At 44.9% G+C, this 57,671-nt stretch carries 51 protein-coding genes and 1 pseudogene (2 of these 52 running past the window's edge); 26 read left to right on the forward strand and 26 right to left on the reverse strand.

Features of this window, described 5'->3' with window-relative positions; all coding sequences use genetic code 11:
* A protein-coding gene (locus VEA_RS17425) for a TDT family transporter (protein WP_081442399.1) crosses the window boundary here: on the forward strand, positions 1-225 show its end. Its footprint begins 741 nt before the window's first position; 225 of the gene's 966 nt are visible here — the last part of the coding sequence; its start codon lies off the left edge, out of view; it ends in the stop codon at positions 223-225.
* 46 nt (positions 226-271) lie between these two features.
* Here VEA_RS17425 and VEA_RS17430 read toward each other — a convergent pair whose 3' ends face one another.
* Together VEA_RS17430 and folE are read right to left on the reverse strand one after the other, a co-directional pair.
* Complete coding sequence (locus VEA_RS17430; RefSeq protein ID WP_006741126.1) at positions 272-1,510, reverse strand: NRAMP family divalent metal transporter; 1,239 nt, start codon at positions 1,508-1,510, stop codon at positions 272-274.
* Between the two features lie 275 nt (positions 1,511-1,785).
* The gene (folE, locus tag VEA_RS17435) at positions 1,786-2,439 is read right to left on the reverse strand and encodes a GTP cyclohydrolase I FolE (RefSeq protein ID WP_006741127.1); all 654 of its coding nucleotides are present in this window, start codon (positions 2,437-2,439) and stop codon (positions 1,786-1,788) included.
* A 287-nt stretch (positions 2,440-2,726) separates the two neighbouring features.
* Between folE and moeA the strand changes: the two genes are divergently transcribed.
* The 7 genes from moeA (at position 2,727) to VEA_RS17470 (ending at position 11,104) form a co-directional block, all read left to right on the forward strand.
* Positions 2,727-3,962 (forward strand): molybdopterin molybdotransferase MoeA, encoded by a 1,236-nt coding sequence (moeA, locus tag VEA_RS17440; RefSeq protein WP_006741128.1) that lies wholly within the window; start codon positions 2,727-2,729, stop codon positions 3,960-3,962.
* Positions 3,963-3,971: 9 nt separating this feature from the next.
* Complete coding sequence (moeB, locus tag VEA_RS17445) at positions 3,972-4,721, forward strand: molybdopterin-synthase adenylyltransferase MoeB (RefSeq protein WP_006741129.1); 750 nt, start codon at positions 3,972-3,974, stop codon at positions 4,719-4,721.
* A gap of 185 nt (positions 4,722-4,906) precedes the next feature.
* Positions 4,907-7,018 (forward strand): LruC domain-containing protein, encoded by a 2,112-nt coding sequence (locus tag VEA_RS17450; RefSeq protein WP_006741130.1) that lies wholly within the window; start codon positions 4,907-4,909, stop codon positions 7,016-7,018.
* 10 nt (positions 7,019-7,028) lie between these two features.
* Positions 7,029-7,484 carry a hypothetical protein gene (locus tag VEA_RS17455; RefSeq protein WP_006741131.1) on the forward strand — a complete coding sequence of 152 codons (456 nt, stop codon included), beginning with the start codon at positions 7,029-7,031 and terminating at the stop codon, positions 7,482-7,484.
* Positions 7,485-7,624: 140 nt separating this feature from the next.
* Positions 7,625-7,921, forward strand: coding sequence for a hypothetical protein (locus VEA_RS17460; protein WP_006741132.1), 297 nt, complete (start codon positions 7,625-7,627; stop codon positions 7,919-7,921).
* A 39-nt stretch (positions 7,922-7,960) separates the two neighbouring features.
* Positions 7,961-8,791: a sulfurtransferase gene (locus VEA_RS17465; RefSeq protein WP_006741133.1), complete on the forward strand. Its 831-nt coding sequence runs from the start codon at positions 7,961-7,963 to the stop codon at positions 8,789-8,791.
* A gap of 21 nt (positions 8,792-8,812) precedes the next feature.
* On the forward strand, positions 8,813-11,104 hold the full coding sequence (locus VEA_RS17470) for a bifunctional diguanylate cyclase/phosphodiesterase (RefSeq protein WP_012842356.1): 2,292 nt from the start codon (positions 8,813-8,815) through the stop codon (positions 11,102-11,104).
* Between the two features lie 25 nt (positions 11,105-11,129).
* Here the strand turns inward: VEA_RS17470 and VEA_RS17475 are convergent.
* A pseudogene (locus VEA_RS17475) lies at positions 11,130-12,421 on the reverse strand (glycoside hydrolase family 18 protein).
* 131 nt (positions 12,422-12,552) lie between these two features.
* Entirely contained in the window at positions 12,553-13,554 is a 1,002-nt protein-coding gene (locus VEA_RS17480; RefSeq protein ID WP_005396112.1) for a sugar-binding transcriptional regulator, read from the reverse strand.
* 466 nt (positions 13,555-14,020) lie between these two features.
* Here VEA_RS17480 and tal point away from each other — a divergent pair, with 466 nt between their 5' ends.
* Together tal and tkt are read left to right on the forward strand one after the other, a co-directional pair.
* The gene (gene tal, locus VEA_RS17490) at positions 14,021-14,971 is read left to right on the forward strand and encodes a transaldolase (RefSeq protein ID WP_005396118.1); all 951 of its coding nucleotides are present in this window, start codon (positions 14,021-14,023) and stop codon (positions 14,969-14,971) included.
* A 123-nt stretch (positions 14,972-15,094) separates the two neighbouring features.
* Positions 15,095-17,086, forward strand: a complete 1,992-nt coding sequence (tkt, locus tag VEA_RS17495; RefSeq protein WP_006741137.1) for a transketolase — start codon at positions 15,095-15,097, stop codon at positions 17,084-17,086.
* A gap of 141 nt (positions 17,087-17,227) precedes the next feature.
* Here tkt and VEA_RS17500 read toward each other — a convergent pair whose 3' ends face one another.
* From VEA_RS17500 to aroG, 3 genes are all read right to left on the reverse strand, one after another.
* Positions 17,228-18,790, reverse strand: a complete 1,563-nt coding sequence (locus VEA_RS17500; protein ID WP_006741138.1) for a methyl-accepting chemotaxis protein — start codon at positions 18,788-18,790, stop codon at positions 17,228-17,230.
* A gap of 211 nt (positions 18,791-19,001) precedes the next feature.
* Positions 19,002-20,174, reverse strand: a complete 1,173-nt coding sequence (locus tag VEA_RS17505; RefSeq protein ID WP_006741139.1) for an MFS transporter — start codon at positions 20,172-20,174, stop codon at positions 19,002-19,004.
* A gap of 142 nt (positions 20,175-20,316) precedes the next feature.
* Positions 20,317-21,369, reverse strand: a complete 1,053-nt coding sequence (aroG, locus tag VEA_RS17510; RefSeq protein ID WP_012842357.1) for a 3-deoxy-7-phosphoheptulonate synthase AroG — start codon at positions 21,367-21,369, stop codon at positions 20,317-20,319.
* A 461-nt stretch (positions 21,370-21,830) separates the two neighbouring features.
* Between aroG and VEA_RS17515 the strand changes: the two genes are divergently transcribed.
* Positions 21,831-22,823: an OmpA family protein gene (locus tag VEA_RS17515; RefSeq protein ID WP_006741142.1), complete on the forward strand. Its 993-nt coding sequence runs from the start codon at positions 21,831-21,833 to the stop codon at positions 22,821-22,823.
* An 87-nt stretch (positions 22,824-22,910) separates the two neighbouring features.
* Here VEA_RS17515 and VEA_RS17520 read toward each other — a convergent pair whose 3' ends face one another.
* Complete coding sequence (locus VEA_RS17520) at positions 22,911-23,513, reverse strand: beta-phosphoglucomutase family hydrolase (protein WP_031780520.1); 603 nt, start codon at positions 23,511-23,513, stop codon at positions 22,911-22,913.
* A 76-nt stretch (positions 23,514-23,589) separates the two neighbouring features.
* Here VEA_RS17520 and arfB point away from each other — a divergent pair, with 76 nt between their 5' ends.
* A complete protein-coding gene (gene arfB / locus VEA_RS17525; RefSeq protein ID WP_005396137.1) occupies positions 23,590-24,003 on the forward strand; it encodes an alternative ribosome rescue aminoacyl-tRNA hydrolase ArfB in 414 nt (137 codons plus the stop codon).
* A 101-nt stretch (positions 24,004-24,104) separates the two neighbouring features.
* Positions 24,105-25,874 (forward strand): methyl-accepting chemotaxis protein, encoded by a 1,770-nt coding sequence (locus VEA_RS17530; RefSeq protein WP_006741143.1) that lies wholly within the window; start codon positions 24,105-24,107, stop codon positions 25,872-25,874.
* Between the two features lie 91 nt (positions 25,875-25,965).
* Here the strand turns inward: VEA_RS17530 and vmeZ are convergent, their stop codons facing one another.
* Both vmeZ and vmeY read right to left on the reverse strand, forming a co-directional pair.
* The gene (gene vmeZ, locus VEA_RS17535; RefSeq protein WP_006741144.1) at positions 25,966-29,118 is read right to left on the reverse strand and encodes a multidrug efflux RND transporter permease subunit VmeZ; all 3,153 of its coding nucleotides are present in this window, start codon (positions 29,116-29,118) and stop codon (positions 25,966-25,968) included.
* Between the two features lie 9 nt (positions 29,119-29,127).
* Entirely contained in the window at positions 29,128-30,255 is a 1,128-nt protein-coding gene (gene vmeY / locus VEA_RS17540; protein ID WP_006741145.1) for a multidrug efflux RND transporter periplasmic adaptor subunit VmeY, read from the reverse strand.
* Between the two features lie 417 nt (positions 30,256-30,672).
* Here vmeY and VEA_RS17545 point away from each other — a divergent pair, with 417 nt between their 5' ends.
* Positions 30,673-31,137, forward strand: coding sequence for a dCMP deaminase family protein (locus tag VEA_RS17545; RefSeq protein WP_005373515.1), 465 nt, complete (start codon positions 30,673-30,675; stop codon positions 31,135-31,137).
* Between the two features lie 79 nt (positions 31,138-31,216).
* Here the strand turns inward: VEA_RS17545 and pepT are convergent, their stop codons facing one another.
* Both pepT and VEA_RS17555 read right to left on the reverse strand, forming a co-directional pair.
* Positions 31,217-32,455, reverse strand: a complete 1,239-nt coding sequence (gene pepT / locus VEA_RS17550) for a peptidase T (protein ID WP_006741146.1) — start codon at positions 32,453-32,455, stop codon at positions 31,217-31,219.
* Positions 32,456-32,625: 170 nt separating this feature from the next.
* Complete coding sequence (locus VEA_RS17555) at positions 32,626-33,489, reverse strand: DUF6279 family lipoprotein (RefSeq protein ID WP_041853083.1); 864 nt, start codon at positions 33,487-33,489, stop codon at positions 32,626-32,628.
* Positions 33,490-33,750: 261 nt separating this feature from the next.
* Here VEA_RS17555 and VEA_RS17560 point away from each other — a divergent pair, with 261 nt between their 5' ends.
* Entirely contained in the window at positions 33,751-33,924 is a 174-nt protein-coding gene (locus VEA_RS17560) for a hypothetical protein (RefSeq protein ID WP_005373524.1), read from the forward strand.
* A gap of 89 nt (positions 33,925-34,013) precedes the next feature.
* Here the strand turns inward: VEA_RS17560 and VEA_RS17565 are convergent, their stop codons facing one another.
* Together VEA_RS17565 and narQ are read right to left on the reverse strand one after the other, a co-directional pair.
* Positions 34,014-34,646: a response regulator gene (locus VEA_RS17565; RefSeq protein ID WP_005398453.1), complete on the reverse strand. Its 633-nt coding sequence runs from the start codon at positions 34,644-34,646 to the stop codon at positions 34,014-34,016.
* On the reverse strand, positions 34,633-36,369 hold the full coding sequence (gene narQ, locus VEA_RS17570; protein ID WP_012842359.1) for a nitrate/nitrite two-component system sensor histidine kinase NarQ: 1,737 nt from the start codon (positions 36,367-36,369) through the stop codon (positions 34,633-34,635). Before narQ ends, VEA_RS17565 begins: the two co-directional genes overlap by 14 nt.
* 247 nt (positions 36,370-36,616) lie before the next feature.
* On the opposite strand from narQ, the gene napF reads away from it, so the two are divergent.
* The 6 genes from napF to VEA_RS23570 all read left to right on the forward strand — a co-directional run bounded on the left by napF (position 36,617) and on the right by VEA_RS23570 (position 41,225).
* Positions 36,617-37,102: a ferredoxin-type protein NapF gene (gene napF / locus VEA_RS23565; protein WP_005398455.1), complete on the forward strand. Its 486-nt coding sequence runs from the start codon at positions 36,617-36,619 to the stop codon at positions 37,100-37,102.
* 41 nt (positions 37,103-37,143) lie between these two features.
* The gene (locus VEA_RS17575; protein ID WP_005398456.1) at positions 37,144-37,452 is read left to right on the forward strand and encodes a chaperone NapD; all 309 of its coding nucleotides are present in this window, start codon (positions 37,144-37,146) and stop codon (positions 37,450-37,452) included.
* Positions 37,449-39,938 (forward strand): periplasmic nitrate reductase subunit alpha, encoded by a 2,490-nt coding sequence (napA, locus tag VEA_RS17580; protein ID WP_006741149.1) that lies wholly within the window; start codon positions 37,449-37,451, stop codon positions 39,936-39,938. The genes VEA_RS17575 and napA overlap by 4 nt, the downstream gene beginning before the upstream one ends.
* Positions 39,939-40,016: 78 nt before the next feature.
* The gene (locus VEA_RS17585) at positions 40,017-40,472 is read left to right on the forward strand and encodes a nitrate reductase cytochrome c-type subunit (RefSeq protein ID WP_031780699.1); all 456 of its coding nucleotides are present in this window, start codon (positions 40,017-40,019) and stop codon (positions 40,470-40,472) included.
* A 28-nt stretch (positions 40,473-40,500) separates the two neighbouring features.
* Positions 40,501-41,079 (forward strand): NapC/NirT family cytochrome c, encoded by a 579-nt coding sequence (locus VEA_RS17590; protein WP_005398274.1) that lies wholly within the window; start codon positions 40,501-40,503, stop codon positions 41,077-41,079.
* 11 nt (positions 41,080-41,090) lie between these two features.
* A complete protein-coding gene (locus VEA_RS23570; RefSeq protein WP_005373546.1) occupies positions 41,091-41,225 on the forward strand; it encodes a TIGR02808 family protein in 135 nt (44 codons plus the stop codon).
* Positions 41,226-41,428: 203 nt separating this feature from the next.
* Here the strand turns inward: VEA_RS23570 and phaC are convergent, their stop codons facing one another.
* The 4 genes from phaC to VEA_RS17610 all read right to left on the reverse strand — a co-directional run bounded on the left by phaC (position 41,429) and on the right by VEA_RS17610 (position 45,638).
* Positions 41,429-43,204, reverse strand: a complete 1,776-nt coding sequence (gene phaC, locus VEA_RS17595) for a class I poly(R)-hydroxyalkanoic acid synthase (protein ID WP_006741150.1) — start codon at positions 43,202-43,204, stop codon at positions 41,429-41,431.
* Between the two features lie 80 nt (positions 43,205-43,284).
* Positions 43,285-43,632: a phasin family protein gene (locus VEA_RS17600; protein WP_005398278.1), complete on the reverse strand. Its 348-nt coding sequence runs from the start codon at positions 43,630-43,632 to the stop codon at positions 43,285-43,287.
* Positions 43,633-43,676: 44 nt separating this feature from the next.
* Positions 43,677-44,885, reverse strand: a complete 1,209-nt coding sequence (locus VEA_RS17605) for an acetyl-CoA C-acetyltransferase (RefSeq protein ID WP_041853144.1) — start codon at positions 44,883-44,885, stop codon at positions 43,677-43,679.
* Between the two features lie 12 nt (positions 44,886-44,897).
* Positions 44,898-45,638: an SDR family oxidoreductase gene (locus VEA_RS17610; RefSeq protein ID WP_005398281.1), complete on the reverse strand. Its 741-nt coding sequence runs from the start codon at positions 45,636-45,638 to the stop codon at positions 44,898-44,900.
* Between the two features lie 1,005 nt (positions 45,639-46,643).
* On the opposite strand from VEA_RS17610, the gene VEA_RS17615 reads away from it, so the two are divergent.
* Complete coding sequence (locus VEA_RS17615) at positions 46,644-47,264, forward strand: LysE family translocator (protein WP_041853084.1); 621 nt, start codon at positions 46,644-46,646, stop codon at positions 47,262-47,264.
* A gap of 16 nt (positions 47,265-47,280) precedes the next feature.
* Positions 47,281-47,547, forward strand: coding sequence for a hypothetical protein (locus VEA_RS17620; protein ID WP_012842361.1), 267 nt, complete (start codon positions 47,281-47,283; stop codon positions 47,545-47,547).
* Between the two features lie 62 nt (positions 47,548-47,609).
* On the opposite strand, the gene secF is transcribed toward VEA_RS17620, so the two are convergent.
* The 4 genes from secF to VEA_RS17640 form a co-directional block, all read right to left on the reverse strand.
* Complete coding sequence (gene secF, locus VEA_RS17625) at positions 47,610-48,512, reverse strand: protein translocase subunit SecF (protein WP_005397711.1); 903 nt, start codon at positions 48,510-48,512, stop codon at positions 47,610-47,612.
* 2 nt (positions 48,513-48,514) lie between these two features.
* On the reverse strand, positions 48,515-50,353 hold the full coding sequence (gene secD, locus VEA_RS17630) for a protein translocase subunit SecD (protein ID WP_006741154.1): 1,839 nt from the start codon (positions 50,351-50,353) through the stop codon (positions 48,515-48,517).
* Positions 50,354-50,518: 165 nt separating this feature from the next.
* On the reverse strand, positions 50,519-50,998 hold the full coding sequence (locus VEA_RS17635) for a hypothetical protein (protein ID WP_006741155.1): 480 nt from the start codon (positions 50,996-50,998) through the stop codon (positions 50,519-50,521).
* Positions 50,999-51,123: 125 nt separating this feature from the next.
* Positions 51,124-51,792 (reverse strand): SH3 domain-containing protein, encoded by a 669-nt coding sequence (locus VEA_RS17640; RefSeq protein WP_006741156.1) that lies wholly within the window; start codon positions 51,790-51,792, stop codon positions 51,124-51,126.
* Positions 51,793-51,895: 103 nt separating this feature from the next.
* Between VEA_RS17640 and VEA_RS17645 the strand changes: the two genes are divergently transcribed.
* Positions 51,896-52,444 carry a hypothetical protein gene (locus VEA_RS17645; protein WP_041853145.1) on the forward strand — a complete coding sequence of 183 codons (549 nt, stop codon included), beginning with the start codon at positions 51,896-51,898 and terminating at the stop codon, positions 52,442-52,444.
* Between the two features lie 526 nt (positions 52,445-52,970).
* Here VEA_RS17645 and VEA_RS17655 read toward each other — a convergent pair.
* Complete coding sequence (locus tag VEA_RS17655; protein WP_005397716.1) at positions 52,971-53,594, reverse strand: class I SAM-dependent methyltransferase; 624 nt, start codon at positions 53,592-53,594, stop codon at positions 52,971-52,973.
* Positions 53,595-53,599: 5 nt separating this feature from the next.
* Entirely contained in the window at positions 53,600-54,055 is a 456-nt protein-coding gene (locus VEA_RS17660) for an Lrp/AsnC family transcriptional regulator (RefSeq protein WP_006741158.1), read from the reverse strand.
* 148 nt (positions 54,056-54,203) lie between these two features.
* Between VEA_RS17660 and VEA_RS17665 the strand changes: the two genes are divergently transcribed.
* Positions 54,204-55,130 (forward strand): DMT family transporter, encoded by a 927-nt coding sequence (locus VEA_RS17665; RefSeq protein ID WP_006741159.1) that lies wholly within the window; start codon positions 54,204-54,206, stop codon positions 55,128-55,130.
* A gap of 94 nt (positions 55,131-55,224) precedes the next feature.
* Positions 55,225-55,887, forward strand: a complete 663-nt coding sequence (locus tag VEA_RS17670) for a PilZ domain-containing protein (protein ID WP_031780653.1) — start codon at positions 55,225-55,227, stop codon at positions 55,885-55,887.
* Between the two features lie 2 nt (positions 55,888-55,889).
* Here VEA_RS17670 and VEA_RS17675 read toward each other — a convergent pair whose 3' ends face one another.
* Both VEA_RS17675 and VEA_RS17680 read right to left on the reverse strand, forming a co-directional pair.
* Entirely contained in the window at positions 55,890-56,927 is a 1,038-nt protein-coding gene (locus VEA_RS17675; RefSeq protein ID WP_006741160.1) for a DUF2955 domain-containing protein, read from the reverse strand.
* A 12-nt stretch (positions 56,928-56,939) separates the two neighbouring features.
* On the reverse strand, positions 56,940-57,671 hold the 3' portion of the coding sequence (locus VEA_RS17680; protein ID WP_006741161.1) for an HlyD family secretion protein. Its footprint extends 327 nt past the window's final position; only the last 732 of its 1,059 coding nucleotides appear in the window; the start codon falls outside the window, past its right edge; the stop codon is at positions 56,940-56,942.

Consider the following 57,671-nt stretch of genomic DNA (forward strand, 5'->3'; position numbering starts at 1 on the left):
TTTCAACCTTCTATCGCGGCGGTAACCTTTCCTTCCGTGATCAGTGCCATTGCGATGCACCGCTTAACCTCCTTTTTTGCCGAAGCGCACCCACGTTGGCATTGGCTACACGATTTTGGCTTTTTAGAGCTCAGCATTGCGACTGTGTTGGTGGTTTGGGTATCGGCAGGTTACATCAAAATGTATTGGCCAGAAATCGTTAAGTCGCCCTCTAAACAAGCTTAAAAAACGGCCTCATCTGAGGCCGCTGTTTATCTCTATCAATAAGACATCAACCCGCAAACTTCGCCATGAAGTTCCCAATGTTAGTCAAACTCGATGCCGCCATTACGATAACAATCGCTGCTCCAGTTAGCGTTAAGTACATTGGGTGTTGGTAGTCACCGACGATATCTTTGCGTTTTGTCGCAACCAATACAGTGCCCAAAACGATAGGAAGAATAATGCTGTTCACTAGGCCCGCTAGCATCAAAAGAAGAATTGGCATGTCCATGGTTACCGTGCCTAGCGAGGTTAGGATAATGAAACCAACACACCACGCTTTCTCGTTTCGCGCCACAACTGGGAAAAGCGTCTTAATTAATGAGATAGCCATGTAAGAGTTGCCAACCACAGACGTGATGGAAGCTACAAACAGTACTAAGCCAAAGATGAAGTAACCAAGCTGGCCAGCACCTTGACGGAAAGCATCCGCCGCAGGGTTAGCCGTATCCAGCGTTGCGCCTGTCGCGATAACGCCAAACACTGCCAAAAACAGTAGGATTCGAATAACCACCGCAATAGAAATACCAGCCCACGCTGTTGAGGTGATGGAAGGCACGTTCTCTTTGCCTTTCAAGCCGATGTCTACTAGGCGTTGTGCACCCGTGTAGTAACCGCCAACTGCGCCGCCAACGATAGTCAACGTAGGCAGAAGCAAACTACCAACATCCATAGGCATCACCGCTGCACTTAGTGTCTCTCCCATCGGAGGTAAGCTCGTCATAGCCACGTATGCGATCAGAACGATCATGAACAAGCCAAGGTAGCGGGCCATTTGGTCCATTCGTTTGGAGGCGTTATGAACCACAAACAACAAACAGCCAACGACACCGGTAAACAGTGCGCCCCATGTTGTGTCCACGCCCGTTAGCACATTGATGCCTAACGCTGCGCCACTCACGTTGCCAAAGTTAAACGCCACTGCACCAAGCGCAAGGAGAATACCAACACCATAACCCATGCCGGGTGCCACTTTGTTCGCAATGTCTTGGATTCGCATGCCAGAAACGCCGACAATACGCCACAAGTTCATCACAATACCAAACGTGATAAAAATGGAAGCCAAAACTGGAAATGCCATGTCGACTTTGTAGATATTTGTGAAGACTGCGGTTTGAGTTAAAAAGCCGGGACCCACAGAGGTTGTCGCCATCAAAAAAGCGACACTGAGCATGGCTTTCTTTTGCCAACTGCTTTCTGTAACTGGAGCTGAAATAGAGGAGGTGCTGATAGTGCTTTGTGTAGTCATGCCGAGTCCCAAATTTGTTGTCTTTCTATTATTAGAAAAAAGAAAGACAACTGACCGAGATCAGCTGAACTTAGAGAAATATCTCTTTTTAAAACAAACGATTACAAGTTGTAGTCGTTCATTGGGCGCATATATTAAGAGCAACGAATGTGACTGTCAATACACAATTGCATAATTACTATTTATTGCGACTCACTTGACTATGATTTGGATATAAAAGATATAAAAAAGGATGGCAACTCGCCATCCTCTCTCAATTTTATTTGTCGATTTGATTAACGCAGGCCATGCAGAAATTCAGCACGGGTCGCTGGGTTGCTCTTAAAAATACCACCTAACGCTGTAGTCGTGGTTTCACTGGTGGCATCCATCACACCGCGTGATTTCACACAGTAATGCGTCGCGTCGATAGTCACCGCTACATCGTCAGACTCAAGCAATGTTTGCAAAGCAACAAGGATTTGCTGGGTCATACGCTCTTGAACTTGAGGGCGTTGCGCAAAGAAACGAACAATACGGTTGATCTTAGACAAGCCAATGATCTTACCGCGAGGAATATAAGCAACAGCGGCTTTTCCGTCGATTGTCACAAGATGGTGTTCGCACGTACTGGTTACAGTAATGTCTTTCACGCGAACCATTTCGCTCACGTTCATCTTGTTTTCGATAACGGTGATCTTGGGGAAGTTGGAGTAATCCAAACCAGAGAAAATCTCGTCCACGTACATTTTTGCAATGCGGTGTGGCGTTTCCTCTAAGCTATCATCCGTAAGGTCGAGCTGAAGCAGACCAAGAATCTCACGCATGTGGTATTCAATCTTTTCCTTCTTCTCTTCACGGCTAACGGCATTAGGGCGCATTGGTGTTTCTAACCCGCGTTGCTCTAGCGCTTCTTTCACTAACTTTGCTGACTCGCTAAGACCTGACATTCCACTTCCTCTTTTGTAACTACCACTCTCGGTGTGAAATACAATTGCCGTGTTTTCATCCCGTAGCGTTAAAGTCGCTCAGTCCGATGTTTATAACGCCAAGGCACATAACAAGAATACACTGAGCTATTTTCTCATGCTCCGTAGGAACTTTACCCCTTTCGGATGGGTGACAAGGATACTCGGATTTTTGAATAATTACACCCATATTTTATAGGTGGACATTCTTACTCGGTCCCCTTTTATGGTAGAGTTGCCACAAAACAAAAGAACATAGGATTATCTCAATGGGCTGCTGCGATGCACCTGGCTTGATGCCAATTGAAGAAGCGATGGATAAGATGCTATCGCGAATCAAACCTATCCAAACGACACTTTCTCTTCCTCTTGCTGACGCTCTGGGCTTTGTGCTGGCTGAAGACATTTTATCGCCAATTCACGTGCCCCCTTTCGACAATTCAGCAATGGACGGTTATGCCATTCGTATTCAAGACCTAGAAGTGTCTACTGTGTTGCCTCTGGCAGGTAAATCCTTCGCTGGTCAGCCTTTTGAAGGTGAATGGCCGGCAGGCACTTGTGTTCGAATCATGACTGGCGCGAAAATTCCGGAAGGCTGTGATGCCGTTATCATGCAAGAAAATACGGAAGTGACCGACGCTGGTATTCAGTTCAACCAAACGGATGTGAAGCCGCAAAATAACATCCGCCCTACGGGTGACGACATCAAGCAAGGCGATATCGTATTGGCAAAAGGCGCGCGCCTAACACCACGCGATATTCCAATGATTGCCTCTCTTGGTGTCAGCCATGTCACCGTCGTGCGTAAGCCAAAGGTGGCATTTTTCTCCACAGGTGATGAACTTAAACCATTGGGTGAGCCACTCAAGGCGGGTCAAATCTACGACAGTAATCGTTACGGTATTAAGCCGCTGATCGAAAACTTTGGCTGTGAAGCGATTGATCTTGGCATTATCCCTGACTGCCCAGAGACACTAAAAGCAACATTCGAAAAAGCACAAACTCTCGCGGATGTAGTTGTAACGTCTGGCGGCGTCAGCGTTGGTGAAGCAGATTACACCAAAGACATTCTTGAAGAACTTGGAGAAATCGGTTTCTGGAAACTGGCAATCAAGCCGGGTAAACCTTTCGCATTTGGCAAGTTAAGTACTGCTTGGTTCTGTGGGCTACCAGGTAACCCTGTATCTGCGGTGCTAACCATGTACGTACTTGTTCAACCAATGTTGGCTAAATTGGCTGGCCACACTGAATGGAAAGCACCTGAGTCTATCCCTGCTACGACTAAAACCGCATTTAAGAAAGCGCCGGGACGTACAGACTACCAACGCGGTATCTATACTCTAGAAAACGGTAAATTTGTCGTTGAAACCACTGGCAACCAAAGTTCAGGAGCCTTTCGCTCAATGAGTTTGGCAAACTGCTTTGTTGTGTTGGAACGTGAGCGTGGCCGTGTGGAAGTTGGCGAAACGGTTCAAATCCAACTGTTTAACTCAACGTTATACTAGGAACGTACCGTGGATATTCTTTCCGATCAGGAGATGCTGCGCTATAACCGCCAGATCATTCTTCGTCAGTTCGATTTCGAAGGGCAAGAAGCACTCAAACAAAGCTCGGTGCTTATTTTGGGTGCTGGCGGTTTGGGTTGCGCTTCTAGCCAATACCTTGCCACGGCTGGTGTTGGCAATATTACGTTTATCGATGACGATATTGTTGAACTCTCCAATTTACAACGCCAAGTATTGCACCACGACGCCGATATTGGCCGTAAAAAGGTTGACTCCGCGGCGGATGCGTTGCGGGAACTTAATCCTCATATCGAAGTAAATACCGTTGCTAAACGCCTTGACGACATTCAGCTTCAGGCTTTGATTGAACAACACACTGTGGTGGTCGATGCTTCAGATAACGTCGACACTCGCAATCAACTCAACCGACTCTGCTTTGCAACAAAAACACCGCTTATTTCTGGTGCAGCCATTCGTATGGAAGGCCAAGTGAGTGTGTTTACGTACGACGACCCAACTCAACCGTGCTATCAGTGTTTGAGCGCGCTATTCGGCAGCAGTGCATTAAGTTGCGTTGAAGCTGGCGTCATGGCGCCTGTTGTGGGTATTGTTGGCGCTGTACAAGCGATGGAAACCATCAAGGTGATTGCAAATTACGGCCAACCCAAAAAAGGGAAGATCCTCATTCTCGATGCGTTTAGCATGTCCTGGCGGGAAATGAATTTGATGAAAATGCCGACCTGCCCTGTTTGTGGCTAAGTAACGCTGTCAGCTTATCAATGAAGATTCTCAAAAAGCTCAACGTAACGTTGAGCTTTTTCTTATTCTGAGATTCATATTTCGAACCAAATAACGTACCGATATAAAATTCATTATAAACAGTAAGTTAAAAACTGGCACATTCCTTTCATTGCATATCATACAAACCAATGAGAGGGCGAATCATGAAAAGGACATCACTATTACTTGGATCTCTGTTCGCAAGCGCATACGTAAGCGCAGCGCCATTCGACACTTGTCCGAGCAAAGCATATTTATTCCAATCGACCCCAGTGCAAGTTTACGGCGTTAATCTGGTTACCGGATCAACCAAGTTACTGACCGACGATGTGGGCTTAGCATCAGGTATTAACGGCGTCGGTTTCAACTTCACTGATCGATACATCTATGGTTACGATACAACCAACTTGAAAATCGTACGTTTAGGCCAGGACTTTCAAGCAGAAACTCTCAACGTACAAGGGCTTCCTAGCCATACGTTTTTTGTCGGTGACGTGTACAACCACGTATACTACTTGTATCGCAAAGGTAAAGGGCTGTTTTCCATTGATCTGTCGCCGTTAGATACGGACCCAAATGCTACCTTAACCCTGAATAAAATCACATCAAATGCAAGCGTGAGTTTAACCGACTTTGCGTTCCACCCTGGCGACGGTGCGCTCTATGGTATCGATAATGGGTCTGGCGTATTGTATAAATTCGATACAAAAACAGGCCAAGCAACCGCGATCGGCAATACAGGGGAAACGGGTACCTTTGGTGCAGGCTACTTTGATGTAAACGGAAACTACTACGTATCGCGTAACCAGGACGGCAAAATTTATCGCGTCGACTTATCAGAAAATAATGCCGCCAATATCGCTGCGGGCATTGTTCCTGCTGTAGAGTTTGTGTCTAACGGTCCAAGTTCCAGCCAAAATGACGGTGCCCGATGCGCGAACGCTCCTGTTATTGACGAAGACGAGCCAATTGACTTTGGTGACGCACCTGACACTTACGCTACCTTGCTCTCTTCTAACGGACCACGCCACGCTGTTGATGGTGTAACTTGGCTTGGCACAATTGCGCCAGATGGTGATGCCGATGGACAAGTGGCTCCGTCTGGAGATAACAAAGTTGGTACAGCAGATGAAGATGGCGTCGGCTTTGTTGCCGCACTCGACCCAGGGTTAAGTTCACTAGTGAGCGTAACTGCATCAACATCCGGCTACTTGTCAGCTTGGTTTGACTGGAACCGAGATGGTGACTTTGCTGACGAAGGTGAGCAAGTATTCACCGATGAGTTACTCTCTGCAGGCAGCAATACGCTTCCATTTGTCGTCTCTGAACTGGCAACCGCAGGTCCTAGCTGGAGCCGATTCCGCTTTAGCCAACAAACTGGTCTGAACTTTGATGGCGGATCAACATCAGGTGAAGTAGAAGATTACCCAATCACAATCACTGAAAACGGCGTATCCGTACAGCACTTCCCAAGTGCCGATTCCTACGCAACGGTCGCGTATGAAGACAACTGGCCTTACACCGCTGACTACGACATGAATGACGTAGTCATTAAGTTCCGTATGACTGAAACACGTATGGACGGCACGGTGGAAAATATCCAAATTAGCGGAGATCTGGCCGCCTATGGGGCTGGCTATAAAAATGGCTTTGCTATTCGTCTACCTGGCGTTTCGAAAGCAAGCATTGAAAACGGCTTAACAAAGCTAACGTTTAATGGCAAAGAACAACCGACCAACGGTCTAGAAGCGATATCAGAAGAAGCCATCTTCATTATCAGTGACGACCTCAGTCAGTATGCGCAAAGTCAATGTGCGTATTTTCGAACCCAAACGGGTTGTAATGATAACGTCGCGTTGTCTTTCACACTGACCATCTACTTTAAGGAAGGAGCCGACCGCTCAGCGCTACAGGCCATGCCTTATGACCCATTTATCTTTGCCACCCCCAATACATATCACGGCGATGGCATCACCTTTCAACCAGGTAGAAAATGGGAAGTACATTTGCCAGACCAAGCACCAACTGAGCAGTTTGATGACGCAAACCTATATGGCGTGGGCGTAGACGCAAGTGACCCGGCTCGAGGCGTGTACTTCAAAACAGCGAACAACCTCCCTTGGGCATTGCTTATTGTCGAAGAGTGGAATTGGCCGCTAGAGAAAGTTGACTTAGTTGACGCTTACCCAGAGTTTGCCACCTACGCCGAGTCTGGTGGGCGAGAAGGAGCAAACTGGCATACCCAACCTAAAGCAAACAAACGTTACATTCCATAGGAGAAGCATCATGAAAAACTTAATCACAATCATCATGGGATTAGCGTTAACAGCCTGCGGCGGTGGCGGTGGCGGCGGTGGAGACAAAAGCAACGATAGCGCTACTCCACCTCCAGCTCAAACTACCGTTATTGTTGAAGAGCCAAGCATGCAAAATTTAGACGTACCAGATGGGTTCGATTATGACCCAAGGTTAGAAAGCTCACTTGCGGTAGATATTAGTGGTTACTCTTTACAGCGCGCACATCTGAGCATTTATAAGGAGTACCGTGAAGATGCGTCTGGAACCTACCAAGCGAAATATTCGAGCAATGTTGCTTCTGCTGCGCTGACGAGTGGGAAAGCTAACTTAGACTTCTCCACCTCGGATAGCCAAGGTAACCTGTTAATCGAAATTTGGTTCTACGATGGCTCAGAACCTCTGCAAAAAGTCGTCTCAACCGGAAATACGACATGGCGCATGTAAGATGCTCTATTGGTGAGCATTGATACTCGGGACTGGCGCAAGCCACAGGTTTTAAGACAAAATCGCATCGTTCTTTGAACATGCGATTTTTTTGTTGTAAAACAAAATGATTACTTGAAACAATAGCAATGGAGCGCAAATTGGATAATCCCAAAACCTATATGTTGGTCTTCAGCGGTTTCATTGCCCTACTTGTGCTCTTGTTGCTCATTAAGCAGACGGATGAGAACACGGTTTCAGCCACCGTCATTAGCAACACTTTAACTCAGTCCCTTGATGGTCAACGTCGGTACCTCACTATTAATTCACCTGAGATAGAGCAACAACGAGTGACGGTTCCAGTGTCCGCATCTTGTCCAGTGGGCTCTATTGCGTTGTTCCACCAAGCATCCCGCTCAAGTCTTGACTCATCCCTTTCATTCATTCGCTGTGAGTAAAGCTACTGTGCGGACTTCCCAAATCAGAAGGATTTAACCATGCAAGCATTGATCGATGCCAAAGAACTTCATGCTTTATTAGACCAACCAAATGTAAAACTTCTAGACGCGAGTATTCGTTTTCAAATTCCTTCCGAAGGGAAAAAGATCACCAATAAGTGGATTCCAGGCTCATTGCGTTTCGACTACGACAATGACTTTTGTCTCCCAGGTACCAATCTCCCTCATATGATGCCAACAGAAGAAGGATTTAATCACAGCGCTCAGAAACTTGGCCTGAACAACGAAGACCTTATTGTTGTTTATGACAACTCAGGAACACTCGCCTCTCCGCGCGCATGGTGGATGTTTAAGGCAATAGGACACGATAATGTCAAAGTGCTTAATGGTGGCCTCCCGGCTTGGATTGAGGCTGGACTGCCTGTCACGGATGTCTTGTCAGAAGCTAAGCAGCTTGGAAACTTTACCGGGAAATTAAATAAACATGCTTTTTTGGACGCAAATGCAATATTAGAGTACTCAAACAATTGCAGTGCAAACATTGTTGACGCTCGCTCACGTGCACGTTTTTTAGGCGAGGTACCAGAGCCAAGAGAAGGACTGCGTTCTGGTCATATTCCTAATTCTGTTTGCCTCCCTTTCCAAACATTGTTGAGTAATGGCTTTATAAAGGCAGACTCGGAATTGAAACAAGCATTTAGTGCACTAACGTTATATAATGATAAATCAATCATTTTCAGTTGTGGCTCAGGTGTAACGGCCTGTATTTTGCTGCTAGCAGCATACCAGTTAGGTTGGCGTGATTTATCGGTCTATGACGGGTCATGGACAGAATGGGGCGCAGACCACTCATTACCCATTACTCGCTAATCTAGGAGCTATCGAAGCGGCATGGTCAGGTTAAAGAAGAACATTTGGACACTATACATGGCGCTACTTACGATAAGTGCCGTGCTGTTCGTGTTGTTTGGCCGCTACCATTATGAGTCAACCCTGAATAAGTACAAAGATAAGCAGCTCCTACAATTGGAGCTGTTTGCCTCTTCTGTCGAATCACTTCTGAAAGGACAAGAATCGTTACTTGAAGTCATTGGTCATCAGTTGGTCGAGAGAAATGACTTTACTCGTACAGCAGCAGTTCAAACTCGCCCGATGCTGGACAAACTACTCAGTATCCATCCGGCGATTATTGGGTTCGGCCTAACTAACCCCGATGGAGACTACATCGCCGTAAGCTCCAATTTGATCTTGGCAAAGCTGCATAATCTAAAACAAGATCCACTGACTCGTGATACCTTTTTGGCAGCGCTCAACTCCGACCGAATGATTATAGGTCGAACGTATTTTATGCCAGCTCAAGATTCACTTGTAATTCCGATCCGAAAAGCAATTCCAAATAAAGATGGTGTTGTACAAGCAGTGATGACAGCTGGCTTTAATATGAATTCATCTTCGGTTTTTCGTAACGACATCCATGCTAATGAGCACAATCGGGTCACATTGATCCGCAGTGATGGCTACCTTACTTTTAGCTCGTCAGAAGATACAACCCTAGAAGATTACCTAAAACCTGCCAATGATTTAGATATAAAAGCCGTTATGGCTCAAATAACAAAAGATTCAGGCTGGGATATGGCGCAACTAAAAGAGCTCACACGAGCGCTCAATATTGTTGTCGACAATTCTCGCCTGAGTGAGTTAATCACATTGAGATACCTTCCTGATTATCATCTTTGGGCCTCTTCCTCGACAGATTTGAATTTTATTAAGCGCGGATTTTACGAACAGTTTGCACTGTACTCGATTGTTTTTCTTATCGTCCAAGGTGCTTTTTACGCTTTATTCCGCTCCATTGCGAACAATGAACATAAAACAAAACTGCGTTTGCTCTATCAAGCGAACCACGATCATCTCACTGGATTACCAAACCGAGAGTACCTACGCGCAAACATTCGACATTGGCTTTCAGGGAAAGGGAATCCTTTTTCTTTGATGTTTATCGATATTGATAATTTCAAATCAGTCAACGACACACATGGTCATGACTTTGGCGACGAAGTTCTAAAACAAATATCTATCCGCTTAAACACCTTTGTTAACGATGGCCGATTAATCATCCGTGAAGCCAGTGACGAGTTTATTTTTCTAACAAATCGAATTGATGAAGTAAGCGTTAAAAGACTAGCGAGCGACTTAATAAAGGCGCTATCAGAACCCTACGAAGTCAATGACAGTCAGTTTCTGCTCAGTTGCAGTATTGGTATTGCCTGCTATCCACACCATGGTGAAACATTAGATGAACTGCTCCTGTCAGCCGATATTGCGATGTATCAAGCGAAAAAACAACGCAACGTATACAGCCTGTTCAATCAACAGATGCAAGCTACACATCTGCGTAAAATGAAAATTGAGCAACGCCTGAGGCTCGCGATAGATAAGCAAGCGCTTCATATGGTTTATCAACCTCAGTTAAACCTAGAAGGCGATATCTATGGTGTCGAAGCGCTTATTCGTTGGAGTGATGATGAGCTCGGCTTAGTCCCACCAAGTGAATTTATTCCCGTCGCAGAAAGCACTGGGTTGATGGTTCGTATTGGTGAACAAATCATTGAAAATAGCCTGACAGATATGGCTAAACTGACTGGTAATATTGATACATCTATCCAGATATCTATTAACATCTCGGTCAAACAGTTTGTTCACGCCAAATTCATTACTAATCTTATGAATGCTATTGAGAAACGCGGCATCGAATGTTCAAAGATTACCCTAGAGATCACCGAAAACCTGTTTATTGAAGATCTTGAAAAGTTCGCACCAATTTGCGAGCGCTTGCATGCTCTTGGCTTTAAAATCTCGCTCGATGATTTCGGGACTGGCTACTCTTCATTAAGCATGTTGCGTACGCTACCTATTGACGAGGTGAAGATTGACAAGAGCTTTGTCGATCACATTGAGCATGACAAAAAAGCGCTGAATATGGTTAAGAATATCATTTCTATCGGCAAAAACTTTGAAATGAAAGTACTAGCTGAAGGAGTAGAGACGCTGCAACAACTGAATGAGTTAAAAGCTTGCGGTTGTGATTTGATTCAGGGCTACTTCTACTCTAAACCTTTATCGCTTGAAGACTTGATCGCTTTTACGAAGCAGAACCAAAGCAAAGAAACCGTAGTTGAATAACTACGATCGCTTTGCTTAGAAGGTTTTATTTATTCATTTCTTGGTACATCACCTTCACCAACTCGCCTTTCGGGTCGCCTGATAATTCCCAGGTAAAAATGCCACCTAAGTTCGCCTGTTTAGCCCAATTTGCTTTGGCTTTGATCGAGCGTTGATCTTCGTAAGAGATAAAGACTTTCTTTACAGGATGCCACAAGTAAGGCGCTTGAGATTGCTCATCATACTTGTACTCGTAGCCCTGCTCCGCTCCATAGTTCTTCACCAAATCCCAAAACATGAAATAGCCGTTCTCACCCGTACCAAACTGCGCTCCTTGCTCGGATACAAGATCTTGCGTTGGTAAGCCACCCGAGAAGTCTTTGGTGCCTTGCCAGCCACGCCCGTAAAACGCAGCGCCAATCACCAGTTTCTCACTTGGAATACCGAGCTCGATCATCTGGTTGATGAACACGTCTGCGCCCATGCCCCACCAGCTTCGCTCAGTCGCATGCAAGTTGGTAGTATGCCCGGTTTGCTGCCCCCAACCACCAAGGAAGTCATACGTCATTGCAAACATGTTAGTTAGGTACGGCTCCGCGGCTTTCCAATCGATACCTGCTGCTTTTGGACCAACGCCTACAGCAGTAGAGAGCTCGTATTCACGTTTGGTTTGATTTGTGAGTTCATCTAACTCTGCACGCATGGTTTTCACCAAATAGGTAAAGGCCTCACGCTCAGATGCTTTTTGTTCATCAGAAAGCTTGGTATCTGGGTTCCAAGGCGACGTTGTTAAACCGCCACCACCTGGGTATTCCCAATCCAGATCAATACCATCAAAGAAATCATATTGAGCAATCAACTTAACGGCAGTTTTTGAGAATTGATCCATCGCTTGTTTGCTTTTCGCCATAGCATGGAACGGTTCGGACATTGTCCAACCACCAAAAGAAGGGAGCATTTTAAGATCAGGATGTTGTTTCTTCATTTCAGCAAGTTGAGCGAAGTGGCCTTTGTATGGCACGTTAACGGAGACATCGCCAAAGTCCTTTTCTAATGCTGCTTCGGTATCGACAATGATCGCCGTATAGGGATCTTTTCCTTCACATTGTTCTGCAACCAGTTTTTGTACCGTTTCAGAAGCACCGGCATGAGGGCCGCACTACTAAGAAACGCGTAAATCACATGCGTCAGCTTATCGGCGGGAATATCGTTCACCGTGTATGGGTTTTCTGCATTTGCGTACTGCCAATCCGCAAAGTAACCCGCCACGACTTTTTGCTTGGCTTGCACCGCACCAGTCAGCCCCATAATCAGTGCAGCAAGAAGTGTCTTTTTCATTGTGTTCTCCAGAGTAGATGTACAAATTTAAAGCTACTCCTAGAGAATATTTTTAACTTGAAAACGAAATCAGGCTGCGAGTCATTTATAACTCCTCGCAGCCTGATTACATAAATTGCATATTATTTGTGCTAACTCTCAGATGCCGCGTTGCCGTGCATTTGCTCATCTAAGTTGAGCACCGTTAATGCGTTGCTGACGCTCGTGGCGATCACGTCTATCGCTCCGGTTCTTAATGCTCCAAGTAAGGCGAGCGGCTTGCTGTTCTCCGCTGCAATCGCGATGACTTCCGATATTGGTCGAAACTCTTCAATACCAAGGCCAATCACTCGGTCACTCATTACGGTGTTGGCAACATTACCGTGAATATCAAAGAAATCATAACCTGCAAAGTCCCCGACCACGCCTTGTTGAAGTCTCGACTGAACCACTTCATCAGGCGTAAACCAACCTAAGTCCACCATGTAGCTGTTTTCGCTCATGTCACCAATACCAACCAAAGCAACATCGGCTTTACGTGCCAAATCGAGCGTTTGTTTGACGGTTGCATTTTGCATGAAAGCCAACTTCTGTTCTCTGTTCTCTGCGTAAGCCGGCGCATAGAGAGTTTCCGAGGTCCCCCCATACTTCTTTGCTAACTGACGGCAAATGTGGTCGGCGTTATACATACCACCACGTGGGTGAATACCGCCGATACCACACACAAATTTACAGTCGCGCGGGGTAATAACACCAATATGGTGAGCGACGGACGACACGTTGCGCCCTTGTCCGACCGTCACCACCATGCCGTTTTTAAGCGTGCTGGTGAGGTAATTGGACACCAATCCCGATACCTGTAGTCGTTGTGCTTCTTCATTCGGCTGATCAAGAGCAACAAGCGCGCGCTTAACGCCGAATCGCTCGATCAAACGTTGTTCAATCTTGGCGCTAAACACCGGGTGGTATTTAACGGTAATTTCAACGATGCCTTCATCACGCGCCTGCTTGAGCATTCGCCCGACCTTTGCGCGTGATATGGCAAATTTTCTCGATATCTCTTCCTGAGTCGCACCGTCTTGATAATACGCGACGGAAATCTCTGTCAACAAATCCGTGTTTTCAATGGAAATATCTTGATTAGAACTGCTCATGGTTTCTCTCGCCCTTTAAGAGGATCGATATTGTATGCAATAAGTGAGCATATGCTCATTGACTTAGCATATGTTCTTTATCAATTTAAACGCTACATTTGCTCATCGCAATAACATTTTCTCACTACAATTTTTTACCCTCACGTACAACGCTCAACCTTTGAACAATAAGGGCAAACGTTTATTTGGGTTAACCACTAAACACACAGTAAAAAAACGTTGATGAAGTTCACTATAAGTCGATTTCAGCGATTGACTTTCAGCATAGATAGGATAAATATGGACACATCATTTACTCAGCTATCGATCAAATGTTCATTGCATTTGTTCGGTAACGAAATTTTCCGTAGTTGGCTGAGCAGATGTCTCATTAAATGCGATGAGACGATTAGCTAACTCGCTTGCAAATGCACAAGCTGTGATAACAAAAATCACGCTTAAGCCCATTTAAATAGGATGATCGATTATGAGCAACAAGTTAGAGCAACTTCGTAAACTAACGACTGTAGTAGCAGACACTGGCGAAATTGATGCAATCAAAAAGTATCAACCAGAAGACGCAACAACTAACCCTTCTCTTATCCTGAAAGCCGCTCAAATCGCAGAGTACGCACCTCTAATCGATGCTTCAATCGAATATGCTAAAGCACAGAGCAACGATAAAGCTCAACAAGTTCAAGACACTTGTGACATGCTTGCAGTAAACATCGGTAAAGAAATCCTAAAAACTATCCCAGGTCGTATCTCTACAGAAGTTGACGCACGCCTATCTTACGATATGGAAGGAAGCGTAGCGAAAGCACGTCAACTAGTAAAAATGTACAACGATGCAGGCATCACTAACGACCGCATCCTTATCAAACTAGCGTCTACTTGGGAAGGTATCCGCGCAGCAGAAATCCTAGAGAAAGAAGGCATCAACTGTAACCTAACGCTTCTATTCTCATTCGCTCAAGCGCGTGCTTGTGCAGAAGCTGGCGTATTCCTAATCTCTCCATTCGTTGGCCGTATTATGGACTGGTACAAAGCGAAAGAAGGCCGTGACTTCGAAGCTTCAGAAGATCCAGGCGTACTGTCTGTAACTAAGATCTACAACTACTACAAAGAGTACGGCTACAAAACTGTCGTAATGGGCGCAAGCTTCCGTAACATCGGTGAGATCCTAGAACTAGCTGGCTGTGACCGTCTAACTATCGCTCCTGCTCTACTTGCTGAGCTAGAAGCTGCAGAAGGTGAAGTGGTTGAGAAGCTAGTTGATTCTAAAGGCGCAGCTGAGCGTCCTGCACCAATGACTCATTCTGAGTTCCTATGGGAACACAACCAAGACCCAATGGCGGTTGAGAAACTGGCTGAAGGCATCCGCAACTTCGCCGTTGACCAAGGTAAACTAGAAGCGATGATCGAAGCTAAGCTTTAATTGCTTACCAAAAGCGAGTAGCCCGTCTACTCGCTTTTACCATCAGCGCTTATTCAAGATTTTCTATTTGAACTTGTTTCGACGAGTTCCCTCTATTCAAACCCTTATCGAGAAGTAATCACTATGGATCGTAAATATCTAGCAAATGCAATTCGTGCGCTAAGCATGGATGGTGTTCAACAAGCTAACTCTGGTCACCCAGGTGCACCTATGGGCATGGCTGATATCGCTGAAGTTCTTTGGCGCTCTCACCTAAACCACAACCCATCAAACCCTGAGTGGGCAGACCGCGACCGTTTCGTACTGTCTAACGGCCACGGCTCAATGCTAATTTACTCTCTACTGCACTTGAGCGGTTACGAGCTATCTATCGATGATCTGAAAAACTTCCGTCAGCTTCACTCTAAGACTCCTGGTCACCCAGAGTACGGCTACGCGCCAGGTATCGAGACCACAACGGGTCCTCTAGGTCAAGGCATCACTAATGCGGTTGGTATGGCTCTAGCTGAGAAAGCGCTAGCAGCACAGTTCAACAAAGAAGGCCACGACATCGTTGACCACTTCACTTACGTGTTCATGGGCGACGGCTGTCTAATGGAAGGTATCTCGCACGAGGCATGTTCTCTAGCAGGTACGCTAGGCCTAGGCAAACTGATCGCATTCTGGGATGACAACGGCATTTCTATCGACGGTCACGTTGAAGGTTGGTTCTCTGACGACACGCCTAAGCGTTTTGAAGCGTACGGCTGGCACGTAATCCCGGCAGTAGATGGTCACGATTCTGAAGCGATCAACGCAGCAATCGAAGCGGCGAAAGCGGATCCACGTCCTACACTTATCTGTACTAAGACAATCATCGGTTTTGGTTCACCAAACAAATCTGGTTCACACGATTGTCACGGTGCGCCACTAGGTGCAGAAGAAATCGCAGCAACACGCAAAGAACTAGGTTGGGAGCACGGTCCTTTTGAAATTCCGCAAGAAGTCTACGCAGAATGGTCAGCGAAAGAAACAGGCGCAGCTAAGGAAGCAGCGTGGAACGAGAAATTTGCAGCTTATGAAGCAGCGTACCCTGAGCTGGCAGCTGAATTTAAACGCCGCGTAAACGGTGAGCTTCCTGCACAGTGGGAAGAGAAAGCAAGCCAAATCATTGCCGATCTTCAAGCAAACCCAGCAAACATTGCATCACGTAAAGCATCTCAAAACGCTCTAGAAGCATTTGGTACTCTACTACCTGAGTTCATGGGCGGCTCTGCTGACCTAGCGCCTTCTAACCTAACCATGTGGTCTGGTTCTAAGTCTCTAGAAGCAAGTGACTTCTCTGGTAACTACATCCACTACGGTGTACGTGAATTCGGTATGACGGCGATCATGAACGGTATTGCGCTACACGGTGGTTTCGTTCCTTACGGTGCAACCTTCCTAATGTTCATGGAGTACGCACGTAACGCAATGCGTATGGCGGCTCTGATGAAGATTCAGAACATCCAAGTGTACACGCACGATTCTATCGGTCTTGGCGAAGATGGCCCAACTCACCAACCGGTTGAGCAAATGGCATCGCTACGTCTAACGCCAAACATGAGCACATGGCGTCCATGTGACCAAGTTGAATCAGCAGTGGCTTGGAAACTAGCGATTGAACGTAAAGATGCACCAACTGCGCTTATCTTCTCTCGTCAGAACCTAGCGCAACAAGAGCGTGATACGGAGCAATTAGCAAACATCGCGAAAGGTGGTTACATCCTGAAAGATTGCGAAGGCAAGCCAGAGCTAATCCTTATCGCAACAGGTTCTGAAGTTGAACTAGCAGTAGAAGCAGCAGCACAGCTAACTGCTGAAGGTAAGAAAGTACGCGTTGTTTCAATGCCATCAACAGATGCATTTGACAAGCAAGACGCCGCTTACCGTGAAGCCGTTCTACCATCAGACGTAACAGCTCGTATCGCTATCGAAGCAGGTATCGCTGACTTCTGGTACAAGTACGTAGGCTTCGACGGTCGCATCATCGGTATGACTTCATTCGGTGAATCTGCACCTGCTGGTGAACTGTTCAAAATGTTCGGTTTCACTACGGAAAACGTAGTAAATACAGCAAAAGAACTACTAGCGTAATTGCAGTAAAAAGATAATCAGTTTTCTCTATTGCGAATGTGAAAACTGAAAAGCCCCGCCAGCAATGGCGGGGCTTTCTTTTATCTGGCCCCTATTTGTATAAACACAGCCAGAAAGTGAACACAACGACTTTCGTTACGGCTATTTGTCTTCAAATCGAAGCGCGAGCTGATAGAAATCTTGTACTTGCTCTTTCAACTGACGGCTGTTTTGCTCTACGGAGTGCGTTGCTGCCAAGTTTTGCTCTGCCGTAGAAGCAATAGAGTGAATATGCTGATTTACATCGCTGGAGAGCTTCAGCTGATTATTCGCCGCTTCCGCCACATCGACCATCAACCCACTCATGCTTTGCATCATCTGTTCAACCTCAGACAAACGAAGCGCGCTTTGCTCTGCAACCTGAGAACATGTATCCGTTTGCTCTTTGTTTGCCAGAATGTCTTTTTGCCAACTTTGTATCGTCGCCAACATAGCAGAGATAGACGCTTGGATTTGTTCAGTTGCATTAGATGTGCGACCAGAGAGCGCGCGCACCTCATCGGCAACAACAGCAAAACCACGACCTTGCTCACCCGCCCTCGCCGCTTCAATTGCCGCGTTAAGTGCCAGTAAATTGGTTTGTTCTGCGATCCCACCAATCTCTTCCATCAAATGATTCACTTTCTGCGCCTGATCACTCAGTTGATACGTCGTTTCCGTCGCTTTTTCAGCTTGAAGGCTCAACTGCGTTAGATTGGTGTGCGTTTGATCGATGGTTTCCTTCGCCATCAAGCATGACTTCAATGTGTCATCAATTAGCATATGGGCATCATTGGTGCTAGAAGAGACTGAATTCGCCGAAGACTCCACCTCTTGAGTCGCATCACGTACGCGATGAATATCGGTGTTTTGCTGATTTAATGCAGCCGAAACTTCTGCTGTGGTTTGACTGAGTTCTTCGGCGCAATGCTGCAACGGCAGTGCGGAGTCTGTCATTCTTCCCAACACGGTTCGAATTCTTGCGGACAGCATTTTGATATGGAAATCGGCAATCGAAAATGCCGTATTACCGGAATAGATCAAGCGACTCACGCTGTCGTATTGCTTTTGTAACTTTTTCAGTTGTTGAGGCGTATCAATTAATTCTTGGCGGAATAACAACGCTAGAACACTCGCAGGTAGTGCACTTGCAAGCCAAGCCAATGGACCTTCAATAGACAATGCATATGCGGCTGCAGGTGCGGTCAATGCGCCAAGTAGAATCGCATAGCGAATGGTTTCATTGAGTTTCAACGACCAAGTACGACCTGACTTCTCGGCGGCGCGCATACTCTTGTAGGCTTTCGTGGCTATATCAACCCACTCTCGCTTTGGCTTCACGCGCACAGATTGATAACCAACAACGTGGTTATTTTCATAAATAGGGGTGACATAGGCATCAACCCAATAGTAACCGCCCGACTTAGTGGCATTCTTAACCATGCCGCGCCAGGCTTTGCCTTGCTTAAGACGTGTCCACATATCGCCAAAAGCGGCTTTAGGCATGTCATTGTGGCGAACGATATTGTGGTTCTGACCGACGAGTTCTTCGTGAGTGTACTCAGCAACACGGCAAAAGGCTTCGTTACAATACGTAATAACACCTTGTAGGTTCGTTGTTGAGACGAGTTCCTCAGACTCCCTCACGAGAGTTTCTTGAGCTTTATGAGAAATATTGGCTGACATAGACGAAACTTCTGTAGTTTTTATTGATTTTCGGCAAGATATATACAGGATTTTTATTTTTATTACAAAAAGTTAGATAAAAAGTCTTATCAAATCGACATTTTTAGTGTGGGAATTCACATTATCAATAAAAATATAAAGAAGAAGTTGTGGAGTTGAGCTAATAAGCAAAACCCGACACGTTATGCCGGGCCATGTATAGAAGATCTAATCAAGCAGTTTGGGATTCCGTTTCTTTGTTCGTTTTCAAAGCAAACATCACGATGACGAGTAGCACAAAAGGAAGAACGTACAAATTAAGGTTTTGCCAACCTACGGTGGATTCAAGCCAGCCAGACAGTAATGCAGTGATAGTGACACAACTGAACACGAAGAATTCATTAAATGCTTGAGCCTTACTCCTGTTTTTCGCTTCATAGCTTTGACTAAATAACCCAGTTGCCGCGATAAACATAAAGTTCCAACCAACGCCTAACAGAACTAAAGCAAAACTAAAGTGCCAAATGGACACTCCGTGTATGTTAATTCCAATGCAAGCAACAAATAGCAATCCACCGGCTAAAATCATATTCTTCGCGCCAAACCGCTCTATCAAGCGTCCCGTGACAAACGCCGGTGCAAACATGCCCAGCACATGCCATTCGATCACTCCTGCCGCTTTGTCAAAATCAAAGCCACAACCAATCATCGCCAGAGGCGTTGCTGTCATTAAAATGTTCATTACCGCATACGCAACCATTGCGGCGATAACCGCTAGCATGAAATTAGGTCGACGGATAATGTCCCCCACTTTATCCGCTTTAGTATGTAGAACTTGCGTGTGTGCTGGTGGAAAACGAATCGTTTGCAGCACGATCAACGCAGTTATATAAAGTCCAATAAGCACGGCAAAAGCACTAATGTACAAACCATCATTTGACCATTGCTGCGAATACACCGCCAAATTAGGGCCAAGTATCGCCGCTAGTACCCCTCCCGCCATAGATATCGAAATCGCCCTGTGTCTTGCCGACTCTTCACACACTTCAATAGCAGCAAATCTGTATAGCGTACCGAAGCCAATACCAACACCGAGCAAAAAGGTAGAAACACAGAATAGATAGAAGTTCTGTTGACTTAACGCATACGTCGCTAGGCTGGCACCCAAAATGCCAATAACATTACCGAGACTAAACCCAAGGCGACGTCCTAACTTGCCCATAATCAGTGATGCTGGGATCGTCGCAGCCATCAGTCCTAAAAATTGCAGCGCAACGGGCAACGTAATAAAACTTGATGACGGCGCAAGTGTTTTGCCAATAAGGGCAATAACAGATATGAGTAAAATATTCCCCGTCATTAATAGGGCTTGGCAAAGGGATAATAGCCATACATTACGATTCAATTCCAAATTCCTTTTGGTTACAGCGCATACAGATAACATATAGGAAAGCAGAAACAATAGAAAGAGATGCGAGTAATTCTCAATAAAAAAGAGCCAGAGGCACAATGCCTCTGGCTCTTTAAAAAAGTTCTTTCTGTTGAGCTTATTTGTTACGGCGCGCTTTTACTGCATCTGAAAGCTGACGAAGTACGGTTTCCGTATCTTCCCAACCGATACATGCATCGGTAATCGACTGACCATAAGTGGCCGCTTTGCCATCTACTAGGTCTTGGCGACCTTCAACTAAATGAGACTCAATCATCACACCAAAAATTGCTTCTTCGCCACCAGCGATTTGCTCTGATACGTCATCAGATACCAACATTTGACGTTTGAACTGCTTCGAGCTGTTAGCGTGGCTAAAATCAATCATCACTTTTTTCGGTAGCCCTGCGCCGTCTAACTCGTTTTTAATTTGAGCAACATGCGCTGCACTGTAGTTTGGCTCTTTACCACCACGGAGAATGATATGGCAATCAGGATTGCCAGCGGTTTCTACGATCGCAGAATGACCGTATTTTGTTACTGATAAGAAGTGGTGAGAAGCACTTGCAGAACGAATCGCATCGCTCGCGATCTTAATGTTCCCGTCTGTACCATTTTTAAACCCAACAGGACAAGAAAGACCAGAGGCAAGCTCACGGTGAACCTGAGATTCTGTCGTACGAGCACCGATAGCACCCCAACTGATCAGATCCGCCACGTACTGAGGCGTAATCATATCTAGGAACTCACTCGCGGTTGGCAAGCCCATATCGGTAAGATCAAGAAGAAGCTTACGTCCAATACGCAGACCATCATTCAGCTTGTAGGTATCATTCAGGTAAGGGTCGTTGATCAGACCTTTCCATCCTACCGTTGTACGCGGTTTCTCAAAATAAACTCGCATCACAACTTCTAGTTGTTCACCAAGTTCATCACGTAATACTTTTAGCTTTTTACCATATTCAACCGCAGCAGCAGGATCGTGAATGGAACACGGGCCAACAATTACAAGTAATCGGTCATCTTTTCCTTCAAGAATATTGTGAATGGCATTACGGCAATCGAAAGTGGTCGAAGAAGCGGTTTCAGTCGCTGGGAACTTCTCTAATACTGCTACAGGTGGCAATAACTCTTTTACTCTATTTATTCTTACATCATCAGTTTGAAACATTACTTCTACTTCCTGGTTTTTATTTCCGACCCAATTTTTTGCCAACTGAACTCATTGCAACATTGTTCACAAAGCGAGCAGCATCAAGGGCTCTGGTCATTTTCTGTCTAGCGTTTAAGTAACTTATCGGCTTAGGCGTAGACTTGCAATCAGTTTTTGCAAATAAATGCAAATAAAAACCACCTGTTAACCACCGCGCACAATGTAAAATAAAGTTTACGAAAAAAAGTTCAAAATAATCATCAATTTTCTTATGACCCTAAAAATCTTTACTACAATGTAAGAAATATCAGAAGTTTGTGAGGTGTTATTGGTTAGTAAATGTTGATCAAGTTCAAAGATATTGTTGCTTGATATGAAATGATTAGAATATTAAACTAATTTCTTATAAACGCTGGTTTTTTCTAATTTTTTGATAAAACGAAGTAGAAGTTAATATGCAATCAATACAAGGAAACATTATGAACAAAGTAGCAATTGCAGTAGCAGCAGTGGTAGCTGGTAGTAGCGCGCTTTTAAACTCTGCTCAAGCTGAAATGTATATCGGGGGCAAAGTAGGCATGACTACACTTGACGATGCTTGCTATCTAAATAGCCCTTGTGATGATGAAGCTTTTGGTGCTGGACTACATATCGGTTATGACTTCACCGATATCATCGGGCTAGAGTATGGTGTCGACTTCTTAGGCGATTACAAAGCTAACTTTAAGTCAGGGGCTAATACAGTTAATACGATCGACGGCAATTTAACGGCTTTAACTCTCGCACCTAAATTCAACTGGCACTTGAACGAATCTTGGAATTTATTCGCTAAGATCGGTGGTGCTTACATGATGTCTGATGACGAAAAAGATTTCGTTCCAACTGGCTCGCTAGGTGCTGAATACACTATCGACAGAAACTGGAGCGTACGCGCAGAATATCAACGCTATCAAGACCTGTCTGATGACGTATGGGACGACATGGACGCTAACTTCTTCGGTATCGGCTTTAACTACAAATTTGCTGCTGCGCCAGTGGTTGCGGCAGTTGTAACAGAAGAAGTGGTTGAGCCAGATCCAGAACCAGTGATGATGAGCAAAGTGCACAAAGAAGAGTACGGTACAGGTACGTTTGAATTCGACAGTGCTAAGCTAACAGAGTCTGTTTCGGAGCGTCTAGACAACTTCGTATCATTCTTGAACGAATACCCTCAAGCTCAAGTAGAGATCACTGGCTACACGGATAGCTCTGGTCCTGCGACTTACAACCAAAAACTGTCTGAGCGTCGTGCTCAATCTGTTGCGGATTACCTAACTGCTGCAGGCATTGACTCAGATCGTTTAACTGTGAAAGGCATGGGTGAAGAAAACCCAGTTGCTGACAACAGCACTCGTGAAGGTCGTGAGAAAAACCGTCGCGTAGAGGTTGTGGTTCCTTCGTTTGAATACCAAGAGCTAGTTCAACCTGAATAAACATTTATGATACTTTATCTATGATGTTGTAAAAGTTAATGGGGTGCGTTTGCACCCCATTTTGATCTCGCTTTATCGCTCTTTTTACTATGGTTTTGGAAAAAAGATTAACTCGTTATCTTGCACCATAACGCAATCCATACCCGCTGCATGCGCCGCTCGTTTACCTAGCTCGGTATCCTCGAATACAAGACATTGTGACGCTTCCAACCCAAGATGCTCGGCCGCCACCAAAAAGGTATCCGGAAAAGGCTTATGGTTCTCTACATCACTTGCAGTTACCACAACATCCAACTTGTCCAATAAACCGGAGTGGCTCAATAAGCGCATGGCACTTTCTCGTTGACTGCCAGTCCCGACCGCTATTTTCTTGTGGCCTAAATATTCTTCTAACACGATATTAGTGCACGGAATAACGTCCCCGTGCAGCTCCATAGCAGCGAACGTTTCCATTTTAAATGTAGCGACGGTTTTAGGATCTAATGAAAGCTCATGCACACGGTTTAGCTCCTCAACAATTTTAAAGCTCGGCATGCCCCCTAAACTGTGAAACCACTCCTGACAAAACGGAAAATCAAAGCGATCTGCGGTTGCTTGCCAAGCAGCCAAATGGGCTGGCATGGTATCTATTAAAGTACCATCCATATCAAATATGAATCCCTCATAGGGCCTAAAATCAATCGTGCTCATGTCTTTTCTTCTATTTGTACATCTGTGATGTTAATTTATCAGCTCTTTCAATCGTCCTTACCGGCATTTACTTATCATGCTCAAAATTTCGAACTCCGTCACAATTCAAGAGTGGGAAATTCAATTATCCCCAATTAGAGCTCAAGGAAATGGTGGCCAGAACGTTAACAAGGTAGCGTCCGCTATACATTTACGCTTTGATATCCGACATTCCAGCTTACCTGACTTCTACAAAGAACGATTACTTGCTCTTTCTGACAGTCGTATAACTAAAGATGGCGTGATCATCATCAAAGCGCAACAATTTCGCACGCAAGAACAAAATAAGGAAGACGCCCTGAATCGGCTTCAAGCTTTAATTAAAGCTGCCGCCTTACAGGAGAAGAAGCGTATTAAAACGAAACCAACCCGCGCTTCTCAACGCCGAAGACTTGATACCAAGAACAAGCATGGAGCGAAAAAGCAGCAACGTAAGAAAGTGCTGTATTAATGCATGTCGTTTTCTCGACATGTTAGTTGAACAACGTTTGCTAGCCCTTGGGAAATCTCATTGGATTTCTCTTTTTAGTTACTTATTCAGGAAACAACAATATGACTATTAGGCAAAAACTCTACTTCCTCGGAGTTATCGCCATTTTAGGCATCGTGGCCCTTTTGGGTACGTCATCCCATTTCGCCAATAAGAGCAATGAACTTAACCACGCCATCAAACTCGTTGGCGATCTAGAAATACGTTTACTCAACTTACGCAGAAACGAGAAAGATTTCTTACTGCGTAGTAATGACAAATACTTAAACAAATTTGATGCGAATGTTGATAAGTTTCTAAATACCGAAAAAGAGCTTGCGAGCATACTCACGAGCAATGAATTACCTTCCAGTCAACGATTCAAACAAGACCTTCTTGCATACCAAAAGGGCTTTCAGAATCTGGTCAGTGCTTACCAACGCTACGGACTTGATGCAAAGAGTGGCCTTCTTTCTGGTTACGAGCAAGCACTGTTAGAAGCCAAGCAACGCTCCGACCACCAGCAATTGCTGGCGTTGGTTCGTTTTGACTCTGCAATCAAATCAGGTCAATTCAATAGTGATTTGCTTGTTGGGCTATATGCTCCGGAGCTCATCAAAACAGGTAAGCTAGTAGCGGCACAAAAACAAGTTGTAGGAGTCGCTTACGACCAAGGCCTACTTGGTGAAACTCGCGCATTATCTCATGCCGTAGAAGAGCAATTTGAAACCTTTTCGACAGCCCTTAGCTCTGCTGCTGCAAAGCGTGATGAGCAAATGTCGACCATCAAGCAAGTCATTACAGCCCTGATCTTAGGTGTTATTTTCGCATTGATTTGGCAGATCTCTCGCTCAATCAATACACGAGTAAACAGCTTGCTTGGCACCATTCGAAGCATTAGCGAAACAAACAACATGGGACTGCGCTCTGACTTGAAAGGCAAAGATGAGCTATTTGATATCAGCCACCACCTCAATGATCTGTTGGATAAGCTTGAGCAGTTAATTAGTGGCACCCAAGAAAAATCGGCGCAGTTAACAGCCAGTACCGATAATATGCATCGTGAGCTAGAAGGGGTTATGGAGCAGTTCCATACTCAAACGGACCACACTGCATCGATGGCTACTGCGGTTCAGCAAATGGTGGCAACGATAGGTGAAATATCGGAAAGCACGTCGGTTGCGGTAGAGGGTGTGCATCAAGCCGCGAGTAATGCCGAACAAGGCCGCAGTGTTGTTGAAACTACTGTAACCAACATTGGTCAATTGACCAGTATTTTATCGAACAGTCAGCAGTCGATTGGCTCGTTGAACCAACATGTAGATAAAATTGGTGGTGCGGTGAACATCATCCAAGAAATTGCGGAACAAACTAACTTACTGGCTCTCAATGCAGCAATTGAAGCCGCGCGAGCGGGAGAACAAGGTCGTGGCTTCGCCGTTGTTGCCGATGAAGTACGTGCCCTAGCTAGCCGAACTCATCAATCTACCGAGGAAATCACGCGAGTTGTTGTTGATATTCAAGCTCAAATGTCGACGGTCGTGGCGGATATTGATCAATGTAACGATCAAGGACAACAAACGCTTAATGCCTCTGAAAAACTGGATTCTAGCCTACAGCAGATCATCACTGACATGCATGCAATTCAAGGCAATTCGGAGCGCATTGCTTCAGCGATTGAAGAGCAAGGTATCGTGATGAACCAAGTTAGTGGCTCAATCACCGAGCTTAACGCGATATCTGAAAACAACATGCAATCCGCTCAGGAATGCTTGCACGAAGTGAACTCTGTTTCTGCTCAAGCTCATGATATGGACGAAGCCGTTGCACAATTTAAAACCGCGCTAAAATAACCTTCCCTACAAATAAAAAGCCCGAGGCAATCATTGCTTCGGGCTTTTTTTCGACTTTAACTTCGTGCTCTACTGTGCACAGCGGGTGTGATTACTCATCATCAAGAGGAACCAGCTTGGTGTTGCCGCCATGAACTTTCTCTCGCTGTCTTTGCACCAGAGCGTAGAAGCCTGGGATCAAGAATGTACCTGCTAGAAGCACACACAATAGACCACCAATCAGCGACACGCCGAGCGAGTTTTGGCTCACGTGCCCTGCACCTGCGGCGAAGATCAGCGGGAAGATACCCAGGATAAACGACCAAGATGTCATATTCACAGCGCGGAAACGTAACGTGCCTCCTTTAACCGCTGCACTATCGATATCAGCATCTTTTTCTTCACGTTCTTGCTTGGCGAACTCCACAATCAAAATTGCGTTTTTCGCCGCCAAGGCTATGAGCAAGACAAGGCCAATTTGCGCATACAAGTTAAGCGGTGTCCCAGTCAGATTCAACGCCAAGAAGGAGCCTAACGTTGCTACTGGCACCACCAAAATGATGGCTAATGGAATACTCCAGCTCTCATATTGTGCCACCATGAACAAGTAAATGAAGATCAAAGCCAGTGCAAACGCATAAATGGCTTGGTTACCCGCAAGTACTTCCTGGTAGGCCATACCTGTCCATTCGTACGTGTAGCCCTGCGGAAGGACCTCTGCAGCAACGCGTTCCATTGCGGCAATCGCATCACCACTAGAGTAGCCCGGAGCTGGTTGGCCTTGAATGATAGCACTGCGGTACATGTTGTAACGCCATGCCACATCAGGCTCAAACACTTGCTCGTAGCTCACTAGCGTACTTAGCGGAACCATATCACCGTTCGAAGAACGAACATGGAAACGCTCTAGATCTTCCATGCTGCTACGGTGCTGGCTATCAGCTTGCATGGTTACGCGGAAGTTCTTACCAAATATGGTGAAGTCATTCACATAAAGCGAACCTAAGTTGCCTTGCAAGGTTTGGAAAATAGACGATAGCGAAATACCCAACTGCTGTGCTTTCTCACGGTCGATATCAACGTAGTAGTGAGGGACATTCGCGCGGAACGTGCTAAACGTGTAGGCAATTTCAGGGGCTTGGTTAGCCGCTTGGATCATTTCTCCCATGACCATCGACAAATCGGTACGGCTTCGCCCTAGCGTATCTTCAAGCACAAACTCAAAACCAGACGCAGCGCCCATACCAGGAACCGCCGGAGGTCCCATCGCAAACACAACCGCTTGAGGCAACTCTGTCGCCGCTCGGCCATTAATACGCGCCGCGATGGCATTGGCAGAGTGTTCCCCTTGCAACGAGTTACGAGTATCCCAGTCATGCAGTTTGATAAACACAGATGCACCGTTTGATGCTGCTGCGCCTGTCATAAACGAGTAACCGTTTGCAACCGTCACGCCATCCACACCAGGTTCTTCACCAATCATGTTCATTAAATCATTGGTGACTTCTTCAGTACGAGATAAAGAAGCTGAATCTGGCAGCTGAACGTTAACCAGCAAAATGCCTTTATCTTCTTGAGGAACAAACGCTGTTGAGGTGGTTTTCGCAAAGAAAGTGACCGCCGCGATAGCGACTATAAAGAACGTCACGAGTAGCAAAGATTTCTTCACCAAGAAACCAGCGACCTGACCATAACGCGTTGTGATACGCTCTAAGCCTCGGTTGAAAGCCTGGAACCAGTTAGCCGTGTTGCCCCCACCCTGCTTCAATACCAAAGAACAAAGTGCTGGAGACAGCGTCAATGCGTTAATGGATGAGATCACAACCGAAATACAGATGGTCAAAGCGAACTGGCGATACATGATTCCAGTGATACCCGGCAGCATCGCGACTGGTATGAATACCGCAAGTAGAACCAAGGTCGACGTGATGATTGGGCCCGTTACTTCTTTCATCGCTAGCAATGTCGCTTTACGCGGTGAAATGGTTGGGTCTTTCGCCATGGTGGTATCGACGTTTTCGATAACCAGAATCGCATCGTCCACCACGATACCAATCGCGAGGATCAAGCCAAACAAAGTGACCGTATTGATGGTGAAGCCCGTCGCCTGCATGATGGCAAACGTACCAATCAGAGAAACGGGGATCGCAACAACAGGAATCAACGTTGCGCGCGCGCTACCCAAAAACAAGTAAGTTACAGCAATCACCAATAGAATCGCTTCAATCAGTGTTTTGACTACCCCTTTGATCGATTCAGATACAAACACGGTTGTATCGTAGCTGGTCTCATACGCCATGCCCTCAGGGAAGTTTTTACTCAAGTCCTCAAGCAGCTCCATGACGGCCTGACCACTTTCTAACGCGTTCGCATCCGATTGAAGAGACAATGCAACAATTGACGCGTCCTGACCACGGAATTTACCGTTACCATCGTAGAACTTTTTACCTAGTTCGACACGAGCGACATCTTTCAGATAAACCGTGGAACCATTTGGATTAGCTCGAAGGACAACGTTCTCAAACTCGCTCACGCTTTCCAAGCGACCTTTGGTCACAAGGTTAAACTGAACTTCTTGCGGATTGTTGTATGGTGCTGCACCAACACGCCCTGCCGCAACTTGAACGTTTTGTTCAGCCAAAGCGGCGTATACGTCTGACGTGGTTAGCTTAAGGTTGGCCATTTTTTCCGGATCTAACCAAACACGCATTGCGTATTCGCCACCACCAATCACGTTAACTTCACTAATGCCTTTCGCACGAGCGAGCTGATCTTTTACATTCAAGTTAATGTAGTTAATCAAGAACTGATCGTCGTATTTGCCATCAGGCGAATAGAAGTTAAGCACCATCAGCAAGTCAGGTGAGCGTTTTTTCACCGTCACACCAACCATGCGCACTTCTTGAGGCAGTTTTGACTCGATCTGTGACACACGGTTTTGCACGTTTACTTGCGCCATGTCTGGATCGGTCCCGACATCGAACGTGACATTTAGGCTGTATGAGCCATCGTTCGCGCTCTTTGAAGACATGTAGATCATGTCCTCAACGCCATTGACCGACGTCTCTATGGGGTCCGCAATGGCCTGCTCGACAACTTCCGCACTCGCACCGGTGTAGTATGCCGAAACGCTGACTGATGGCGGACTTATCTGTGGGTACTCCGCCACTGGCAAAATCGCCAGTGAGATCGCGCCTGCTAGTGTTAATATGATCGAAATAACCAGCGCGAATTTAGGTCTCTGAATAAAGAAACGACTTAACATAGTGCCCCCCTACTGCTTATCTTCAGCAGGTGTTTGAATGCGCACTTCTACACCATTACGCACACGCTGTAGGCCCTGTGTAATAACCGTATCTTCCTGATCGAGGCCTTCTCGAATGATAATGCCTTGTTCAACCTGAGGTCCAAGCTCGACGTTACGACGCTCTGCCACACTTCCCTCAGCCATCACCATCACAAAGTCACCTTCTAAGTCAGTCTGTACGGCACGTCGTGGGATAACAATAACGTCTTTCGTGTTCTTATCTCTCAAGTTCACTTTGATGTGCTGACCCGGAAGTAACTTCTGCTCTGGGTTTGGCACTAGCGCACGCATTGCAATCGTACCAGTTTTGGTATCGATACGATTACCTAAGAAATCGAGCTTACCGAGATGCTCAAAGAACTGACCATTTTCCAGCTCAAGCTGAACTTCAACTCTGTTTGATTCTGCTGAGCCGTCGCCTTTGACTTGATCCATCCCCATGGCTAAACGCTCGCGCTCACTCACACTAAATGAAGTATGCACTGGGTCTAAGCTCACCAATGTCGTCAGCACGCCAGATGAAGGGGAAACAAGATCACCGGTACTCACTTTGGTATCGCTAATGCGACCGCTGAACGGAGCTCGGATTTGAGTATAAGAAAGGTTAACTTCAGCAAGCTTAAGCTGAGCATTTGCTGCTTCTAGCTCTGCTTTCGCACCAAGAAGTGCCGCAGTTAAGGCGTCAAACTCAGATTGAGAGATACTACCGCGAGGCAACAAGTTTTTACCTCGGGTGTGGTCTAGTTCCGCTTTTTTTAGCGCGGCTTTTGCTTGTGCAAGTGCCGCTTTAGCGCTCGCGACTTGTGCTTCAAAAGAAGATGGCTCGATAGAATAAAGAAGCTGCCCTTTTTCTACCATTTGCCCCTCTTCAAAGTGACGAGCTTTTAAATAGCCAGAAATCTGCGCGGTAATATTGGTATCTTCTACTGCTTCAATGCGACCGATATAAGACTTGCTCGGTTGGTAGTCGATAACCGTGACATCCTGAGTCACTACGAGAGGCGCTTGGCCTTCCCTTTGGGCATTATTAGCATCCCCGCATCCAGCGAGGATTGCTGTAGCCGCCATTAGTGCGACAAGTGGTTTCTTTTGCATGTATTTACCGTCTTTATAGAACAGGATATTGTTGAATTCCCATCAACCTTACTCCTTGCTGCAACTGAAAACTTCACTCAAAAGCCCCCAAAATGTTTCTAAATGTAAACATGAGAAACAAAAAGAAAATAAAGTAATTTAGTTAACAGTGATATTTAACGAACAATATACAAGCAGCTCAATCATAACTATTTGATATACACTCTCAGGCATCGTGCATTTAGAGGCGCCAGGAAACACTAAGTGAGATATCGTATAAAGACGGAAAGTGAGATTCGGTGCTCAAGATAAGAACGTTTTATGGTTAAAAAGACAAAAAATGACGCCTTCATACTCAAGACCCCGATTTTGACTATTTTTTTAATATAAATGGGTTATCATTCAATTAATTCAACGCCTTCGACAGAGAGGATGACTATGATTTCTAAATGGGCAAAACGCTTTTACCAGATGGCAGAACTAGTGGCGTCATGGAGTAAGGACCCATCAACACAAGTCGGTGCAGTTATCACTAAACAGAATCGCATTGTATCTGTTGGATTTAATGGCTACCCGCACGGTGTTTCTGACAGTGTCGATACCGATGAACGCGAGTTGAAATACCTTAAAACACTACACGCGGAAGAGAACGCAATTTTGTTCTCAAAACGTGATTTAGACGGATGTGATATTTGGGTGACGCATTTTCCATGTCCTAACTGCGCGGCAAAGATCATTCAAACAGGGATCTCACACGTGCACTGCCCTGAGCAATCTGAAGACTTTCTATCTCGCTGGGGAGATAAAATCCAAGTCAGCCAAGACATGTTCGATCAAGCGGGTGTGAAAGTCGACTGGCTACCACTAGAAGACATTGAAATTGAAGACAAAGACGTACGTTAATGTTTCGTTTTTGAATTTAAAAATAGCCCAGATGACTCTGGGCTATTTTCCCCCATTCAATCGACAAGAATCGCTCGACCTAGTCTGTTAACCGTGTTTTTTTCGCGGTGAGTTCAGCAATTTTGACGATGACAAGCACTGACTTCTCCATCATTTCAACCGAAATAAACTCATGAATCCCATGGAAGTTAAAACCACCAGTGAAGATATTCGGGCACGGCAACCCCATAAAAGATAAACGAGCGCCATCTGTACCACCACGAATAGGTTTTATAATCGGCGCCACATCACACGCTTCCATCGCTTGCTTCGCTAGCTCAATGATATGCGGGTAAGGCTCAACCATTTCTCTCATATTGTAATAGCTGTCTGTTATTTTCAGTTCTACAGAACCATGGCGTAAGCCCGCGTTCATGTCATCAACGAGTTTCTGCATAAAGGCTTTTCGCTCTTCAAGGCCCTGACGATCAAAGTCTCGGATAATGTAACCAAGTTCGCTTCGCGCCACGCCCATTCCTGCCGATTTTAAATGGAAGAACCCTTCGTAGCCTTCTGTTGTTTCGGGAGTTTGATCTTGAGGCATTTGAACCTGAAATTTCGCAGCCAAGTTCATCGCATTAACCATTTTACCTTTTGCAGTACCAGGGTGAACGCTGACACCATGAAAAATTACATCGGCGTTTGCCGCATTAAAATTTTCGTATTCCAGTTCACCTTGCGGGCCACCATCAATAGTGTATGCCCATTTCGCGCCAAACTTTTCAACATCAAATAAATCTGCGCCCCGGCCAATCTCTTCATCTGGTGTGAAGCCGATACGAATGTCGCCGTGTGGAATGTCTGGATTTTCTAGTAACAGCGCGACCGCAGAGAGAATCTCAGCAATACCAGCTTTGTTATCCGCGCCAAGTAATGTAGTGCCATCGGTAGTGATAAGGTTATGGCCATGTAGATGATGTAAATCTGGGTATTGCACCGGAGATAACACTTCATCCCCCAAGCCTAGCGCAATATCGCCACCTTGATAATCTTCAATAAATTGCGGTTTTACGTTTTTTCCTGAGGCGTCAGGCGCGGTATCCATATGGGCAATAAAGCCGATAGGCGGCACCTCATAATCAACGTTAGCTGGCAGTCTAGCCATCAAGTAGCCATTTTTATCTAATGTCACATCACTTAAGCCAAGTTCGATCATCTCTTTCTTAAGCAACTCAGCAAACACAAGCTGACCAGGCGAGCTTGGGCAAAGCGTAACATGTGGATTTGATTGGGTATCGAACGTGACGTAGCGAAGAAATCTTTCAACTAAATGTTTCATATTTATTCTCATTGTTTTTATACGATGAGGCTTTATCAACCATCAGTAAGCTGACCTTACCTCATCAAACCTCAAGCTATGTTACGCTCTTAGCTCAATAAGAATTTGCTTTGAATCATTTTTTCATAAGAAAGGCTAATGCACATCCCCTCGTCAATTGAAGCATGAATCTAATCTAATAATTCCTCAGCTAGTACTCGCCACTCTTTTACCTTACCGCGAAAATGACGCCATTGTTTATCGGTCATAGATTGAGAAATATCTAATGTCAGTTGATCGACCAGCACAAAGTTAGAATCAATATTTTTAGAAAGCTGCTCACTGTAATAACTCTCTGGCTCGAACAACAGGCGCATAAATATATCCTGATAAGTGACAGCATTGGACTTGTTGTCGAACAGATATTCGAGCTCTTGATATATCGTTGCTCGATAACCTCTCCATAAAGGACTGTTAAGAGTGACTTGTTGAGAAAACGTTTGAGCTAATTGGCGCTGACTTTCTGATAGACTTCCCAACCACTCTTCCATCCATTCTTCTGTGTTATCTAGAATAATTTCACGTATTTCATCTTCCGTTTTATCCGCATATTTTGCGTTTCGCTCTTGATAATGCTCTTGTACATTACTCAGAAATTCCCGTTCTTGATCTTTCGTTAACTGTAAACTCAAAGCAAAAAGGTCTGGTGCTGCTTTGCTTACCACTCTATCGTAATGCGCTCGCATTCTATCTCGATTTTCCTGCAAATAATTTAGGGTGATATCGTTCGCTTTTAATCCCTCAAGCTCTTTTAAATGATCGATATATAACGGTAATTCTTCTTTCTTATGCCATTCTGCTAACAATAATAAGCGTTCTTCGACCAAGACTTCTTGTTCACCTTGCAGCGAAACATAATCCTCTATGTAATCGATAACGAACCAATCGATATTGCTGTATAGAAACTTCTTCGTACATCCGGCAAGAAGAAATACGAAACAAAATAGAAGGCCATAGCGAAGCACCTTATTAGATACACCCTGTAATTTAGTCACTTATTCGTATTCCCTTTTCTATTGATTAAGTTCTATACTCAACTTGTATCACTTAATATTGCGGCAAACTTACACCAGTGTGACAAATATTGATTGCCACCTTAATAATATATAGAGTTTGAAATTAACTTTTTGATCACAGCTATCCGCAAAAAAGTGAGTTAGAGCGCAATTATCGGCTAAAAAATGCACCGAACGACGCTCCCTATAACGGCATATAATTTGCACGGATGTTTTTTGGATGGTTTATGGAGGCGAAGTATGGCAGCCGCTGAGCAACTTGATACCAGTGTAGAATATGAGATTCGATATTTTGAACAGGGGAAAATGCACTGCATGAGAGTCATTGCTGAAAGCAAAAAAGTGGCTTATCAGTACTATTTAGAGTGCGGTAAGCACAACAGTGACTTGTACTCTATTCGCCCAGACAAATAAAAAAACCGCCTTAAAGGCGGTTTTTTTATTATTAAAATTACGCTAAACGATTGATTCCATTGGTGGTTTGGGATTGTTCTTCAACTGTATTATTTGATGTCGCCAAAGCGCTCAAGATAAAGAACGGTTGCCGCAGTACGAGAAGGAACTTGAAGCTTTTTAAGTAAACTCTTCATATGCACTTTAACCGTGGATTCAGAAATAAAAAGACGATCGGCAATCTGCTTGTTGCGGAAACCTCTTGCCACCTCTCTTAAGATCTGCGTTTCGCGATCCGTCAGCGTATCAAAAACGTCCTCTTGTCCTGAACGCTCACTCAAATACTTAGAAACTTCTTGGCTGTAAGCTTTGTCGCCTTGATGTGCTTGTTTTAGCAACTCAACCAACTCATCGGGCTCAGTGTCTTTCAATAAATAGCCATCTGCGCCACTTCGAACTATTGCTTCTATGTCAGCTGGGCTATCCGATACGGTTAAGATAACAATTCGAGCTTCACAACCATCAGCACGTAGCGCTTGTAAGGTATCGAGGCCTGACATGCCTTTCATATTGAGATCAAGAAGTACAAGATCCAGTTCCAGCTCATGCGCTTTCGCTACCGCATCTGCGCCATTACTTGCTTCTGCAACGACTTCAAACTCAGGCTCAAAGCTTAAAAGTTGGTGAATACCTCGTCGCATGAGTGGATGATCATCCACCAGCATTACTTTACACACTGTCACTGTTTACTTCCTTACTATGTTGGAATTCTAGTTTTACGGTACAGCCTTTGTTGATCGATGCTTCAATGTGAAGATCGGCATGCAGCCTAGCGGCTCGCTCTTGCATGATACTCATACCGTAATGATTTAATTTTTCGTCTTGATGTTCAAAGCCTATTCCATCATCGGTAACGGTTACTGTGACTTTTCCATCATTATCAAGACATTGAATGTGAATATTATCTGCTTGCGCATGCTTGATGGCATTAATTGCCGCTTCTCTTATCAACTGTAGTAAATGAACCTGCTGGTGTGCATCCAGTTCAGTTGAAGAAAGTCTATTTTTTAACGTAATGTCAGCGACGGTTTGTTCGTTGAGCGTTTCGACCATATCTTGCAATGCTTGGCCAAAACTGCCCTCTTTAATCGTAAGACGAAACGTCGTCAGTAATTCGCGTAGTTGGGTATAAGCAGCAGATAAGCCCGTATCCAACTCGGCAATGACTTGATTCGCCTGAGCTATCGCTTTTTCATCAGGCAAATTCTTTACGCTTCTCTTTAATAAAGCGACCTGAATTTTTAAATAAGAGAGTGCTTGAGCTAATGAATCATGCAGTTCCCGAGCAATGGTGGCTCGCTCTTCCATCAGTAGGATTTGTTCTGCTTGGCGTTGGGCTCGATTGTAATACACGGCACGCGATAAAATCTGCACAAAGTTGTCAATCAGTGCCTCATTCGGACAAGGTAACCCGGCCTTCCAATACAAATAGCCTAAGTGCTCACCGTCCAACGTTAGAGCCTTACTGTGGCAATCTTCATCACAGTCGTGGCAGCACTCTTCCCCTTCCATCAATATCCAACTCGGTTCTCCCAATTGCTCTATTTCAAGTTTGACCGCTTTAATGCCTTCAAGACTTGCAATATGTTGTAATATGGCTTGGAAGTTATCCTGATTAATACGCGAAGCCGTTAACTCTTTCGACGAGTCATACAATACTTCTAAAGACTGATTCGCATGCTGTAATTTACGCGTTTTTTCATCAACCGCTTGTTCTAGCCCTCGGTATAACTTACCAAGGTCCGTCGCCATCCGATTAAAGGTTCGAGTCAGGATCCCCATTTCATTATCGCTGGATACATCAAGCGATATATTAAATGAGCGATTCTTAATTTGCTCGCTAGCAAAAACTAAAGCACGCAAAGGCCGTACAACTTCGAGGCGCACAAAATGGACAACAAACATACTGACACAAAGGATACCGCCTAACCCTAACCCGCCAATCCAAGCTAAGTTAATCAGCTTTTGCTCCGAAAAGCTTTGCAGCTTAAATACAAACTCATCGATCTGCTTTACAAAACCAGCCACTAGGAGTTGGTACTCCGCCGGGTTGTCTCCTCTCAACACCGACTTGAGCTCATGCCATCTCATAATAAGACGGTAGTAATCATGAGTAATGTCTTCTGGCACTGACCAATGCTGGAGTGCTTTCATGGAAGGTGAGTATATCGAATGTTCAAATGCGTCAATATGTGAAGAATAGTCAACAGATTTAACCTGAATATCATTCGCCAGACGGTAGCTTTGCATTCGCATCGAGCCAGCAACATTGACGGCTTCTGCATCATTCAAGCTTGACGCTAACGTAAAAATTGCAAAACCAGTCGTAGCAACTGAAAGCAGCAAAATAAGAAGCATCGCGGACGCAATCGTGCGCGTCACTGACTTTTTCACATTTTTAAACAATCTGAGTTCCTCGCCCATTAACAACCCTATTTGTACGTGCAATGAACCCATTACCTTTCAACTTTATCAATATGTGATCACCTGCGACGGAATTTATTGATCCAAAACAATATTGCATCCCATTTACCTCCTAAGAGGTATTTATACAAATATGTCAAAAACTACAATTTCGTTAGTTTAAATGACAGTTTATTAATGAAAATTGTGGACTATGCTTAGTTTGGGTTCCAAGTTTCGAGGTGACTAAGTGGTAGACCTTTCCAGAAGAAGACTCTTTGCAAGAAAAGCGCACCCCGACAACGCCGTACGTTTGCCTTGGTTAACCAAGCCAGAACAGTTTACGGACGATTGCACTCGCTGCGGTAAATGCATTGAGGCCTGCGAAACAAAGATTATAACTAAAAGTGATGGCGGATTCCCTTCGGTCGATTTCTCTATTGATGAATGCACATTTTGTTATCAGTGTGCAGACGCCTGTCCTGAGCCCCTTTTCTTGCCAAAAACAGAGCAACCTTGGCAAGCGAAAGCAAGCATCAACGATAGCTGCTTAGCAAAACAAAATGTCGAATGCCGAAGCTGTGGGGATATGTGCGACCCAATGGCAATTCAGTTCAAATTAGAGCTGGGGAAAGTAGCACAACCCAATTTAGACCTTGATGAGTGTAACGGCTGCGGCGCCTGTGTTTCAGTGTGCCCGACTTCATCCATCAATGTGAGCAATATAACAGCCTAAGCCGTATGTCGTCGGCCAAAGGCAATAAATGAGAGAGCTATATGTCACTAAATGAAGTGCATATTTCAAGTTTGGTAGTACATGTACTGCCAGAACATCTGGACGAAATCAAACAACAGATCGAAGCACATGAAAATGCGGAAATCTATGGTGACAGTCCAGAAGGCAAGATTATCGTCGTGCTTGAAACCGAAAACCAAGGTTTTATCACAGACACTATCGATGCCATTAACAATTTACCGAATGTCTTGAGCACGGTATTGGTTTATCACCAAATCGAAACTGGGCTTGAAGAAACGGATGAAGAAGACACTGGAACACAACATTCCCAAATCGAGGGTGAAGTATGAAAATGACAAGACGTGCGTTTGTGAAAGCAAACGCGGCTGCATCAGCTGCTGCTGTCGCAGGTGTGACACTACCAGCATCTGCAGCCAACCTGATTGCAAGCTCTGATCAAACCAAAATCACATGGGACAAAGCACCTTGTCGTTTCTGTGGTACAGGCTGTTCTGTTCTTGTTGGTACTCAAAATGGCAAAGTGGTAGCAACACAGGGTGACCCAGAAGCACCAGTAAACAAAGGCCTAAACTGTATTAAAGGCTACTTCCTTTCTAAGATCATGTACGGTCAAGACCGTCTGACTCAGCCGATGCTGAGAATGAAAGATGGCAAATTCCACAAAGACGGTGAATTTACACCTATCTCTTGGGATGACGCTTTCGACATCATGGCTGAGAAATGGAAAGCTTCCCTCGAGAAAAAAGGTCCAACAAGCGTAGGTATGTTTGGCTCAGGCCAATGGACAGTAATGGAAGGCTACGCTGCGTCAAAGCTAATGAAAGCTGGCTTCCGTTCAAACAACATTGATCCAAACGCTCGTCACTGTATGGCTTCTGCTGTAGTTGGCTTTATGCGCGCATTCGGTATCGATGAGCCGATGGGGTGTTACGATGACTTTGAGAACGCAGACGCATTCGTTCTATGGGGCTCGAACATGGCAGAGATGCACCCTGTTCTATGGACTCGTATTACTGACCGTCGCCTAAGTCACCCTCACGTTAAAGTGAACGTGCTTTCTACTTACTACCACCGTTCATTTGAGTTGGCAGATCACGGCTACATTTTTAATCCACAGTCTGACCTAGCGATTGCTAACTTCATCGCGAACTACATCATCGAAAACGATGCGGTAAACTGGGACTTCGTAAACAAGCACACTAACTTCACTCAAGCAGATACCGACATCGGTTACGGCCTACGTGACGATGATCCGCTACAAAAAGCAGCGAAGAATCCTAACTCAGGCAAGCTAACGTCTATCTCTTTCGAAGAGTACAAAAAGTCTGTTGCACCTTACACCGCTGAGAAAGCCTCTGAAATCTCTGGTGTTGAAAAAGAGAAGCTTATCGAGCTTGCGAAGCAATACGCCAATCCAAATACAAAAGTAATGTCACTTTGGACAATGGGTATGAACCAACATACTCGTGGCGTGTGGATGAATAACTTGGTTTACAACATCCACCTACTAACCGGTAAGATCTCAACTCCAGGTAACAGCCCATTCTCACTAACGGGTCAACCATCTGCGTGTGGTACCGCTCGTGAGGTTGGTACTTTCGCTCACCGTCTACCTGCAGACATGGTAGTAGCTAACCCGAAACACCGTAAGATTGCGGAAGACATCTGGAAACTGCCAGAAGGTACGATTCCACCAAAACCTGGCTTCCACGCCGTATTGCAAGACCGCATGTTGAATGATGGTGTTCTGAACTGTTACTGGGTTCAATGTAATAACAACATGCAAGCGGGTCCAAACATCAACACAGAACGTCTTCCAGGTTACCGCAACCCTGAAAACTTCATCGTTGTGTCTGACCCATACCCAACAGCGACAGCGCAAGCAGCAGACCTTATTCTTCCAACTGCAATGTGGATTGAGAAAGAAGGTGCTTACGGTAACGCAGAGCGTCGTACTCAAGCTTGGTACCAACAAGTGGGCACGGTCGGTCAGGCAAAATCTGACCTATGGCAGCTAATGGAGTTCTCGAAACGCTTCAAAATGGAAGAAGTGTGGCCTGAAGAGCTACTAGCGAAAGCGCCTCAGTACCGTGGTAAAACCATGTACGACGTACTATACCGCAATGGTAATGTCGACAAGTTCCCTATCGAAGAAGCACGCGAATTGAATGACGATGCCCACCACTTCGGTTTCTATGTTCAAAAAGGTCTGTTTGAGGAATACGCAACGTTTGGCCGCGGTCACGGGCATGATTTAGCACCATACGACCGTTACCATGAAGTGCGTGGTCTACGTTGGCCAGTTGTTGATGGTAAGGAAACACAATGGCGCTTTAAAGAAGGTTCTGACCCATACGCAAAAGAAGGTTCTGGTTGGGATTTCTACGGCAATGCTGACGGCAAGGCGAAGATTATCTCTGCACCATATGAAGCGCCACCAGAAGTGCCAAACGATGAGTTTGATATGTGGCTATGTACTGGCCGTGTTCTTGAACATTGGCACACAGGCACCATGACTCGTCGTGTACCTGAGCTATACAAAGCAGTACCAGACGCGGTGTGTTACATGCACCCTGAAGACGCAAAAGCGCGTAACGTTCGTCGTGGTGAAGAAGTACTCATGGCAAACAAACGCGGCGAAGTACGCGTTCGTGTTGAAACTCGCGGTCGTAACCGTCCGCCAAAAGGTTTGGTATTCGTACCGTTCTTTGATGCACGTATTTTGATTAACAAGCTCATCCTAGATGCGACTGACCCACTGTCTAAACAGACAGACTTTAAGAAGTGTCCAGTCAAAATCACTAAGATTGCTTAACCTTCAGATACCGAATGCTACGGCCGTCACTATGGCGGCCTAATAAAGAATTTAAGCCATAAAGGCGGAGATGAAATGATGAAAAAATTACTTGTCGCACTTTTATCTGTAGGTGCTTTAGTGACAGGCATTGCGCAAGCTGAGTTAGATAATCCAGGTGGCATTGGTGGTCTAGAGTCTCTACGTGGAATGTCTCAATTGGAAGACACACGCCCAGCAGATGAGTTCAAAGACTTCCCTAAAGACCAGATTGTTGAAGATAGCTTTGTTTATCAACCACCGTTGATCCCACACAGCATCCGTCACTACGAAGTATCGTTAAATGCTAACAAGTGTCTTGCGTGCCACAGCTGGAAAAATGCAAAAGAGTCAGGCGCGACTAAAATTAGCGTAACGCACTATGTAAACCGAGAAGATGCTGTGTTGGCGGATATGTCTCCTCGTCGTTACTTCTGTTTGCAATGCCACGTGCCACAAACTAATGCTAAGCCACTAGTTGAAAACAAGTTCGAGGCAGTTGATTCGCTTCAGTAATTGAAACGCGAGTACGAAGAGGTTATTTATGAAAATACTTAAAGCGTTTTGGAAAAGACTGAAGAACCCAAGTAAAGCTGCCGCTGGTGTGGTTTTGTTCTTAGGTTTTGCTGGCGGTCTTTTATTTTGGGGCGCATTCAACACAGGTATGGAGGCAACCAACACAGAAGAGTTCTGTTCTGGCTGTCACGCACCAATCGTTGCTGAAATTCAAGAAACAATTCACTACTCTAACCGTTCTGGTGTTCGTGCCATCTGCTCAGACTGTCACGTTCCTCATGAATGGACAGATAAGATCGTTCGTAAAGTACAAGCATCCAAAGAGCTATTCGCTCACTATGTTCTGCGTACTATCGATACACCAGAGAAGTTCCAAGAGCGTCGAGGACACCTTGCTGAGCGAGAGTGGGCGCGAATGAAAAAGAATGACTCTCTTGAGTGTCGTAACTGTCACGAGTTTGATTACATGGATTACTCTCAACAAGGCTCACGAGCAGCGGAGCAGCACTCTACTGCGCTAGCTTCTGGAGAGAAAACCTGCGTAGATTGTCACAAAGGCATCGCGCACAAACTACCGGACATGAGCGGCGTTGAAGGCTGGCACTAAGGAGACTTACCATGAGTACTTTAGAATCTGTAATTTGGCATATCCTTGGCTATAGCGCCATGCCTGTGATTATTCTTTCCGGCTTTGTGGCAGTAGCAGCAATCTCTCTCTGGCTGCTGTCATTTGGTAAGGATAAAGAGGTGTAACGTAACGCACTTCTACCCGTCAACTTGCCTATTTGTTGACACCAAGCGCTGAGTATCTACTCGGCGCTTTTTTATTCACCGTCACTTTCGGCCCAAAATGTCCTCAACCGATACATATACTCAATCGGTATAATAAGGTAGTCAGTAACGACCAAAAAAAGCGACCATAAAGGTCGCTAAAATTTACTGCTATAGGGAGTTGTTTAAGATTCTTTTACTGGCAGAACCTGCTTGACGTATTGCCCTGGAGCTTCATCGATTGCTGGGTGGTCTTCCGAGCCAATAGGGAATGGTTCGACTTGCTCTTTAGGATTGAATTGAAGTAGCCATTCATTCCAATGTGTCCACCACGACCCCTCTTTGTGCTCGGCATTATTCAACCACTCGTCAGCCGAATCATCCAAAGTATCGTTCAACCAATAACCATACTTATTTTTCGCTGGAGGGTTCACGATACCCGCAATATGACCCGACTCACCAAGAACAAACGTTTTGTTGCCACCAGTGTTCAGGGCACCACGATAAGTTCCCTGCCATAACGCAATATGGTCTTCTTTCGTTGATACAAAATAGCTAGGAATTTTGATCTTATTTAGGTCAATCCATACCCCACCAATTTTGACGCCTTTGTCTTGCACCAACTTGTTCTCTAAATAGAGTTCACGAAGCAAGAAGTTATGAGAGGCGGCACTCACGTTGGTGCTATCACTGTTCCAGTACAACAAGTCAAAATCGACTGGGCTGTTGCCCTTCAAGTAGTTGTCGACATAGTAGTTCCAGTACAAGCTGTTTTCACGCAGTAAGCTGAATGTGACGCTTAATGAACGACCGTCCATATACCCTTTTGCGTTGTTTTGCGCCTCAATTGCACTCACAATGGTGTCATTGATGTACGCGCCAACTTCGCCTGGCTGAGAAAAGTCGAGCAATGTGGTGAAGAAAGTCGCTGATTTAATACGCTTCTTCATACGTTTTGCCGCATAGTACGCAACCGTGCTCGCCAGAACCGTACCACCGATACAGTAACCAGCCGCGTTGATTTGCTCTTGGCCCGTTATATCTTCAATTGCCGCGACAGCTTTGACGACGCCTTCTGTCACATAGTCACCAAACTCTACATGCGCTTGTGCCTTGCCTGGGTTGCGCCAAGACATCATAAATACGCTATGTCCCTGCTCTAGCAACCATCGAACCATTGAGTTCTTCGCTGTTAAGTCAAGGATGTAGTATTTATTAATGAAAGGCGGAACGATGAGCAGTGGCGTCGCATTCACTTTCTCTGTTAGAGGTCGATATTGAATCAACTCAAACAATTCGTTTTGAAAAACCACATCGCCCGGAGTGGTCGCAACGTCATCACCCACGCGAAACGCATTGTTGTTCGTCATACGAATTTTCAAAATGTCCGCGCTGGACTCAACGTCTTCTTTTAACTGCTCTAAGCCAGCCAGCAGGTTTTGACCGTTTTGCTCAAGTGTCAGTTTCAAGAGTTCTGGGTTCGTCGCGATGAAATTCGAAGGGGAAAGTGCATTGATGGCTTGACGAGAAAAGAAAAGTATTCGCTCTTTAGATTTTTCATCCAAACCTTCGAGTGACTCAATTGTATCTAAATAAGTCTTGCTGAATAACAGGTAGGATTGCTTAATGAAGCTATACATCACCTCATTTTGCCACGCTTCATTAGAAAAACGCTTGTCCCCTTTTTCTGCTTCAATGATCTGTTTTTGGTTACCCGCCAACGCGACATTCTGCCAAATTTGTAGCTGCTGTTCCCACCATTCTGCTTGCAGTTTTAAGATCGCAGCAGGCTGATTTACAGCTTGTTCGAAGAGTTTGGCAGTGTCTTCCAAGTTCACTTCTTGCATGGCCTTATTTAAAGGAGAGTTCACGACTGCCTTGTTCACTTCGAAATCATGCCACCACTGTTGATTGGTTTGTTGAAGCTGTACAAGATAGTCCGAAAAGAAGTGCTGAAACATAGTCTTACTCCTATATTCGGAAAAAACAACGCCGCCCAAATTAGGGTCTAGAGACCCTAAGGCGGCGAGAATCGGACAAATTACGCTGGAGTAACAGTCTTTAGATTTTCCGAAGTCATTTTCTCAACGTCTTCTTTGAACTCCTTTGCAATAGCTTGAAGCTTGTTGCTGTCGTCCATCATTTGTTGAGAAAGCTTAGTAAGAACGCTTAGTTGCTGGCTGTTGAAAGCAGTCAATGACGTTACGTCTTTGATTTCTGATGCCGCTTTCATTTGGTTCAGACCCACTTCGCTGTAAGTACGAATTGCGTTCAGTTGAAGCTCAGTCAACACTTCTACGTTTTTTGTCACTAGCTTGTTGAACTTCAAGTAAGGTTCTAGATTTTTTTCAGTTTGATCGCTAAAGGTTTTGAAGAAATCTGTGTACATGGTTTATCTCCTAGAGAAAGAATTAAAAATGTCCGTTTAAATAATTACTTAACTGCTTTTATAACCACAGCCGTCCCCATGCCGCCGCCCACACAAAGTGATGCGACACCATATTGACCATTTTGCTTATGAAGCTCGTGAACAAGCGTCACTAAGATTCGGTTGCCCGATGCACCAAGTGGGTGACCTAGCGCGATAGCACCACCATTAAAGTTCGCTTTATCTTGAATCGCGTTAACGGGAACTTGGTTGGTTTCCGCCAACTGATGAATCACGCCAAGTGCTTGCGCGGCAAATGCTTCGTTTAACTCGTAAACGTCAATGTCGTTTACCGTTAATTCTGCTTTTGCTAATGCTTTATTGACTGACTCCACTGGACCTAGACCCATGATTTTCGGATCAAGCCCCGATTGCGCATAGCTTACGATCTCAGCAATAGGCGTGAGTCCATGCGCTTTAACTGCGCTCTCAGACGCGACGATAATTGCACTCGCACCATCGTTAATACCTGATGCATTCCCCGCAGTCACAGTGCCTTCACGGTCAAAAGCAGGGCGCAACTTGCTTAACGCTTCCATAGTCGCATTAGCCTTTGGGTATTCGTCGGTATCGAATAGCACCGTTTCACGGCGTTGCTTTACTTCTACGGGCACAATTTCGTCTTTGAATTTACCCGCTTCGATTGCCGCCACCGCTTTCTGTTGGCTAGACAGCGCATACTCGTCTTGCTGTTGACGGGTTAGGCCGATTTCTTTTGTAACGTTTTCTGCCGTCACACCCATGTGATATTGGTTATAAACGTCGGTTAAACCGTCCGCTACGAGCAGGTCTTTCAGCTCTAGGTTGCCCATTTTGTTGCCATCACGAATACTACTTGGCGCGGCAAACGGAATCTGAGACATGACCTCAACACCTGCTGCAACAACAATCTCTGTATCACCACTACGGATATGTGAAACCGCATCCATGACGGTTTTCATGCCACTGCCGCAAACCATGTTTACACCATACGCAGGAACCGCGTCCGGAATCCCAGCGAACAATGCCGCCTGACGACCGACTCCCATGCCTTGACCTGCGCCGACAACGTTGCCAACAATCACCTCATCAATCTTATCACCAGTCAACTTTGCCGCTTCTAACGCACCTTTAATCGCTACTGCTGCCAAATTGCCAGCAGAGGTATTTTTCAGACTGCCACCAAAGGCGCCAATTGGAGTGCGCTTCGCTGCTACGATAAACACTTTTTCCATCATCTTCTCTCCTTAGTGCATGTATAGGCCGCCATTCACCGACAAAGTCTCACCGGTGATATAGGCCCCTGCATCGCTGACCAAGAAGCTCACTGATGCTGCAATTTCTTCTGGTGTAGCAAGGCGTTTCATTGGGATTTGATTCGTGATGGACTCCAATACTTCTGGCTTCATTTGCTCAACCATTGGTGTACCAGTGTAACCTGGCGCAATAACATTTACTGTCACACCCGAACGAGCACCTTCATACGCCAAGGCTTTAGAGAAACCTATCATCCCAGCTTTCGCCGCCGAGTAGTTTGCTTGACCAAACTGCCCTTTTAGGCCATTGACTGAGGAGATGTTAATGACACGACCACCGCCTTTTTCGCACATCGCAGCGAACAGAGGTTGCGTAACGTTGAATAGACTATTGAGGTTGGTATTAATGACGTCATTCCAAGCTTGCGCAGTCATCTTTTTAAACACGCCATCACGTGTGATACCTGCGTTGTTGATAACGACATCAATGGTCCCTTCTTCCTCAAGCAATTGCGCTAACTTTGCTGCACACTCTGCAGTGTTTGTTACGTCCAACTCAAAAAGGCGAACCTGATCTTTGGTAAACCCTTTACTGTTGAACCACTCCAACGCACATTCATAGTTGCCTGTGAAATACGTAGCGATTACACGGTAACCATCATTCACTAATTGAGAGGAAATAGCAGAACCAATTCCGCCTTTTGATCCGGTGATCAAAGCGACTTTCTTCATCGAAGACTCCATTCTTAACGGCATTTAAAAAAGCAAACTAAATACACTGATGAAATAAATCACCAACTGACGTGTTTATTTATTCTTTTGGCTATCAATCCTGTGATGCCTTTTATTTTAAGTTAAACCAGAAATATTACATTTCAAATAAAAAACTAATCCATTTGCATAAGATTGATTTAGATCTCATTAAACATGAAATGTTATAAAATGGTTAACTCTTTATAAGTCATTGTTTTAAATAAAATAAAGTTAAACACAAGCTTATCAGAACATAAATTTAAGCATTATTTATCAATAGGTTACATACCGAACAGTGGACGTTACATCATCTCATGATTTCAGATACCACTCTCATGCTCAGAGTTGTTCTCTATAAATACGATTAGAATAATAATTCAAATATCAATATAAGCAATTGTCAGTAATATCATTTAATTACTAACTTAAATGATATTTAAGACAGTATAAACTTAATTTTATATTTATAGTTTCGCTTATGAAAAGTGGTATATTTAGAATGTAAACAATAGAAGAAAACGTCTCATTTTGGTGCAGTTCGCACTATTATGACGCAGCAATTAAAAAATAATTTCAGTTTTATTTTAAATATCCAAATAACATCAATTAACTAGCATTTAACGTATCGAATCACTTTTTATCTATTGAAGTACCGGTACGGTGCAATATTCGATGGTGCCATCTCCTAAAGCAATCATCTAGATTCTTTAACCCAGTAAATTGATGTTATACCCAAATGACGTCAAGATGCAGAAATCGTGTCAGTGACATGCTCCGCAGGGCGAGTTTCCTTATCCCACAGCCTTTGTTAACGATTTTTGATTTAGAACCACTAGATCTTCAAATCGTTGCCGTGCCTGTGAGCCAAGTCATTCTCGCTGAACCTAGCACCTTGAGGTTATTTGGGGATATTTGGGGATAGTATCCTTTATCAATTTGCACTATCTTTGTGGCTTCTATCAAATCACTTAGTTATCAACAAACATGAATCTTGCATTGCTCAGTATGTTCATCCCTACCTTCTTTTTTGTCTCAATTACACCAGGAATGTGCATGACGCTCGCCTTAACGCTAGGAATGAGTATCGGTTATCGCCGCACATTATGGATGATGATTGGTGAACTCGTCGGTGTCGCGCTGGTTTCAGTCTCGGCAGTACTAGGGATCGCAGCGATCATGCTCAACTATCCTTGGATGTTTATCGCACTAAAGTTTATTGGTGGCGGCTACTTACTCTATCTTGGTGTAGAAATGTGGCGATCTCGAGGTAAGTTAGCAATAAATGTCGATAATTTGGAGACACCCAGAAGTGGTAATGTCGCGCTCATCATGCAAGGCTTCGTTACCGCTATCGCAAACCCAAAAGGCTGGGCATTTATGATTTCTCTGCTGCCGCCTTTTATCGATCAAAATGCGGCTCTTGCTCCACAGCTGATCGTGCTTGTCTCCATCATCCTTCTTTTTGAGTTCATTTGTATGTCTCTGTATGCCACGGGTGGTAAAGGACTGAAACGCGTGTTGGGTCAATCAAAGAATGTGCGCCTGATGAACCGTATCGCGGGCACTTTAATGATGGGGGTTGGTGTTTGGCTATTACTGAGCTAAAGCAACGCTGGAAATGATGAAAAATATCCTAAGAAAAATTACGCGAAACATAAGTGAAGTATTAGATTTTCAGGCCCGGGTTTGGGTCGTAAACGTTTATGCTGGAGAACACAAAGGCGAATCTTACGTTGTAAACGAAGACAGCTTTTCCGAGCCATTGCAATGGATGAAAAAGAAAGGTTATCACACATCCATGTTGCGCCTGGTTGAATCGATGAAGCGCTCTCAAATCATTGAGTTCGATTTAGGTCACGTCAAACACCGCCTGATGCGTGTGAAATAGCACAAAGTAAAACGCCACTCAAACAGAGTGGCGCGAGCACTTTTTACCTTCAGCACCTCGTATTACGGCGCGGTATCAATCTCAACAGGCAAGTAATGCTTCGGTTCGAGCTTGAACAGTTCAGGTAATACGGTACCAATGGAAATGGAAGACCATGTACCTGATAGCACACCAATAAACATCGCTGTTGAGAAACCCGCTAGCGGTGCTCCCCCCATAATCCATAGTGCACCAACAGTAATCAGTGTTGTACCTGAAGTCACCATCGTTCTAGAGAACGTCGCGATGACAGCCTGGTCATTGATGTCTTCCATTTTCCAACTTTGTTTCGCGATCAGTAGCTCACGAATTCGATCTGAAATGATGATCGAATCATTCAATGAGTAGCCTAAAATTGCCAATACGGCAGCAAAAACCGTTAAGTTGAATTCCATTTGGGTAACGGCGAAGAAGCCGAGGACGACAATTACGTCATGAGCCAGAGCAAATACAGAGCCACTCGCTAAGCGCCATTCAAAACGGAAACACAAGTAACCAAGGATGCTCAGCACACAAATCAATAGTGCTAAACCGCCTTGGTCAAACAAATCCTGGCCAACTTGAGCACCAACAATACTGTTGCTGACGACATCAACTTGATGTGAAACTGGCTTTAATACCTCTTCCACACTTGGCAGAGTTTGCCCTTCTTCAGGGGCGGAGTAGCGAATGAGCCAACGACCATCTTCACCTGTGCGGGTGACAGAGGTTGATTCACCAAGTTTTGGTTGTAGTGCATCAAGCAGATCGTGGTTGGTTAACGACTTATCGACTTTCACTTCTGTCACCATACCACCAGTGAAATCCAAGCCGAGATTCAACCCTTTAAAGCCCAGAGCACCAAGTGCGATCACCGTCAAAACGATAGAAACTAGCGTAGTAAAGTGGCGAATTTTACGAATATTTTGTTTTAGCATTTCGACCATGATTAAACTCTCACATCACGACGGGCATCTCGGCCCCAAATTAAATTGATCATTGCTCGAGAGGCAAATACGCCTGTAAACATACTGGTTAACAAACCTAATCCGAGTGTTAAGGCAAAGCCTTGAATTGGACCGTTACCGATGGCGTATAAAATCACGGCGGTGATCATGGTAGTAATGTTGGCATCAAGGATGGTCGAGAACGCGCTATCAAAGCCCAGATCAATCGCTTGAGCGAAACTGCGGCCTTCACGCATTTTGTCCTTAATACGTTCGAAGATAATAACGTTGGTGTCCACTGCCATACCAACGGTTAACACCAAACCTGCAATACCTGGAAGCGTTAGCACCGCACCTGGTAACAAGGCAATTAGGCCAAGCAAACAAAGCATGTTGGCACAAAGCGCCACATTCGCCACCCAACCTAAGCGGCGGTACCAAAGTGCCATAAAGGTCAGTGTTAACCCCATACCTAAAGCAAGTGCCGCAAAACCATTTTCAATGTTTTCAGCTCCCAAAGAAGCACCAATAGTGCGCTCTTCTACGATAGTAACCGGGGCTGTTAGCGACCCCGCACGAAGTAATAGCGCTAACTGCTGCGCTTCGTCCATGCTGCCAGCGCCGGTAATACGGAACTGGCTACCAAGTTGAGATTGAATAGTCGCAACGCTGATAACGCGCTCGCTGCGCTCTGTTACGCCACGATCGTTTGTCTTGTATTCGCGGTAAACCGTCGCCATTGGTTTGCCAATATGCGTTGCAGAGAAATCACTCATCTTTTTACCGCCCGCGTGGTCAAGCGAGATGTTAACTTCTGACATACCCATATTGTCGACGCCTGCACGAGCGTTAACAATGTGCTCACCCGTTAGGACTGGTCGTTTCTCCAGAACAACAGTTCGGCCATCGTTATCTTTCAGCACAAGATCTTGGCCGCTTCGCGCTTGGCCTGCATCTTTCACTTCATAGAATGCCAAACTCGCAGTGGCACCAATAACGTTTTTCGCTTGTGCTGGGTCTTGTACACCTGGGAGCTCAATACGAATGCTGTCTTTACCCTGACGCTGAACTAATGCTTCCGTAATACCTAGCTCTTCAATACGACCACGCATAATCTTCAAGTTTTGTTGCAATGTCGTTGATTGGAACTCTTGAATATTCTGCTCACTTGGCTCAAGAACAAAACCGCGAGACGAGCTTTTCACCACCCAACCAGGATAGTTTTGACGCAAGAATTTGTTTACTTCAGCTAGGGCGGTATCACTCTCACTGTTTACCGCAATGCGGTTACCACTTTCTGCGCGAATTTGTACACCACGCACGCGCTGATCTCGCAGGCTTGCTTTGATCTCATCGATCAAAGCATTACGTTGCTCCTCAAATGCTTTATTTACGTCGACATTCAAGAGGAACTGTACCCCACCGCGAAGGTCAAGACCGAGTTTGATTGGGCTAAAACCCATCTCATTCAGCCACTCTGGAGCAACAGACACATATGAGAAGGTAATGCTGTCTTCTTTATTTAGCTCATTGTTTAATAACGCACGAGCTTTGCTTTGCGCATTTTCATCATCGAATACAATGGTTGTTTTGCCATCTTTTTCGATGATTTTGTCTGCTGAGATGTGATTGGTTTTCAGTAGTTGATTCAACTGAACAACCGACATTTCACTGCTGTTTTGGTTTGAAAACGTTAGCTGGATCGATGGTTGCTCACCGAACCAAGTCGGAATCGCGCTTAACGTTAAGATAATGACCGTCGTGATTAATACGACATATTTCCAAGCTGAATAGTGATTCATCAGCTTTCTGTTCTTTTGCTGCTTTGCTGTTTTTTTCATGTAAACATCATCCCTTCACTACGAAGTGAAGCTTTTAATAACAAGGCTTAACACACGACAGATGCCCCCAGAAAAAAATTCAGGGTATGAAATGCTCAGGACGGTTACGCCCTGTTGAATACAATCGTCGTGTTAAGAGTGCACAATGGTGCAAATAGATGGTGTTTAGGCAGAAAATTGACTATTGAGTGCGACGTACATTGCGTTGGTCTCTTTCCAACCAGAAATGCGATGATCGCTTGTGAAATGATAAAAAGTGTACTGGTTTTGACGCCAATTGATATCCATCAGGCTGTAGGCATAACCTGCGTCAGCATAGAAAGGCGTGTTTAGGTCACCAATAACGTCAACATGCTCATCATCGAGGCCTTCACGTAAGTGAGAAACCCAACGTTGAGTGTTAAATAGGGCTAGCGTATCGAGTCTTGCGTGACTTTCAGAAATCGGAGACTGCGTCGTTTCTTCTGAGACTTCAGAAAAATCGATTGAGGTATTTGCAAAAGCAATACTCGCAACAAATGGTTGCAGCTTAGAAAAGTAAGGTAAATGAGCTTTCTGATCGATTTGCGCAGCAAAAACATGCGCTGGTAGCAATACCATCGCAAGCAGCATAAAAAGCAATTTTTTCAAGCAAATCTGAGACATAAGAACTCACTAAAAACAAAACGAGTCGAGTTTTTTCACTCGACTCGATGATAGTATTCCTATTAATTATGGTTCACAACTAAAAAGTTATAAATCTCTAGAGGCTTTAAACTAAAGGCGCTCTGTTAGCGGTAAAAGATATCGCCTTTATCGACATCTAAATAGATTTTGTTCTCTTGCTCCAAACCACCACAATAAATGAAGTATACATTGCGCTTGTCATAAGTAACCGAACGAACCCAGCCACCGAGCTCTTCAAAATCACTCGGATCACAGGTTTCATCGTCTAACAATTGCTGGGTTTTCTTGCGGAAGATGTCCAAGTGGACTTTTAAATCATCCGACTTCTGCAAATATCCATCCAGTATTTCTAAACGCTCTTGTTCTTTAATAACTGGCTCTGCATCAGATAATCCTTCGGAATTCAACCACTCAGCTTTTTCTTCACCGCCCTCTTCATAAACAAGGTAACCAGAGATTCGATACCAACCATCCACTTTTTCTAACACCGATACTTTTTCTCCCTTATAGAGCGTATCGACAACCAAAGCATTAACATTTGGCTTATTGTAAACATTGATTCGACGCTCAATGACATAGTATTCGGTCACTTCAGGGGGGGCGGTTTCTAAATCCAGAATCGGTTTGGATATTTCTTCTTCCACTGGCGCTTGCTCCACTTGCGCAGCTTTTGGCGCTTCAGGTTCATCTTTTTGCATAAAGAAGAAATAGTATCCAGCACCCGCCCCACCGAGCAACAGTATGACAATCAATGCGATGAGAATTTTCTTCATGTACTTTTCCTTTTCATTCTTTGTTCTTATCTCACCGGCAACACGCATGTCGCGGAAATTTGGGTATATACTCAAAAGGGTCGGTCAACTAACGCGAGCAATAATGATCAACAAACTCAATTGGATACTGTTGCTTCTTCTGTTCCCCATTATGGGGCACGCCAATATTCAATGTAACCCATCGTCGTGGAATGACAATCTTACCCAATTCAATCGTTTAGAGTCCAATTACAATAAGCATGTTGAGGTATTCAATGCACTTTTAGCCGAACATAAGCAGCGCCAGTTATTGTCCCAAACCTTTTCCCTACATGAACTCGTGTTACTTTGGCGCGCCCGCTCGAACCAAAATGCGTTCAAAACTCAATTAAAAGCCTCCATTCAATATAAAGAAGAACTCACGACTAAAGCTAATGAGTTGATTAAATTGAGCACACAATCTCAATGGTCAGCAAATGGATGGAAGAAACTTGCCCAAAAGTGCCGTGAGTTAAACGAAACTGCCAATCAAATCACTGCGGAGTGGTATAACACCAACGCTTTGCAACTTACCGAGGATTACAAACGCCTTTCTTCACAGTACCAAGCACTAGCGCAACTCTATGATAAAGAAGCGAGAGCGCTTCAATACGCTCAAGATGTTTCGAGGTAAAAATCGAGCCCGTTTTGAAAAGACGATGTCGGGTTTTCACTCCAATATTGGACGTTATTCGTGCTTTAATTCCCTCTTTTAGTGATCCCAACATTATATGTAAAAAATGGGACTGTTCCCTTTTACAAACTTGACTAAACCATGACCAAGAGAGGCAACTTATAGAGACATACGTCACAATAATGCTTTACTTATGGCCAATTTTTGGTTAATTTACCCATTAATAAAATTTAATAAAAAGTCACATTTGGCTGGAGATGATGCTACAACCATGGTTATCAATCGATTAAGTAACAGGGACTGTCCTAATGCTACCAAAGCCAAGTTTTTGTCAGTAGTTAGGCACGTAAAAGAGTTTGGTTCAATCAGCGATTTGGACCTTTGTAAAATCTTCGGAGAAACAATTTGGAGTGATGGGAGGGAATACCATTCAGCTGCGTTCTCATTCAAGGTTGATAGATACACAGGTAACTGTGAAATCTCACAATACAAGCACCAATAAGGCTTAAGAATTTATAAGGCGGAGTCAGGAAACTGATTCCGCTTTTTTGATCATCGCAATCGTAAAGTCGTGATCGGAATAACCCTCAATCAATTGTGCGTCTGGACATAGCCATCGGCAATAGCGTAACACCCCAACTTTATTATGCGATGCGAGCATTCTCATGCTCGGCAGCTTTTCTTCATCCAATAAGTTAAACACGCACCCTTTCTCTGCGGCCCGGTACATTTTCTCGATCATCTCAATGGTATGATTTGGATTCGCGGATTGATAATTCAATGATCCAGAAGCAAAGACATAATCACTACGGGGCAATACCAACGTTGAAAAGTCGCCGCATACGAACTCACTTTGAGTACGAAAGTCCCGCTTTCTGGCCTCAGAGATAAACTGTTTTTGCTGATCAATGCCAATATAACTTTGGGGGCGCAGATTGTTGAACTCAATAAACGCTAATAAGTCTCCGTAGCCACACCCAATATCTAAAAGACTTGAACCGTCTAACGTTAACCCACGGCACAAGGCTTCAAATCGACTGATTTGGCTGTACTTATCTCTCCATCCCAGCGTTCGCGCTCTGTCTGTACCGAACTGTCGGTATCGCTTTCGGTGATAGTGAGCAATCTTAAGTCTATCGAGAAATTTCATCTTTCTTATGCATAAATCGGCAAGCTTCCATTTCCTTTCACTTGTCTAATCGCCAAGTGCGTATGGATATCTTTTACGTTTTCTAATCGTTGTAGCTTTCTAGTGAATGTTTCATAGCCAGCGAGATCTTTGCTGACCACTTCTAACAAATAATCATAAGCCCCTGATACAACATGGCACGAGATCACCTCGTCCATTTCAACAACAGCATGTTCAAATTCATCAATCGAAGAAGCTTGGTGGTTGTTCAAACTGACTTCAACAAATACGGTCATCGCAATACCCACCGTGTCTCTGGACACAAGGGCTCGATAACCGCTAATTACGCCCTCCTGCTCTAAACGCTTAATGCGTCTTGCACAAGGTGATGCCGATAATCCTACTTTGTCAGCGAGCTCTGCCGTAGTCAGGGTTGCATCCTTCTGCATCAAGTTGATCAGTTGCCTGTCAATTTTGTCCATTTATCCTTCCATGCCAATAATCACTAACAATTAACATTTATACGCGCTTTATCACCAACATCAAGCTTAATTACGTCAAACTTTGCCTCCCTTTGGCACGTGTTTTATTCAACAATTAACACATCATTTACAAATGGATATGCCGACAATGATCTTGGGATACGCAGCTATATTAACGACCTTACTGCTTTGGTCTGGTTTCTTTATTTCTTTAAAAGGGGGCGCAATTTCTAACTTGCAGCCAGCCGATATCGCGCTAGTTCGCTTTCTAATCCCAAGTTTAGTTTTATTACCATTTGTGATTAAGCATAAGCAGGCGCTTCGCGTCGTGCCTAAACGCTACCTAACTGGTGTTGTGGTAGGGAGTGGCCTGCCCTACCTGCTGGTCGTCGGCACAGCTATGCACTTCGCTCCCGTGGCGCACGGCAGTGCATTAGTACCTGGCACTTTGCCATTATTTGTTTCTGCTATCGCGGTGTTGTGCTATCAACAGTCGCTGAGTGCTCACCGCTTAATCGGGCTTTCTACGGTGTTGTTAGGGATTTTCGTATTCCTTCTTTCTAATAGCGGTGCAGAGTACAACTGGTCTCAATTACAAGGCCACATCTTGTTTCTAACCGGTAGCATTATGTGGGCCGTTTTCACCATCAGTGCTCGTGTTGCTAACCTTAATGCGCATGTCTGTGCTGGGTTCGTTGCAATCGCGTCTTTGGCACTGCTCATCATTGCGGTTGGCTTCGGATGGGTAGATAGTTACCTAGCGATAACGCCGATCAGTCAGTGGCCGTGGGAAGAGTTATTTGGCCACGCGATGTTGCAAGGTGTCGGCGCAGGCTTAATCGCCTCTTTTACCTTTATCTATGCAATCCGAATTATTGGCGCCGAAGCCAGTGCTGCTTTTGGGTCATTAACTCCAGTCGTCGCGACACTTCTTGCCGTTCCAATTTTTGGTGAACAACCAGATTCACTGACTTGGTTAGCGCTGATGCTGGTAACCTGCGGCAGTATTGTGGCAAGCCAAATCTTTATGAAAGATGGAATGAGCCAAACTTATCGCCCACCACTTCACAGATAGCGATAATTTTACAAAAACTTTTGTCCTACTATCTTGAATAACAAAATGGCGTTTTGATAGCCTCGATTTAACCAATAATTAAAACGCCAATGTAATGCCTGCCACTCATACTAAAGATGAACTGCATAGATTCCTCAAACCGGGAATGAAACTTTCGACTAATTTCGAGTTTGGGCCTAAGGACCAGTATACGTATTCCACCACCTATCTTGGGATGAAAGAGAACGCGTATTTGATTCTTGATATACCGATGCGTTTGCTTGAAGAGCAAGTGATGAGAAAACTCCCAAACGCCGATGTCATCGTGCGTGGTGTATCAGATACGGAGTTAGGCCATGTCATTGCATTTAAATCCAGTGTTCTAACAACTGCGGTTCGTCCTTCGCCCCTTTTATTTATTCGAATTCCAGGAACATTTGCAACCAAACCAGTCCGGGAACACGAACGATATAAGCTGCAAATGGATTGTAAGATTGTTCATGCGGGGAATGTTTACGACGGCAGCCTTATCGACTTCTCACTGGCAGGTATTGGTATCTCAACATTTATAGAGCCTGAATTCACCGTTGGTGAAAGTGTCACTATCGACTCTTCTCTAAGCCACTATATCGGAGAAGAAAATCGATGTGTCATTGCCAACATTAAGAAGTTGGTGAAAGGCTGGGTAATAGGAATTAAGTTTGAAAGCCCAATAGCGATGAGTCACGAGCTAAAAACAGAGTTACTGGAGCAGTCCTTTCTAACCAGTAACGTCTGAACTTACTGCTGGCTAAAGCGCGTCGCCTCAAAGCTGTTGAGCACTCTGTGCACCGCATAGGTCACGAGCAGAGTGACAACAATAGCAAACAAAATACTACTCACGCGATACAGCGCGCTGAACATTAAATCGCCATCCGGAGTAAGGTATTGGCCAAATAAAATACCTAATGTAGTTAATCCGCCAAACCCAGCTCCTGACCCACTAGACTCTTTTACATGCATATAGCTGAACATCATCGCGCCAATCCACAGCAATGGGACAATAAACAGCAAGGTATCCGACCAATCGTATAGTACGAGCTGCCCAGCAATACCAAAGGTTACCCCCATCAAGGTCCCCATTGCTCTTTTGCGCGCATACCCTAAAGCACCGTTCCAATGCATAGGAAACAATAAAAGCAAGGTTGTCGCCTGAGCAGACATAGAATCACTGAGGTCAAATAGCTGGAATACAAGGAAAGACATTGTAGCGATGCTCGCCCCCATAAGGGCTTCATGACGCATGCGGTGATTCTGTTTAGGCTGAGATGGTTTGGCCGATGGCTGACGAGGCTCTGCATCAGGGATCAAAAATGTCACGACGTAGGCCACGATCACTGAAATAACATTCGCTTGTAGGTTGCTGAATATCAGATCATTTAAGTCGGTTGTTGGATAACTCGCAAAATGCAGCATGATGCTCAAGCTCAGCACGCTATTTGCCCCAAACAAGAATAAGCTCCCTTTTGACATACAGGCGAACTTATACAAAAACAACCCGAAGGCGATGATCGTCATCATGCCAGGATGTCCACCAAATAGCCCACCAAGAATACCGACCTCCAATCCGCATACGACCGCTGAAAAAATCAGCTGTCGTGCAGCATGCAGGCTCATGACTGGTACCATTCCAAGTAACAACATCGGTGTTACGGTAAAAAATACGCCATAATTCCAGCCAAAGACCTTACATAAGGTGAAGCCAATGGTCGCGCCAGTTGCAATGCGCAAACACTGACGGAAGTCGTTTTCCGACATGGGATGATCCCATAACTTCATATCGCCTCCCCGTTAATAAATGTAATGAAGAAGACTCAAAAATCGGATCTGACATCTCGCTAACCAGCCAGATAACGAGTTTTCTGGCAACAGTTGCACAGTCGCACGTGCCCCGGCCGGAAATGCGCGCTGTTGAGGTTCATCGATAGCTAAATGTAAACGTAAACGCTGCGCGTCTCTCACCCAACGGTTTGAGTCTGTCGGTGTCGCTAAACGGCCATCCGCATCAAACTGGCCCGAGCTTACCCCCGCATCCACACTCGTAATACGAGCTTCAAATACGTCACCTGGCAAGCTATCAAAGGCCACTAACGCCCGACTGTTCTGATTGAAGTGTCGCAGACTCTTTTCACGAAAGTCGGCAATAATATCCACGTCATCCGAGACTAAAGCCACAAGAGGCGTACCAGCTGCCGCATAGGCACCCGTTTCCAGCTGCAAGTTAGCGACAACGCCATCATGTTCAGCAATTACTTTAGTGTAAGACAGATTAAGTTCCGCTTGTTTTAGCTGGTTTTGTGCCACGCGGATATTTACATTCGTTGCACCTAAATCGCCTCGGTTTACTTCCAACTCTTTTAAACGAGCGCGCGCTGCCAGTAAGTTTGCTCTGGCTGCCGTTGCACTACTTTGTGCGTCATCACGCTGTTGTTGCGAGGTGCCATTGCGATGAAACAATGTATCAAGACGTTTGGCTTCGCGAACTTTTTGCTCGGCGACAATTTTGCTCGCTTCAACGTCCGC

This window comes from Vibrio antiquarius (assembly GCF_000024825.1).
Classification (GTDB): Bacteria; Pseudomonadota; Gammaproteobacteria; order Enterobacterales; family Vibrionaceae; genus Vibrio; species Vibrio diabolicus.

Excerpts from the sequence above, each read along its gene's own strand:
- aroG (WP_012842357.1), bottom strand. The coding sequence starts at position 21,369 with ATGTTTCAAACTGATGATGTAAGAATAAATAGAGTAAAAGAGTTATTG.
- napA (WP_006741149.1), top strand. The coding sequence starts at position 37,449 with ATGAAAATGACAAGACGTGCGTTTGTGAAAGCAAACGCGGCTGCATCA.
- VEA_RS17575 (WP_005398456.1), top strand. The coding sequence starts at position 37,144 with ATGTCACTAAATGAAGTGCATATTTCAAGTTTGGTAGTACATGTACTG.
- VEA_RS17515 (WP_006741142.1), top strand. The coding sequence starts at position 21,831 with ATGAACAAAGTAGCAATTGCAGTAGCAGCAGTGGTAGCTGGTAGTAGC.
- VEA_RS17470 (WP_012842356.1), top strand. The coding sequence starts at position 8,813 with ATGGTCAGGTTAAAGAAGAACATTTGGACACTATACATGGCGCTACTT.
- tal (WP_005396118.1), top strand. The coding sequence starts at position 14,021 with ATGAGCAACAAGTTAGAGCAACTTCGTAAACTAACGACTGTAGTAGCA.
- VEA_RS17605 (WP_041853144.1), bottom strand. The coding sequence starts at position 44,885 with ATGGAAAAAGTGTTTATCGTAGCAGCGAAGCGCACTCCAATTGGCGCC.
- vmeZ (WP_006741144.1), bottom strand. The coding sequence starts at position 29,118 with ATGTTAAGTCGTTTCTTTATTCAGAGACCTAAATTCGCGCTGGTTATT.
- secF (WP_005397711.1), bottom strand. The coding sequence starts at position 48,512 with ATGGTCGAAATGCTAAAACAAAATATTCGTAAAATTCGCCACTTTACT.
- moeA (WP_006741128.1), top strand. The coding sequence starts at position 2,727 with ATGGGCTGCTGCGATGCACCTGGCTTGATGCCAATTGAAGAAGCGATG.
- VEA_RS17530 (WP_006741143.1), top strand. The coding sequence starts at position 24,105 with ATGACTATTAGGCAAAAACTCTACTTCCTCGGAGTTATCGCCATTTTA.
- phaC (WP_006741150.1), bottom strand. The coding sequence starts at position 43,204 with ATGTTTCAGCACTTCTTTTCGGACTATCTTGTACAGCTTCAACAAACC.
- VEA_RS23570 (WP_005373546.1), top strand. The coding sequence starts at position 41,091 with ATGAGTACTTTAGAATCTGTAATTTGGCATATCCTTGGCTATAGCGCC.
- VEA_RS17500 (WP_006741138.1), bottom strand. The coding sequence starts at position 18,790 with ATGTCAGCCAATATTTCTCATAAAGCTCAAGAAACTCTCGTGAGGGAG.
- VEA_RS17640 (WP_006741156.1), bottom strand. The coding sequence starts at position 51,792 with ATGAAGAAAATTCTCATCGCATTGATTGTCATACTGTTGCTCGGTGGG.
- vmeY (WP_006741145.1), bottom strand. The coding sequence starts at position 30,255 with ATGCAAAAGAAACCACTTGTCGCACTAATGGCGGCTACAGCAATCCTC.
- VEA_RS17645 (WP_041853145.1), top strand. The coding sequence starts at position 51,896 with ATGATCAACAAACTCAATTGGATACTGTTGCTTCTTCTGTTCCCCATT.
- VEA_RS17450 (WP_006741130.1), top strand. The coding sequence starts at position 4,907 with ATGAAAAGGACATCACTATTACTTGGATCTCTGTTCGCAAGCGCATAC.
- VEA_RS17600 (WP_005398278.1), bottom strand. The coding sequence starts at position 43,632 with ATGTACACAGATTTCTTCAAAACCTTTAGCGATCAAACTGAAAAAAAT.
- VEA_RS17545 (WP_005373515.1), top strand. The coding sequence starts at position 30,673 with ATGATTTCTAAATGGGCAAAACGCTTTTACCAGATGGCAGAACTAGTG.
- pepT (WP_006741146.1), bottom strand. The coding sequence starts at position 32,455 with ATGAAACATTTAGTTGAAAGATTTCTTCGCTACGTCACGTTCGATACC.
- VEA_RS17635 (WP_006741155.1), bottom strand. The coding sequence starts at position 50,998 with ATGTCTCAGATTTGCTTGAAAAAATTGCTTTTTATGCTGCTTGCGATG.
- VEA_RS17560 (WP_005373524.1), top strand. The coding sequence starts at position 33,751 with ATGGCAGCCGCTGAGCAACTTGATACCAGTGTAGAATATGAGATTCGA.
- VEA_RS17660 (WP_006741158.1), bottom strand. The coding sequence starts at position 54,055 with ATGGACAAAATTGACAGGCAACTGATCAACTTGATGCAGAAGGATGCA.
- secD (WP_006741154.1), bottom strand. The coding sequence starts at position 50,353 with ATGAAAAAAACAGCAAAGCAGCAAAAGAACAGAAAGCTGATGAATCAC.
- VEA_RS17655 (WP_005397716.1), bottom strand. The coding sequence starts at position 53,594 with ATGAAATTTCTCGATAGACTTAAGATTGCTCACTATCACCGAAAGCGA.
- VEA_RS17670 (WP_031780653.1), top strand. The coding sequence starts at position 55,225 with ATGCCTGCCACTCATACTAAAGATGAACTGCATAGATTCCTCAAACCG.
- VEA_RS17590 (WP_005398274.1), top strand. The coding sequence starts at position 40,501 with ATGAAAATACTTAAAGCGTTTTGGAAAAGACTGAAGAACCCAAGTAAA.
- VEA_RS17675 (WP_006741160.1), bottom strand. The coding sequence starts at position 56,927 with ATGAAGTTATGGGATCATCCCATGTCGGAAAACGACTTCCGTCAGTGT.
- tkt (WP_006741137.1), top strand. The coding sequence starts at position 15,095 with ATGGATCGTAAATATCTAGCAAATGCAATTCGTGCGCTAAGCATGGAT.
- VEA_RS17665 (WP_006741159.1), top strand. The coding sequence starts at position 54,204 with ATGATCTTGGGATACGCAGCTATATTAACGACCTTACTGCTTTGGTCT.
- VEA_RS17520 (WP_031780520.1), bottom strand. The coding sequence starts at position 23,513 with ATGAGCACGATTGATTTTAGGCCCTATGAGGGATTCATATTTGATATG.
- VEA_RS17585 (WP_031780699.1), top strand. The coding sequence starts at position 40,017 with ATGAAAAAATTACTTGTCGCACTTTTATCTGTAGGTGCTTTAGTGACA.
- folE (WP_006741127.1), bottom strand. The coding sequence starts at position 2,439 with ATGTCAGGTCTTAGCGAGTCAGCAAAGTTAGTGAAAGAAGCGCTAGAG.
- VEA_RS17465 (WP_006741133.1), top strand. The coding sequence starts at position 7,961 with ATGCAAGCATTGATCGATGCCAAAGAACTTCATGCTTTATTAGACCAA.
- arfB (WP_005396137.1), top strand. The coding sequence starts at position 23,590 with ATGCTCAAAATTTCGAACTCCGTCACAATTCAAGAGTGGGAAATTCAA.
- VEA_RS17615 (WP_041853084.1), top strand. The coding sequence starts at position 46,644 with ATGAATCTTGCATTGCTCAGTATGTTCATCCCTACCTTCTTTTTTGTC.
- VEA_RS17610 (WP_005398281.1), bottom strand. The coding sequence starts at position 45,638 with ATGAAGAAAGTCGCTTTGATCACCGGATCAAAAGGCGGAATTGGTTCT.
- VEA_RS17455 (WP_006741131.1), top strand. The coding sequence starts at position 7,029 with ATGAAAAACTTAATCACAATCATCATGGGATTAGCGTTAACAGCCTGC.
- VEA_RS17480 (WP_005396112.1), bottom strand. The coding sequence starts at position 13,554 with ATGAGCAGTTCTAATCAAGATATTTCCATTGAAAACACGGATTTGTTG.
- VEA_RS17430 (WP_006741126.1), bottom strand. The coding sequence starts at position 1,510 with ATGACTACACAAAGCACTATCAGCACCTCCTCTATTTCAGCTCCAGTT.
- VEA_RS17620 (WP_012842361.1), top strand. The coding sequence starts at position 47,281 with ATGAAAAATATCCTAAGAAAAATTACGCGAAACATAAGTGAAGTATTA.